At 66.4% G+C, this 56,607-nt stretch carries 56 protein-coding genes and 1 pseudogene (1 of these 57 only partly in view); 19 read left to right on the forward strand and 38 right to left on the reverse strand.

Annotated features, from left to right (window positions below; genetic code table 11):
* Window positions 1–514: 514 nt before the first annotated feature.
* Window positions 515–1,132: a YoaK family protein gene (locus GS4_RS20015; RefSeq protein ID WP_040511237.1), complete on the forward strand. Its 618-nt coding sequence runs from the start codon at window positions 515–517 to the stop codon at window positions 1,130–1,132.
* A gap of 367 nt (window positions 1,133–1,499) precedes the next feature.
* Here the strand turns inward: GS4_RS20015 and GS4_RS20020 are convergent, their stop codons facing one another.
* Window positions 1,500–2,171: a FadR/GntR family transcriptional regulator gene (locus GS4_RS20020; protein ID WP_007624013.1), complete on the reverse strand. Its 672-nt coding sequence runs from the start codon at window positions 2,169–2,171 to the stop codon at window positions 1,500–1,502.
* A gap of 174 nt (window positions 2,172–2,345) precedes the next feature.
* Between GS4_RS20020 and GS4_RS20025 the strand changes: the two genes are divergently transcribed.
* Entirely contained in the window at window positions 2,346–3,146 is an 801-nt protein-coding gene (locus tag GS4_RS20025) for a sulfite exporter TauE/SafE family protein (RefSeq protein ID WP_245555790.1), read from the forward strand.
* A gap of 58 nt (window positions 3,147–3,204) precedes the next feature.
* On the opposite strand, the gene GS4_RS25690 is transcribed toward GS4_RS20025, so the two are convergent.
* The 5 genes and pseudogenes from GS4_RS25690 to GS4_RS20045 all read right to left on the reverse strand — a co-directional run bounded on the left by GS4_RS25690 (window position 3,205) and on the right by GS4_RS20045 (window position 6,660).
* Complete coding sequence (locus GS4_RS25690; protein ID WP_007624016.1) at window positions 3,205–3,357, reverse strand: hypothetical protein; 153 nt, start codon at window positions 3,355–3,357, stop codon at window positions 3,205–3,207.
* A gap of 179 nt (window positions 3,358–3,536) precedes the next feature.
* Window positions 3,537–4,436 carry a DMT family transporter gene (locus tag GS4_RS20030; protein WP_040511211.1) on the reverse strand — a complete coding sequence of 300 codons (900 nt, stop codon included), beginning with the start codon at window positions 4,434–4,436 and terminating at the stop codon, window positions 3,537–3,539.
* 20 nt (window positions 4,437–4,456) lie between these two features.
* Window positions 4,457–4,735 (reverse strand): annotated as a pseudogene (locus GS4_RS20035) (bifunctional hydroxymethylpyrimidine kinase/phosphomethylpyrimidine kinase); the annotation flags it as partial.
* Between the two features lie 84 nt (window positions 4,736–4,819).
* The gene (locus tag GS4_RS20040) at window positions 4,820–6,265 is read right to left on the reverse strand and encodes a CoA transferase (protein ID WP_007624027.1); all 1,446 of its coding nucleotides are present in this window, start codon (window positions 6,263–6,265) and stop codon (window positions 4,820–4,822) included.
* Complete coding sequence (locus tag GS4_RS20045) at window positions 6,262–6,660, reverse strand: PaaI family thioesterase (RefSeq protein WP_217997700.1); 399 nt, start codon at window positions 6,658–6,660, stop codon at window positions 6,262–6,264. The genes GS4_RS20040 and GS4_RS20045 overlap by 4 nt, the downstream gene beginning before the upstream one ends.
* Window positions 6,661–6,877: 217 nt before the next feature.
* Here GS4_RS20045 and GS4_RS20050 point away from each other — a divergent pair, with 217 nt between their 5' ends.
* Complete coding sequence (locus GS4_RS20050; protein ID WP_007624035.1) at window positions 6,878–8,215, forward strand: aminotransferase-like domain-containing protein; 1,338 nt, start codon at window positions 6,878–6,880, stop codon at window positions 8,213–8,215.
* A 182-nt stretch (window positions 8,216–8,397) separates the two neighbouring features.
* On the opposite strand, the gene GS4_RS25360 is transcribed toward GS4_RS20050, so the two are convergent.
* The 11 genes from GS4_RS25360 to GS4_RS20100 form a co-directional block, all read right to left on the reverse strand.
* A complete protein-coding gene (locus tag GS4_RS25360) occupies window positions 8,398–8,778 on the reverse strand; it encodes an acyl-CoA dehydrogenase family protein (RefSeq protein WP_083862809.1) in 381 nt (126 codons plus the stop codon).
* Between the two features lie 512 nt (window positions 8,779–9,290).
* Window positions 9,291–10,019 carry a transposase gene (locus GS4_RS26020; protein ID WP_007624039.1) on the reverse strand — a complete coding sequence of 243 codons (729 nt, stop codon included), beginning with the start codon at window positions 10,017–10,019 and terminating at the stop codon, window positions 9,291–9,293.
* A gap of 558 nt (window positions 10,020–10,577) precedes the next feature.
* A complete protein-coding gene (locus GS4_RS20060; RefSeq protein WP_007624041.1) occupies window positions 10,578–11,501 on the reverse strand; it encodes an ABC transporter substrate-binding protein in 924 nt (307 codons plus the stop codon).
* Between the two features lie 38 nt (window positions 11,502–11,539).
* On the reverse strand, window positions 11,540–12,256 hold the full coding sequence (locus tag GS4_RS20065; RefSeq protein WP_007624043.1) for a class II aldolase/adducin family protein: 717 nt from the start codon (window positions 12,254–12,256) through the stop codon (window positions 11,540–11,542).
* A 68-nt stretch (window positions 12,257–12,324) separates the two neighbouring features.
* Complete coding sequence (locus GS4_RS20070; RefSeq protein WP_007624045.1) at window positions 12,325–13,497, reverse strand: LLM class flavin-dependent oxidoreductase; 1,173 nt, start codon at window positions 13,495–13,497, stop codon at window positions 12,325–12,327.
* A 46-nt stretch (window positions 13,498–13,543) separates the two neighbouring features.
* Window positions 13,544–14,635 carry an LLM class flavin-dependent oxidoreductase gene (locus GS4_RS20075; protein WP_007624046.1) on the reverse strand — a complete coding sequence of 364 codons (1,092 nt, stop codon included), beginning with the start codon at window positions 14,633–14,635 and terminating at the stop codon, window positions 13,544–13,546.
* On the reverse strand, window positions 14,635–15,735 hold the full coding sequence (locus GS4_RS20080; RefSeq protein ID WP_007624048.1) for an ABC transporter substrate-binding protein: 1,101 nt from the start codon (window positions 15,733–15,735) through the stop codon (window positions 14,635–14,637). The genes GS4_RS20075 and GS4_RS20080 overlap by 1 nt, the downstream gene beginning before the upstream one ends.
* An 8-nt stretch (window positions 15,736–15,743) precedes the next feature.
* A complete protein-coding gene (locus GS4_RS20085; protein ID WP_007624050.1) occupies window positions 15,744–16,541 on the reverse strand; it encodes an ABC transporter ATP-binding protein in 798 nt (265 codons plus the stop codon).
* Window positions 16,538–17,407 (reverse strand): ABC transporter permease, encoded by an 870-nt coding sequence (locus GS4_RS20090; protein WP_007624051.1) that lies wholly within the window; start codon window positions 17,405–17,407, stop codon window positions 16,538–16,540. The genes GS4_RS20085 and GS4_RS20090 overlap by 4 nt, the downstream gene beginning before the upstream one ends.
* Window positions 17,404–18,441, reverse strand: coding sequence for an NrtA/SsuA/CpmA family ABC transporter substrate-binding protein (locus GS4_RS20095; RefSeq protein ID WP_007624052.1), 1,038 nt, complete (start codon window positions 18,439–18,441; stop codon window positions 17,404–17,406). The genes GS4_RS20090 and GS4_RS20095 overlap by 4 nt, the downstream gene beginning before the upstream one ends.
* A 107-nt stretch (window positions 18,442–18,548) precedes the next feature.
* Window positions 18,549–22,286: an ABC transporter ATP-binding protein gene (locus GS4_RS20100; protein ID WP_007624054.1), complete on the reverse strand. Its 3,738-nt coding sequence runs from the start codon at window positions 22,284–22,286 to the stop codon at window positions 18,549–18,551.
* A gap of 164 nt (window positions 22,287–22,450) precedes the next feature.
* On the opposite strand from GS4_RS20100, the gene GS4_RS20105 reads away from it, so the two are divergent.
* Together GS4_RS20105 and GS4_RS25905 are read left to right on the forward strand one after the other, a co-directional pair.
* Window positions 22,451–23,197 (forward strand): IclR family transcriptional regulator, encoded by a 747-nt coding sequence (locus tag GS4_RS20105; protein ID WP_007624056.1) that lies wholly within the window; start codon window positions 22,451–22,453, stop codon window positions 23,195–23,197.
* Window positions 23,198–23,727: 530 nt separating this feature from the next.
* Complete coding sequence (locus GS4_RS25905; RefSeq protein ID WP_169331494.1) at window positions 23,728–23,904, forward strand: hypothetical protein; 177 nt, start codon at window positions 23,728–23,730, stop codon at window positions 23,902–23,904.
* A 254-nt stretch (window positions 23,905–24,158) separates the two neighbouring features.
* Here the strand turns inward: GS4_RS25905 and GS4_RS20110 are convergent, their stop codons facing one another.
* The 7 genes from GS4_RS20110 to GS4_RS20140 form a co-directional block, all read right to left on the reverse strand.
* The gene (locus GS4_RS20110; protein ID WP_007624064.1) at window positions 24,159–24,713 is read right to left on the reverse strand and encodes a hypothetical protein; all 555 of its coding nucleotides are present in this window, start codon (window positions 24,711–24,713) and stop codon (window positions 24,159–24,161) included.
* Between the two features lie 123 nt (window positions 24,714–24,836).
* Complete coding sequence (locus GS4_RS20115) at window positions 24,837–26,285, reverse strand: wax ester/triacylglycerol synthase domain-containing protein (RefSeq protein WP_007624066.1); 1,449 nt, start codon at window positions 26,283–26,285, stop codon at window positions 24,837–24,839.
* Window positions 26,282–27,778 carry an HAD-IB family hydrolase gene (locus tag GS4_RS20120; RefSeq protein WP_007624068.1) on the reverse strand — a complete coding sequence of 499 codons (1,497 nt, stop codon included), beginning with the start codon at window positions 27,776–27,778 and terminating at the stop codon, window positions 26,282–26,284. The genes GS4_RS20115 and GS4_RS20120 overlap by 4 nt, the downstream gene beginning before the upstream one ends.
* Entirely contained in the window at window positions 27,775–30,078 is a 2,304-nt protein-coding gene (locus GS4_RS20125; protein WP_007624070.1) for a glycerol-3-phosphate 1-O-acyltransferase, read from the reverse strand. The genes GS4_RS20120 and GS4_RS20125 overlap by 4 nt, the downstream gene beginning before the upstream one ends.
* A gap of 181 nt (window positions 30,079–30,259) precedes the next feature.
* Window positions 30,260–31,714 carry an amidase gene (locus tag GS4_RS20130; protein ID WP_040511217.1) on the reverse strand — a complete coding sequence of 485 codons (1,455 nt, stop codon included), beginning with the start codon at window positions 31,712–31,714 and terminating at the stop codon, window positions 30,260–30,262.
* Between the two features lie 237 nt (window positions 31,715–31,951).
* Window positions 31,952–32,407, reverse strand: a complete 456-nt coding sequence (locus tag GS4_RS20135) for a YdeI/OmpD-associated family protein (protein ID WP_007624072.1) — start codon at window positions 32,405–32,407, stop codon at window positions 31,952–31,954.
* Window positions 32,408–32,594: 187 nt separating this feature from the next.
* Window positions 32,595–33,503: a hypothetical protein gene (locus GS4_RS20140; RefSeq protein ID WP_157226709.1), complete on the reverse strand. Its 909-nt coding sequence runs from the start codon at window positions 33,501–33,503 to the stop codon at window positions 32,595–32,597.
* Window positions 33,504–33,689: 186 nt separating this feature from the next.
* Here GS4_RS20140 and GS4_RS20145 point away from each other — a divergent pair, with 186 nt between their 5' ends.
* From GS4_RS20145 to GS4_RS20160, 4 genes are all read left to right on the forward strand, one after another.
* Window positions 33,690–33,980 (forward strand): putative quinol monooxygenase, encoded by a 291-nt coding sequence (locus GS4_RS20145; RefSeq protein WP_007624074.1) that lies wholly within the window; start codon window positions 33,690–33,692, stop codon window positions 33,978–33,980.
* Window positions 33,981–34,059: 79 nt separating this feature from the next.
* Window positions 34,060–34,428 (forward strand): TraR/DksA family transcriptional regulator, encoded by a 369-nt coding sequence (locus tag GS4_RS20150; protein WP_040511221.1) that lies wholly within the window; start codon window positions 34,060–34,062, stop codon window positions 34,426–34,428.
* A gap of 168 nt (window positions 34,429–34,596) precedes the next feature.
* Window positions 34,597–35,895, forward strand: a complete 1,299-nt coding sequence (locus GS4_RS20155; RefSeq protein ID WP_007624076.1) for an ammonium transporter — start codon at window positions 34,597–34,599, stop codon at window positions 35,893–35,895.
* Window positions 35,896–35,966: 71 nt separating this feature from the next.
* Window positions 35,967–36,623, forward strand: coding sequence for a hypothetical protein (locus GS4_RS20160; RefSeq protein ID WP_007624077.1), 657 nt, complete (start codon window positions 35,967–35,969; stop codon window positions 36,621–36,623).
* 19 nt (window positions 36,624–36,642) lie between these two features.
* Here GS4_RS20160 and GS4_RS20165 read toward each other — a convergent pair whose 3' ends face one another.
* A complete protein-coding gene (locus GS4_RS20165) occupies window positions 36,643–37,386 on the reverse strand; it encodes a DUF6319 family protein (protein ID WP_007624078.1) in 744 nt (247 codons plus the stop codon).
* A gap of 240 nt (window positions 37,387–37,626) precedes the next feature.
* Here GS4_RS20165 and GS4_RS20170 point away from each other — a divergent pair, with 240 nt between their 5' ends.
* Window positions 37,627–38,055, forward strand: a complete 429-nt coding sequence (locus GS4_RS20170; protein WP_007624079.1) for a VOC family protein — start codon at window positions 37,627–37,629, stop codon at window positions 38,053–38,055.
* 6 nt (window positions 38,056–38,061) lie between these two features.
* On the opposite strand, the gene GS4_RS20175 is transcribed toward GS4_RS20170, so the two are convergent.
* The 3 genes from GS4_RS20175 to GS4_RS20185 all read right to left on the reverse strand — a co-directional run bounded on the left by GS4_RS20175 (window position 38,062) and on the right by GS4_RS20185 (window position 40,001).
* A complete protein-coding gene (locus GS4_RS20175; protein ID WP_007624080.1) occupies window positions 38,062–38,724 on the reverse strand; it encodes a class I SAM-dependent methyltransferase in 663 nt (220 codons plus the stop codon).
* A gap of 104 nt (window positions 38,725–38,828) precedes the next feature.
* Window positions 38,829–39,566, reverse strand: coding sequence for a VOC family protein (locus tag GS4_RS20180; protein ID WP_007624081.1), 738 nt, complete (start codon window positions 39,564–39,566; stop codon window positions 38,829–38,831).
* An 81-nt stretch (window positions 39,567–39,647) separates the two neighbouring features.
* Complete coding sequence (locus GS4_RS20185; RefSeq protein ID WP_439644631.1) at window positions 39,648–40,001, reverse strand: winged helix-turn-helix transcriptional regulator; 354 nt, start codon at window positions 39,999–40,001, stop codon at window positions 39,648–39,650.
* A gap of 155 nt (window positions 40,002–40,156) precedes the next feature.
* Between GS4_RS20185 and GS4_RS20190 the strand changes: the two genes are divergently transcribed.
* Together GS4_RS20190 and yczE are read left to right on the forward strand one after the other, a co-directional pair.
* Window positions 40,157–40,948: an NAD(P)H-dependent oxidoreductase gene (locus GS4_RS20190; protein ID WP_007624083.1), complete on the forward strand. Its 792-nt coding sequence runs from the start codon at window positions 40,157–40,159 to the stop codon at window positions 40,946–40,948.
* A 72-nt stretch (window positions 40,949–41,020) separates the two neighbouring features.
* The gene (yczE, locus tag GS4_RS20195) at window positions 41,021–41,653 is read left to right on the forward strand and encodes a membrane protein YczE (protein ID WP_007624084.1); all 633 of its coding nucleotides are present in this window, start codon (window positions 41,021–41,023) and stop codon (window positions 41,651–41,653) included.
* Window positions 41,654–41,689: 36 nt separating this feature from the next.
* On the opposite strand, the gene GS4_RS20200 is transcribed toward yczE, so the two are convergent.
* Complete coding sequence (locus tag GS4_RS20200; protein ID WP_007624085.1) at window positions 41,690–42,241, reverse strand: GNAT family N-acetyltransferase; 552 nt, start codon at window positions 42,239–42,241, stop codon at window positions 41,690–41,692.
* Between the two features lie 156 nt (window positions 42,242–42,397).
* On the opposite strand from GS4_RS20200, the gene GS4_RS20205 reads away from it, so the two are divergent.
* The gene (locus GS4_RS20205) at window positions 42,398–42,709 is read left to right on the forward strand and encodes a GlsB/YeaQ/YmgE family stress response membrane protein (protein WP_007624086.1); all 312 of its coding nucleotides are present in this window, start codon (window positions 42,398–42,400) and stop codon (window positions 42,707–42,709) included.
* 120 nt (window positions 42,710–42,829) lie between these two features.
* Here the strand turns inward: GS4_RS20205 and GS4_RS20210 are convergent, their stop codons facing one another.
* Window positions 42,830–43,774, reverse strand: coding sequence for an MBL fold metallo-hydrolase (locus GS4_RS20210; RefSeq protein WP_007624087.1), 945 nt, complete (start codon window positions 43,772–43,774; stop codon window positions 42,830–42,832).
* A 155-nt stretch (window positions 43,775–43,929) separates the two neighbouring features.
* Here GS4_RS20210 and GS4_RS26265 point away from each other — a divergent pair, with 155 nt between their 5' ends.
* Complete coding sequence (locus GS4_RS26265) at window positions 43,930–44,238, forward strand: winged helix-turn-helix transcriptional regulator (RefSeq protein WP_245555787.1); 309 nt, start codon at window positions 43,930–43,932, stop codon at window positions 44,236–44,238.
* A gap of 235 nt (window positions 44,239–44,473) precedes the next feature.
* On the opposite strand, the gene GS4_RS20220 is transcribed toward GS4_RS26265, so the two are convergent.
* A complete protein-coding gene (locus GS4_RS20220; protein WP_040511251.1) occupies window positions 44,474–45,262 on the reverse strand; it encodes a hydroxymethylpyrimidine/phosphomethylpyrimidine kinase in 789 nt (262 codons plus the stop codon).
* 163 nt (window positions 45,263–45,425) lie between these two features.
* Here GS4_RS20220 and GS4_RS20225 point away from each other — a divergent pair, with 163 nt between their 5' ends.
* On the forward strand, window positions 45,426–46,718 hold the full coding sequence (locus GS4_RS20225) for a competence/damage-inducible protein A (RefSeq protein ID WP_040511223.1): 1,293 nt from the start codon (window positions 45,426–45,428) through the stop codon (window positions 46,716–46,718).
* A gap of 25 nt (window positions 46,719–46,743) precedes the next feature.
* Here the strand turns inward: GS4_RS20225 and GS4_RS20230 are convergent, their stop codons facing one another.
* Both GS4_RS20230 and GS4_RS24935 read right to left on the reverse strand, forming a co-directional pair.
* Entirely contained in the window at window positions 46,744–47,817 is a 1,074-nt protein-coding gene (locus GS4_RS20230) for a threonine aldolase family protein (protein WP_007624099.1), read from the reverse strand.
* 47 nt (window positions 47,818–47,864) lie between these two features.
* Window positions 47,865–48,365 (reverse strand): MarR family winged helix-turn-helix transcriptional regulator, encoded by a 501-nt coding sequence (locus tag GS4_RS24935; RefSeq protein WP_007624101.1) that lies wholly within the window; start codon window positions 48,363–48,365, stop codon window positions 47,865–47,867.
* A 90-nt stretch (window positions 48,366–48,455) separates the two neighbouring features.
* Between GS4_RS24935 and GS4_RS20240 the strand changes: the two genes are divergently transcribed.
* The 4 genes from GS4_RS20240 to GS4_RS20255 all read left to right on the forward strand — a co-directional run bounded on the left by GS4_RS20240 (window position 48,456) and on the right by GS4_RS20255 (window position 51,777).
* Window positions 48,456–48,803: a rhodanese-like domain-containing protein gene (locus tag GS4_RS20240; protein ID WP_007624102.1), complete on the forward strand. Its 348-nt coding sequence runs from the start codon at window positions 48,456–48,458 to the stop codon at window positions 48,801–48,803.
* A gap of 56 nt (window positions 48,804–48,859) precedes the next feature.
* Entirely contained in the window at window positions 48,860–49,765 is a 906-nt protein-coding gene (locus GS4_RS20245) for an NADP-dependent oxidoreductase (protein WP_040511225.1), read from the forward strand.
* Window positions 49,766–49,815: 50 nt separating this feature from the next.
* Window positions 49,816–50,172 (forward strand): hypothetical protein, encoded by a 357-nt coding sequence (locus GS4_RS20250; RefSeq protein WP_007624106.1) that lies wholly within the window; start codon window positions 49,816–49,818, stop codon window positions 50,170–50,172.
* A 174-nt stretch (window positions 50,173–50,346) separates the two neighbouring features.
* A complete protein-coding gene (locus tag GS4_RS20255) occupies window positions 50,347–51,777 on the forward strand; it encodes an LLM class flavin-dependent oxidoreductase (protein WP_007624108.1) in 1,431 nt (476 codons plus the stop codon).
* On the opposite strand, the gene GS4_RS20260 is transcribed toward GS4_RS20255, so the two are convergent.
* The 5 genes from GS4_RS20260 to GS4_RS20280 all read right to left on the reverse strand — a co-directional run.
* Window positions 51,764–52,576, reverse strand: a complete 813-nt coding sequence (locus GS4_RS20260; RefSeq protein WP_007624114.1) for a nucleotidyltransferase domain-containing protein — start codon at window positions 52,574–52,576, stop codon at window positions 51,764–51,766. The two genes, GS4_RS20255 and GS4_RS20260, sit on opposite strands and share 14 nt — an antisense overlap.
* Before the next feature lie 70 nt (window positions 52,577–52,646).
* Entirely contained in the window at window positions 52,647–53,279 is a 633-nt protein-coding gene (locus GS4_RS20265) for a LysE family translocator (protein ID WP_007624116.1), read from the reverse strand.
* 57 nt (window positions 53,280–53,336) lie between these two features.
* Window positions 53,337–55,736, reverse strand: coding sequence for an ATP-binding cassette domain-containing protein (locus GS4_RS20270; protein WP_007624117.1), 2,400 nt, complete (start codon window positions 55,734–55,736; stop codon window positions 53,337–53,339).
* A 140-nt stretch (window positions 55,737–55,876) separates the two neighbouring features.
* Window positions 55,877–56,284, reverse strand: coding sequence for a VOC family protein (locus GS4_RS20275; protein ID WP_040511257.1), 408 nt, complete (start codon window positions 56,282–56,284; stop codon window positions 55,877–55,879).
* 5 nt (window positions 56,285–56,289) lie between these two features.
* Window positions 56,290–56,607 carry the 3' portion of a helix-turn-helix transcriptional regulator gene (locus tag GS4_RS20280; RefSeq protein ID WP_007624119.1) on the reverse strand. The gene runs 129 nt beyond the window's last position, so the window shows 318 of its 447 coding nt (coding positions 130–447); its start codon lies off the right edge, out of view — the gene reads right to left on this strand; its stop codon occupies window positions 56,290–56,292.

The following is a 56,607-nucleotide window of genomic DNA, read 5'->3' on the forward strand; positions in this document are numbered from 1 at the left end:
CCCTTCAGCATCGGATAATACGCACTCCAGAATTTCTCTCTCACAGGGAAACACGGGCCGTCGCGCACACCGTTCTTCGACGATTGTTCGCGACGGCCCGTTCCGTCCACTTCAACCGCACAGCTCAGAGAGACGCTGCACCTCCGCAGTCGAACGCGGCTCGGCCAGCTCGGGCAACTACTGCCCCTGGTCCCGCTGGTGCTCGTCGTCTTACGCCATGCCCATACATCTTCCTCTTCCTGACGAGCACCAGACCTCAACATACGATCTGGCGCCCCCGCTTCGAGACCCCGCTTGCCATTTCAATAGACGACCCCATGCACAGCCCGGCACCTGGCGTTTGCTGCGGTGCTGACTTGACGACGCATGAGTGCTATCCGACATCGGTACACACCCACACCGTCGGTGATCTCGAATCGTCCACCTCGTAGGCTTACTCGCGCTGTGGCGGATGCAGCCATCAGACGTTGACGTAGAGGAGGACCGGTCGATGCGACTGATTCATCGTCGCGAGCTGCTGCTCGCCGTCATACTGTCCGGAATTGCGGGTTTCGTCGACGCGATCGGTTTCGTCCACCTCGGCGGCTACTTCCTCTCGTTCATGAGCGGCAACACAACTCGAATGGCGGCTGGCTTCACACGTTTCCACTGGAACGTCGTCGGCGTGACCGCTGGATTGTTGTCGGTCTTCTTCGCAGGCGTCGTCGCCGGCGCAGTCGTCGCCCGAGTCAGCGTCGCGCGCACAGCAGTTCTCGTACTGGTGTCCGTGATGCTCCTGGGCGCTGCGAGTCTCGCCCAATTCCACCTCGAGACCGCGGGATTGCTCACAATGGCGGCGGCGATGGGGGCCATGAATTCGGTTTTCCAGCGCGACGGCGAGGTGACCGTCGGGCTGACGTACATGACCGGAACTCTAGTCAAGGCCGGACAGCGGATGGTGGATGCGCTGTTCGGCGGCCCACCGTGGCTCTGGCTGCGCTATCTCGTCCTTTGGTTGGGGCTCACCGCCGGTGCCGTTCTGGGAGCCTTTGCTTACCGCGGAATGGGTATCGAGGTGCTCTGGGTGGCGGCGGTACTGCTGATGGCGGTGACCGCCGTCGTCTCCGACGCCGTTCGTCGAGGTGGGCAGTGAGCGCAGCCGCCTGAGTAATCTCGGCATCCGACCGAGCGAGTCGATGAAGGCCGGCGGTACCGATCAGCACCGGCTGACACCTCGATCGATGTCGGCCGACCATTTCCCATCCCCGATCGGTCGGGCCGAGAACTCCTCGATTAACGAATACCTGTTGAATTGATTCGTGACACCCACCATCAGACGTGAGTTGTCACATGCAACTCACTAGGGCGTGCTATATGGCGGGTGTCAGTGATGGCGGGCCAGGACCGCCTGACGGTGTGGTGTCTGGTGAGGGTCGCGTTTCACGAGATGGCCACTGGCAACAGAAATTTTGAGAACTGCCAGTAGGCGCGCTCGTCGCTGTCGATCTCGGGATGTGAGGTCAGCCTAGGGCGTGGTGTAGGCCTTCTAGGTGGGCGCGGCTCAGCTGTGCTGCGGTGTGGGGGTCGCGGCCGGCGATGGCCTGGATGACGGCGGCGTGGGCGGGCTGGTCATCGTTGAGGTTGCTGGTGGTGCGGGGTGTGAGCATGTCGATCATGGCCTGGCGAATGCGGGGTATGAAGCCGTCGAACAGTTCGAGTAAAACGTCGTTGTGTGCGGCGGCGACCACGCTGCGGTGCAGCGCCATGTCGGCATCGACATGATCCTCGATACTGTGGGTGTCGGTGCCGCGGTGGGCCAGTGCACGTCGCATGGCCCGGACATCGGCGGGTGTGCGCCGTTGGGCGGCCAAGGATGCGGCTTCGGTCTCGATGGCGATGCGGGCCTCGATGACTGACACGATCGATGCCCGCCGCACGACCGCGTCCCAGTCCTCGGCGACTTCGAGCGCGATCACGAATATCCCGGCGCCCTGCCGAGATTCCACCACCCCTTTGCCGGCCAATTCCCGGATGGCCTCGCGCAGGGTGGAGCGACCCACACCAAGCTGCGCGGCCAGGACGGTCTCCCCCGGCAGCTTGTGACCCAACGCCCACTCTTCGGCCTGAATACGCCCGAGGAGCACTTCAGCGGCCTGGGTCGCCAACCGTTGCCGCTGCACGGTATGGGTCAACTCGCAACTCCTTCGGTTTCACACGGTATCGCCACTATAGCCGCCCTTCCAGGGGGTCGGGGCCCTCTCCACTTGTCTACTCATCAGACAAGTGATTACGGTGGGGTGGACCTTCTGTGGAGAGGAATTGCGGAGATGAGTGAATCGGTCACAGCGACGACAGGCACGGATGGCATGCGGGGTGGGGTGCCGGCGGAGTTGGGTGTCGGCGCGGTCGGCGGTCTGATTGGTGGGCTGTTCGGGGGCGGTTCAGGGGTGTTTTATGTGCCGACGTTGGAGCGACTGACGACGCTGTCGCGGCCGCGTCTGCATGGCACGGCGACCGCGGCGAACACCACGGTGATGGCTGTCGGGGTCGCCACGTTCGCCCTGGTGGGTGGTCACCTGGACTTTCATGCCGGTCTGGGGATGCTCGTCGGCGCCTCTTGTGGTGGATTGTTCGGTGCCGCACTGTTATTGCGGGCCTCTGACGTGGTGCTGCGGTGGTTGTTCGTCAGTGTGTTGTTGATTTCTGTGGTCAAACTCGTTCTCGATGCCGCAGGTGTCAGCGTCCTGCACGGTGGCGGCGTCGTCAGTACCGATACGGCCCAGGCCTGGGCGTACGTGGTGCCGATATCGGTGGTGTGCGGGGTGCTGATCGGGGCGTGGGCCGCGGCGATGGGCCTGGGTGGTGGACTGCTGGCGGTGCCGGTGTTGATGATGCTGTTCGGTCTGGATCTACACACCGCGATCGGTACGTCGCTGCTGATGTTCTTGCCGAACTCGATCATCGGATGGATCATGCACGCCCGGCACGGCACCGCCGCTGCCCGACTCAGCGTGATGCTCAACCTCGGTGCCCTGCCGGGCACGGTGATCGGCGCATCCTTTGCGCTGGTGCTCAACTCCCGCGTGCTCTCCGGCGTCTACGCCTGCTTCTGTCTGTTCGTCGCGGTACGAGAACTCGCACGGATGCGCAGCGCGCGCTCGCTGTAACGCAGCCAGTGCCTACCGGGCACAAGCGCAGCCCCCTTGTGCAAGGTCTGATGAAGGGTTATTCGTCGTTGTGCGACTCGTCGTGCTCGTCATCGCTGTGGTCGTCATCGTCGGGTGTCGGCGCAGTCCGCTGCCAGTGATCGTGTGCCAGCAACGGCGTCGAGGCGATCACGGCGGCGGCCAGTAGCAGCAGGACGTCGTAAAAGTTCATAGGCCTGTACACCGTGTGCTCGCGGTGGCCGGTTGGGGCAGATCAGCCCATGGAGTGCATGAAATCGGTTGATCGCGTGACCGTCTCATCAATTGGTCTTCCCGAGCTGTTGCGGTGAGGTCGGCTCAGGTGAGGATAGGTGCATGCATGGCGTGAGACAGCAAGTTCAACTGTCATCGTCAGTCCGGCTGGTGTGGTGGTGGTCGATGTCGACGGGCGGCTGCCCGGTCGAGTACGACGCTGGTCAGCACCAGCATCATTGCACCCAGTTGGGTCCAGGTCAGGTGTTCGCCGAGCACGAGGGTTCCCAGTGCCACTCCGATCGCCGGCATGAGGTAGGTGATGGTTGATGCGGTCGGTGCACCCCAGGCGGTGATGACTGCCTGGTACCAGATGTAGGAGAGGCCGGTGCCCACGACACCCAGACACAGCATTGCCGCGATGATCGCTGGTGTCAGGTCGATGCTGCTCGACGCCGTCCAGGGAGCCGCCATGACAGCGATGAGCGCGGCCAAGGTGATCTGGCATGTCGCTGTGGTGACAGAGTCGTAGCCCCGGGGTGTGACGAAGCGGCGGGTGTAGGCAAACGACACCGCGTAACAGGCGCTGGCACCCAGACATGCCCCGTAGCCTGCGATCGTTGCGTCGGCGGTGGTCTGCCATGGCGCCAGAACGCCGACGATGCCGATCGCACCGAGGGCGACGGCAGCGATGGTGGTGGCTGTGACGGGTTCTTGCCGGAACCCTGTGACGGTCACCAGCACGGTCAACAGTGGTGTAACACTGGTACATACACTGACCAGCACGCTGGGCATCTGCGCACTGGCCCAGGCCAGCAGCAGATGCGGCACGACGCACGCGCTCAGGGCGATCACCAGCACATGCATCCAGTACCGCCCCTCGCGGGGCCACGGTTTGCTGAGCACACGCATGCACCCGGCAAGCACCAGCGCACCGAGAACCAGGCGGCCGACCACGATGTGACCGGCACCGAGCCCGTAGGTCGCGATCCGCATGAACAGGTAGCTGGCGCCCCAGGCCACCGACACGCCTGCGTATTGCCAGCCCACTCGTGACATCACTGGCAGCAGCTACCTCGAGTCTCGACGGTGGCGAGCATGCCGATCTTGACGGCATCGATCCCGACATCCTCACTGACCGCATGCAGTTGCTCGGCCAGAAAGGACGTGGGCGGACCGTGCTCCGCCCGCACACCCCGAGTGTTATGGACGACCAGCGCAGTCACGACGGCCATCCCATGACCCCGATGAGCGGCAATGCCTTTCACGTCAGCCTGGATGCCGGTACCGCCGGTGGGATCCGTGCCGGCGATACTGAGAACCCGCGGCAGCGCAGATGGCGTGGTCGCGATACTCATCGCCTCCCCCACGCGGTGAAAGGTTCTCGGACGTAACCGCACGACTTTGGTGCTGAACAGATCATGTTGTGGTGTTTTGTGCGCTCACCAGCGGGGTGCGTCGGCACCGAGGTGGTGGGCGGGGATGTCGGTGGTGATATCGACTCCGTCGATCGTCAGGGGTGGGCGCACCCGCTGCGCCGGCCCCCAGCTGGTGTGCTCGATGTCAGGGGTGAGGTCGGCATCGGTTCGGATGATCGACTCGTCGACGCCGGAGTGTGGACCGCGGTCGTAGCTGGTGAGGAGGTGAGCGGTGCGGGCCAGGGAGAGTCGGGCGATCGCGCCGCGACCGGTGTGGGCGTGGTGGGTCAGGGCGTTGATGACGGCGTAGGCCATGAGGTATCCGGTGGAGTGATCGAGTGCCTGCACCGGCAGTGGTGTAGGGGTTTCGCGCTGGTAGCGGCGCATCCCCTCCTCGGCGATGCCAGTCGACATCTGCACAAGGCTGTCGAAACCGCGGCGAGTGCGCCACGGCCCGGTCCACCCGTAGGCGTCGAGACTGACATCAATGAGTCCGGGCCGGATGTTGTGGCGCAGCGTGGTGTCGAGTCCGAGTCCGTCCAGGGCGCCAGGCCGGTAGCCGTGCACGATGATATCGGCGCCGGCGAGCAGGTCGAGGAACTGGTTGTAGTCGCCAGCATCGTGCAAATCCATTCGGGCGCAGCGCTTACCGAGTACGACGTCGGGCACGATACCGGGTTCATCCCACGAGGGTGGGTCGATGCGCAACACCTCGGCACCCAACAGGGCGAGCAGGCGGGTGGCGACCGGTCCGGCCAGCACCCGCGTCAGATCAAGCACCTTGAGTCCGGCCAGCGGCCGGTCGACCTCGGCAGGCCCCTGCCAGGGGTTGCCGGCCGCTGACCCGAGGTTCCACTCGATCAACGGTTCAGCCGCGACATGGCGGCCTGGGCCGCTCGCGGCCCACTGGCGGCGGGTGTGCATCGCTGCTGCGCATCCGCCGGCGGTGACGATCGCGGTCTCCAGGGTGATGCGATCCCAACTGGCGACCGCAGCGGCTACGGCGTCTTTGTCCGCGTCCACGCCGAGGACCCGCAACGCGGCACGTCGATGCGCCGCGGCGTTGGTGTGCAACCGTATCCACCCATCCCGGCATCGGTAGTCGCCGGCGATCGGGTCCCACGCCGGCGGCGGGGTCCATCCCTGCGGCGACAACGACGTCGAGAACCACAGCGACGCCAGCCGCCGATCCACCGTCACCGACCGGCGGGCGCCATCGCGCAGAGCAAGCACATCGGCCAGCGCGGCACCGGTGGCACCAATTGTGGCCACCGCCAACGGAGTCACCGCGAACGCCGACGCCAGCGCGCCCTCCCCCATCACCGCCGGAGTGGATGCACGCAATGGGCGTATCCCCGACTGCCCGATCTGGGCGGTCATGTCGGCCACGATGATGCGCTCGGACTCGGCCAGCGACGTCGCGGCAGCGTGGGTCTCGGGGTCGCGGTGGGTATCGGTGGGCTGGTTCATCGTCCGGCCGCCTGCTCACCGCGCAACGTCATCACCGCACTGCAGATCCGGGCGATCGGCTTGCCGTCATCGCGGATGATCTCGCACACGAAGTGACTGATCGTGCGCCCCACATGCACTCGTTCGGCCGTCGCGGTCAGAGAGGCAGCCCAGACCGGCCGCAGAAACGTCGCCGTCAGATCGATGGTGGTGAACGACTCCCCCCGGCTGATGACCGTGGACTGAGCCGTACCGATCGCGGCATCAGCCAATTCCACCAGCAGTCCACCGTGAACCGTGCCCTGCTGGTTGCCATGCCGTGCCGCATCGGCCTGCAACGCCATCACCGCCCGACCGAGTTCGACATCAACCAGAGTGAACCCCAACAACTGGGAGATCGCGGTGGGATAGCGCAACCACGTGTGATCCTCGGGTGCCAGCGTGCCGGCAACCTGACGCTGCAGATACTCCAGCACCCCCCACTCGCCCCCAGCCTCCCTCACAGCCCCAACCACAGTCACCACCAGTACCCTTTCGCCTACCAAAACTGTTGCGCTCGACGCTAACCCGCTACTCTGGGACAATCCACTCATTGTCCTAGAGACATTTCGTCGGGGGAGGTCGACATCCGCTATGGCGGGCGCGGCACGCTACAAACAAATCGTCGATCAGATCGCCGCCGCTATCCGGGCCGGCGACCTGGCCGCGGGCACCCAGCTGCCGACCCATCGCGAATTGGCTCGCACCCATCGGGTGGCGGTGGCCACCGCCACCCGCGTCTACGCCGAACTCGCCGCGATCGGATTGGTCGGCGGTGAACCCGGACGCGGCACCTTCGTGCTCGATCAGCACGGCTACCACGGCATCGACGCCGAACGCACTCTGCCGGTCACCCGGATCGCCGATCTGTCGTTCAACCAGCCACTCGCGGTCGACCAGACAGCCCAACTCCGCAACGCTCTACGCGAGATCGCCGGCTCCGGCACCCTGGATTCGCTGCTGTATCAGCATCCACCCGCCGGCCGCAGCCACGACCGGGCGATCGTGGCCAATTACTTGCTCGACCGGGGTATCGACGTCGCCCCCGACCAGGTGGTCCTGACCCACGGCGCCCAACACGGCATCGACACCGTCCTGACCGCCACCACCCGACCCGGCAACATCATCGCCGCCGACACCCTCACCTACCCCGGCCTGCTTCTGGCCGCCAATGCCCACCGCCTCGAGATCGCCCCCATCCCCCAGGCCGGTGTTGGCCCCGACCTCGACGCCCTAGAACACCTCTGCCGCACCCGACCCATCCGTGCGATCTACACCATGCCCACCGTCCACAACCCGCTCGGCTGGACACTGAACGCCGACACCCGCCACCGACTCGCCGACATCGCCACCACACACGACTGCCTGATCATCGAAGACGGCACCTACGCCTTCCTCGACAACACCGCCCCCTTACCGCTGCAGCACTACGCACCCGACCGCACCTTCTACCTCGCCAGCCTGTCCAAAAGCCTCGCCACCGGACTACGTTTCGGCTTCACAGTCGCCCCCACGACCCACCGCCGCGCACTCGAAACCAGCCTGCGGGCATCCACCTGGGGCACCACCCCACTGATCACCGCTCTGGCCACCACCTGGATCGCCGACGGCACCCTCACCCACTGGGAAAAAGCCCGCCGCGCCGACGCCCGCCACCGCCAACACCTCGCCCACACCGCCCTACACACCCTCCACTACACCGCCCACCCCACCTCACAATTCGGCTGGCTCCCCCTACCCCCACACCTACGCGCCGACACCACCGCCACCCACCTCGCCCACACCGGAATCCTCGTCACCACCGCCGACACCTTCACTACCACTACTCACCCACCCCACGCCCTACGCCTCGCACTCGCCAGCCCACCCCTCACCCAACTCCCCACCATCCTCAACCACATCCACCACACCATCAACACAATCCCCGGCTAGCCCTCGAATGAGGCCCCGGTGACAAGAAGGACTGCGGCCCGGTCAGGGTCCTTTCGCGCGCTGGCGGTGTACCGAAAGAGGGGCCCTGACCGTCTATAGAAGATCGACTCGTAAAGAGGCTAAGTTGAACAGATGAGAGAGCACGCCACACCGGAATCTTGAATGAATCCGCTGGCGGCGGGCTACTCGAGATCCCTGATGGCGCGCAGTCTGTACACATCCGGGTTGTGTGAGGCCAGGGTCCGGATGTTGTGCCAATGCCGGTCGAGTCCCACCGCGTCGGTGGTGGCGCCGGCTCCACCGACGTCGAAGGCGCGTGACGCCAGGCGCAGTCCCACCTCGTCCGCGACCACCTTGGCTGCCGCGGTCGCCAGTGCCTCCTCCTCCTCCTGCGGCGCGGGGTCGAAGCGGCCGTCCTCGTCGGCGGAGGCGATCTGGGCATCCAGCAGTGCCACCGCGCGCAACCACATCTGACGCACCGAACGCGACCCCACAGTGATCTCGCCGATGTTAGTCAGCAGCAATGGATCCGACGACGCGGTATCTAGTCCGCGTGCAGACATCCCGTAGCGGCGATTCTTCTCGCCGCTGATCGTGCATCCGTCGTCGGTATTGGTGTCGACGGACCGATTCTCGGCCTTCCCGATGGTGTCTCCCGCTCGGTCGCGGCCGTGGACACGATCGCACCCCTGACTATCCGCTCCAGCCAGTTCGGTCGTTCGGCAGCGTCCGACCCGGTGATCCGGTACTCGGTGAACGCGAAGTGGGGTTCGGAGTAGGGTGTACGGGATATTGGGATCGGCGGCGGCAAGCGCGGCGACGAATCCGAAGAGGCTCGTCACACTGACGTCGCGACCACCTGACTCGGCAGGCAGGCAGGCGCAGCGCACCGATCCGTCGGTCGCGGATCGCCTCGATACAATCCACGGTTGCCGGCGTCGGAGATCGCCGACTCTTGCGCCGGCCGTAGAGACCACGATGAGGCCCGACAGGTCCGAGAACTCCCGGTACCTCTGAGCCTCCGCGAGATTCGGACCAATGCCCCGCACGTCGCACGCGAGTACTCAACGGTGTCTCATGGTCGGCATCGCCGCTGTCGCGCGTCCGGGGTGCGGTGACACATGTCCGAGCGCACATCACATAAGCAGGATCGGGACAACACTGACCGCGAAATCCCGCAACCCATCCGGCAATACATCGCGAGCACGACGAATGTACCCGGTGGCCTCCCCTCGGCCCCGAGCCGGGCCAGTAACTCCCGCACGGTGGTGCGTTGATTGGCAGGCGCAGCTTTGGCCCAGGAAGCCAATGTGTCAGCGTCGACCACACGACACGGGGGGTGAGACTGTGTTGCGAAGGTTGAGCGATGTCGGTGTGCGGCGCTTGTCAACTCGCAGTGCCGGATACGACCAAACCGCCGGGAGTAGGGCCGGCGAGAGAGCTGAAGTACCCGACACGCCACCGCGACGGCAATCCCGTCGGCGGCGAGCTCTTTCACGAGCGGGTAGAGCCATTTCCCTGGCAGGTTCGCCTGCGACAGATACGCCGCCGCCCGACGCAGCACCTCGTTCCCCTGCTCGAGCAGCCGGATCCGCTTGCGGGCCTCGCGCAGTTCAGCGGACTCGCCGGTGGTCACGCCAGGGCTACGGCCCTTATCAATGTCAGCGCGGCGCATCCACTTGTGCAGCGTCATCGGGTGCACACCGAAGTCTGTAGTGACCTGCTCGATCGTGACACCTTCTCCGCGATCACGAGCCACCCGGACCACATCGTCACGGAACTCCTGCGGATACGGCTTGGGCACAGCCACATCCCTACCGACCGCCCGAAAGCAAGCCAGATCAGACGTCACCCATCCGTGCAGCAGTCCCGATGGTCCCTGCCAATTGCTGGCTATGTACCGGTAGATCTGTCCTAAATACGCGATGTGCCAGCACCATATTCAGTTCGCGACGCCGCGTGCAATCATCTCAGCAATCCAATTAGTAGTGTCGGGCTTCCATATACTCCCCCAACGTATTACGCACGCTGCCTAAGCCCGGATTGATTCCCGGACGACGAGTGCGGATCTTCGGCGTCACTGGTGCTGCCGGAAGGGGTGGTGGTGCAACTTGCGACGCGTTCGGCCTCGTGGGTAGTAGTGGCGGCGTCTCCTCCCTGAGCTCGGTGGACTGTGATCGCGCTCGCCCATGCAACGTCTCTCGCCGAACCTGCTACCAGACGTTGCCCGACAGGGGTGCGCTGGCCCCGTCGACTGTGTTGGCCTCCGCAGCGCGTTGGCCGCCATCGGTATCGTGAGAATGGACGTGGATGGGTGGGTCCCACGCGGGCCACTCGCGCATACGTCTAGTTTTCCGGCGAGTCAGCTAGTCACGAAGGTCTGATTCGACGGCGAAAAGGCATCGCGCACTCGGACCGGGCGCGGCAGCAGACCGTTGGCGTGGAGGAGGTCGGCGGCGCGCTGCTGCTCGTCGAGGAATTCCTCCGTAACGGGCCCGATTCCGAACGGCCGGTTGCGGATGGCGGCCTCCCAGGCATCGAGACTGGCGTCCCCTCCGTGATCGACCACGTCACGGACGAAATACTCGGCGGCTTCGCGGGGGTGGTCGACGATCCACTGATCCGACTCACGGAGCGAGTCGACGATGGCGGCCAGTTCCTCGGAATGCTGTTCGGCGAAGTCGCGTCGCGTGAACCACAGCGAAGGATGGCTGAACAGTCCTTCGGTATCGATCAGGGTCCGGAGTTCGAGGTCGCGCTCGACGGCGGCCAGACCGGGGTAGGCGCCGACCCAGGCGTCGATCTCACCACTGCGGAAGGAGTCGGCGCCGTCGGTGACCGAGGTGTTGACGGGCACGATGTCGCGCCACGTCAACCCGACCGAATCGAGCGCGAACAACAGGAGCGTCGTCTGCCACGAACCGTGGGCGATGCCCACCTGCTTGTCCTTCAGCGCGGCCACCGAGTCGATGTCGGAGTCGGCCTTCACCACGAGACGGCCGTTCTCGGTACGTGGTCCGGACACTCCGACGTAGACGAGGTCGCGCTCCTGCGCTAGACCCGTGATTGGCGGCGTGAAACCCGTACCGATGAAGTCGTATCCGCCCTCGGTGAACAGCCAGTCCGAGTGCAAGGTGGGCAGGCCCGTGGTCGGGTCCGGCTCCGGCGATGCGGGCAGGCTCCGCAGGTCGACCCATTCGACGTCGATGCGTTGTTCGAGGATGCCCCGGTGGCGGAGCACGAACAGGGAGTTGTTGTGCGGGAAATAGCCGACTCGAACGGTCATTGTCTCTCCTCAGTGGTGTGGGGTGGTTCGGGGGCGGTTCAGAGTTCGGGGATGAGACCGCGTTCGCGCGCCTCGGAGAGCAGACCGCTGCGCTTCCACTGCACCTCGAGATTGGTGGGGTGGAACTCCACCGACCCGCCGAGTCCTTCGGCGATCGCCTGGAACTGGGCACCCTCTTCCAGCAGGACGATGAATTTGGCGGTGTCGAGCAGTCCTCGGCGACCGATCACATTGGACCCGCCGTTGGCCTCGAAGATCGCGGCGAGGTGCGGATCCTCCTGAAGCCGTTCGAGAATGAACTCCGATGCCGGCTGGCGGCGGTTGATGTGCGGCGGGATCTCCCGCGACAGCGTCAGCCGCTGGGAGGCTGCGTACCGGATCGGGAGGGTCCGGTGGGTCTGCGCCCAGGCACCGAGCCACGGCGTGTGGATGTGCACGACGGTCGTGATGTCCTCGTGGGCACGAAACACCGGCGCATAGGATGTCACGAAACCCGCTGCGCCTGAGCCGGACAGGATCTCCCCGTCGAAGGTCGCCACCACCGGACGGACGGTCAGGTCGTCGGCCCAGGGGCCCGGGTCGTTCAGTGCGACAGCGATCTCACGACCGGGCACGCGTTCGACGAAGTTGGCGGTCCCGTTCGCCGACACCGTCCCGGTGTTCCGGAAGACGTCGAACGCCTTCTGTGCGTGCTCGGTCGCCCCGGCGACGAATTCGGCGACCTCGCGGTCGAGTCCGGTTTCTACGGTGGTCATGGTTCTCCTTGCGATGAAATGGGTTGTCTGTCTTCGGCGATGGCGTGCGAGAGCGGGCGTGGCGGTGCTCAGGCCACACCCAGGACGGACCCGGCGGTGGTCTCGGCCCGGCCGAGACGGGATCGTCCCAGGAGCGGGAGGACCTCCTCGCCCACGCGATAGGCCTCTTCGAGATGGGGGTTGCCCGCCAGGATGAAGGCGTCGACGCCGAGATCGATCAGTTCGTCGAGTCGTTCGGCGACCTGCTCGTAGCTGCCGACTAGCCCGAACGCCGGGCCGCCGCGCAGTAGGCTGAATCCGCACCACACGTTGGGCTGGACCTCGAGATCGGTGTAGTCGGTGATGTTCTCGGGCACCCAGCCCTTGATTCGGCCCGCGCCGACGGAGTCGCCTTGCGCCTGGCGGTTCGCCGCGGCGCGGTCGACGTGTTGCCATCCCTCGGCGATCTCGGCCCACGCCGCCTCGGCGGTGTGCCGGGCGAGGACGTCGATGCGGACCGCGAACCGCGGACGCCGTCCCAGCCGCGCCGCGTGCTCGCGCACCCCGTCGAACTTGGCACGCAGATCGGCGAAGGGTTCGAGCCAGGACAGGTAGTAGTCGGCATGAGTGCCCGCGGCGTTGACCGCGGCGCCGGACGACCCGGAGAAGTAGATCTCCGGGAACGGCGTCTCGGCGAGTTGTGGTGGCAGCACCGCCCCCTCGGTGGAGAAGAAGTCGCCGTCGTAGTCGAACGGCGCACTCCCCCACACTCCCTTGAGGACATCGAGGAACTCGCTGGTCCGGCGGTACCGGTCATCGTGGGCGACCTTGTCGCCCCACCACAACTGGGCCGGGCCGCCGCCCCCGCTAATGATGTTGTAGACGAGCCGGCCCCCGGTGGCGTGCTGCAGGCTGGCCGACATCCGTGCGGCCTGCAGCGGATGCAGGAACCCCGGCTGGAACGCGACCATGAACCGGTAGGTGCTGGTCTCTCGGGCCAGTGCCGCGGCGGCCGCCCACGGATCGTCGGTCCCGGGGAATGACGGAAGCAACCCGCCGACGAAGCCGGCGCTCTCGGAGGCCTTTGCCACAGCCGCCATGTGGTCGATGTAGCTGTAGGAGTCTCGTTCTCCCGCACGGATCGCCGGCGTCAGATTGCCCGGATGGATGCCGCGCCAGTCGCCCCGGTTGAGCCGGCGCGGAGTGCGCAGGGTGGCATGGTCGCCCCCCATCCCTATCCGCCAGTAGAAGTCGATGGTCATGGGTCTCCGCTCGTCGATGGAGGAAACGGGTCGGTCAGGAGTCGGGTCAGGCCAGGACGCGGTTGCGCTCGTCAGCCCGGAAGAGCAGGTGCTCGGTGTTGCGGTTGAGTTCCTCGATGTTCGGTATGCCCGACAGGACGAAGCGCTCGAAGCCCTGACCGGTCAAGTCGACGATGCGTTGCGCGACCTCGTCGTAGGAGCCGACCAGACCGATGGGATGCCGGTGGCCGATCCGGTCGAACCCGGCGAAGCTGAGGTCATCGACCCAGAGATCCTCTGCGCGGGTGTCGGTGTCGGCGCCGTAGGCGTCACGCCACTGGCGGCGCAGGCGTTGCACCGCCTCGTCTTTCGTCGCCCGAACAATCAGCGGTAGGTAGAGGCCGGCCGTCACGGTCCGTCCGAGTGCTGCCGCCCGTTCGGAGAGCGGCCCGATCAACGGCGCCGCGCCGGTCGAGGACAACTCGAACAGGTGGATGTCGCCGTGTCTGGCCGACAGCGAGAGCGCCTCGTCGCTCTCGCCGGTCAGGCGGACAGTCGGGAAACGGTGGCCGTGCACCGACCGGTCGAGCCCCCCGTCGGTGACCTCGTAAAACTCGCCCACGTGGTTGAACTCACCACCGTCGAAACCGCCCTGGCGCGCTCCGGCCCCGTGCCACACCCCTTTCGCCACGGTCAGGAACTCGTCGGCGCGGCGGTAGCGCTCAGCGTCTGTCAGTCGGTCTCCGCGAGCCCGATTGTCGGCGGCGTCGGTCACCGCGCGCAGCTGCCACTGCAGCCGGTCGTCGAAGTTCCGCTGCAGGGTCGCCGACACCTTCGCCGCGTAGACCGGTGTCCCGAAACCGGGATGGAATTCGACTGCGACGCGCGTATGACGGGTGCGCCGCAACGCGATACCTGCCAGGATCCACGATTCCTCACCGGCGGGGTCGTACGGGGCGATCACCGTGTCGTAACCGGCCGTGTCGATCGCGGTGATGACCTGTTCGGTCGGGTCGAACGGATCCCACCGGCCACTCGTTCGCAGGTCGGTGGCCACCACCGACCCGGGGGTCGGCGCCCAGCCGCCGCGGTGGCGCGCGGCGGAACCGACGTGCCGGTTGTCACCGCGCGTCGGCACCTCCCATTCGAAGGCGACCATCACGCTTCTCCGACGATGTCCGAGATGGGCGTGGCCGCACCGACCTCGGCGCGCGCACGCCGCAGCGGCTCGAAGTCGACCCAGCTCTCGATGTCGAAGTCGGCGGGCAGGAAGCCGTAGGTGTAGAGGAAGCGCTTCTGGATTCCCAGCAGATCCAGCCGCTCCTCGGAGAGCGACGGATGCAACGAGGTGTGGAAATCGTCCCCGTAGGCCGCTGCGACGCCGTCCGGGCCCGAGAAGGTCTCCCGCGCAAGCACTTCACGGACGGTGTTCAGATTTCCGGCGGCCCAGTCCGCCGCACGGAGGCTGGCGGCGAGGAAACCGACGACGACCTCGGGATGATCCCGCAGCAGCGACTCGTGCACGGTGATCGGTCGCGGCGTGCCGTTGTTGACCCGCGACCGCCTCGACTCGGTCGAATCGAGATCGACGAGGACGCGCAGACCGTGCTCGACGGCGGCCTCGGCAGCCCGCGCGCCCTTCACGTAGATGGCGTCGACGTCACCGTTGAGCAGTTCGGGGAAACCGGACGGCACCGATCGCAGCCGCGCCGCCTCCTCGGTGCGTACGCGCGGTTCCCAGTTGCCGGCCGTTTCGACGACGATCACGTCGCCGAACGCGAGTCCGGCGAGTGCCAGCGCGGAGGCAAAGCCATGCAACGACATCGCGCGGGGGAAGCTGCGTGCCTGGTCGACCGCCCACGCAGGAATTCCGATTCGTCTGCCGCGGAGCCCGGCAGCATCGTCGATGTCAGAGTCGGGTCCCACCAGAATCGACTGCGACTCGTCGATCCAGGTGAGTCCGATCAGACGTGTCGGCGAACCCGACGCGCGGGCGACGATCGCGGGCACGTTGCCGCCTTCGCGTATCAGGCCCGACAGCCGATGATCGAAATGGCGGGGACCGAGTTCGGCGCCCGCGTCCTGGAGGATCGAGAATTCGAGGCCCGCAGCCGATGCCGGCTCGCCGAGCCAGCCCAGGCTGTTGGCCAGACCGCTCGCGGTGGGGACCGGGCACCGGGTGTACCAGACGGTGTCGGTATCGGGAGAATTCGCCGGGGCGGTCGAGGTGTGGAGGGGGGTTGCGCTGTCGATGGTCATGGTGTTCCTCAACTCTCGGTGTCGGGATGTATGCGGCCGACGCCGAGTTCGCGGAGGAACTCGGCCCGGTAACGGAGCGATTCGGGGTCGGAGCGGTCACGCGGGCGGGGCAGATCGATGTCCTCGTCGACGCCGAAGGCGCCGTGCGACAAGATGATCACGCGGTCGGCGAGCCGGACCGCCTCGTCGACGTCGTGGGTCACCAGAAGCACCGCGGGCTGGTGTCGGGCCACCAGATCGCCGACCAGGTCCTGCATCTGGAGCCGGGTGAGGGCGTCGAGCGCCGCGAACGGTTCGTCGAGGAGCAGCAGTTCCGGTTCGCGGACGAGGGCTCGGGCCAGCGCGACCCGTTGCGCCTCACCGCCGGACAGGGTGGCCGGCCAGGCCTCTGCCTTGTCCGCGAGGTTGACCTCTGCCAGCGCGGCCCGGCCGCGGTCCTTCGTGCTCTTGCCACCACGCTGGCCGATCGTCACGTTGGCCAGCGCCCGCTTGGAGGGCACCAGGCGGGGCTCCTGGTACACGGTCGTGCGTGCAGCGGGGACGAGGATCTCACCAGAGTCGGGTTCCTCGAGTCCCGTCAGCAGGCGCAGCAGCGTCGTCTTGCCGGTACCCGATGGACCGAGCAGCACCACGAACTCGCCGCGTCTGATGGTCAGGTCGACCGACTGCAGCACGGTCTTCGGGCCGAAGGTCTTGGTGACGCCGGTCAGCGAGACCGCAACCGGTTGGCCTGCACGGCGTTCGCGCGCGGTGATCTGTGTCGGCTGCCGTTCAAGGAGTGGGGGCAGCGGAGCCTCCGGGCTCATCGGACGGTCACCCCCGCCCGCCACGGCATCGAGTACTTCTCCAGGATGCGGACGATCAGGTCGAAGATCAGACCGAGGATGGCGTACAGCACCACGCACAGGATCATGTAGTCGGTGCGGTTGTACTCCTGCGCCAGACTCACCAGATAACCGATCCCCTCTCGGGTGCCGACCTGCTCGGCGGCGATCAGTCCGGTGATCGATATCGACAGGCAGATCCGCAGTGCCATCAGGATGCCCGGCAGCGCTGTCGGGATGATCACGCCTAGGATCAGACGGCCCCCGGTGAGCCCGAAACCCTGTGCCGCCTCGATCATCTTGCGATCGACGTTGCGCACGCCGAGATAGCTGTAGGCGTACATCGGCGACACCGTGGCGATGGCGATCAGCAGTACCTTGAAGGTGTTGTCGATGCCGAACCACGCGATGAATAGGGGTACCAGCGCGAGAAACGGGATGGCCCGGTTGATCTGCATCGTCGAGTCGATGAGTTCCTCGCCGAGCGTGTACAGACCCGCGAGCACGCCGAGGATCAGCCCGACTCCGACGCCCAGACCGACACCGAGCGCCGCACGCTCCAGCGACGCCAGCGCGAAGTCGACGAGTTGGCCGGTGCGGTAGAGTTCGACGAACGCGTCGAACACCGCCCCGGGTGAGGCCAGTACCGCCGGCGAGATCGTGCCGGTCGCGGTGCCGATCCACCAGACAGCCACGATGACCCCGGGCACCAGGAACCGCAGAGGAAGCGAGAGCCAGACGGGCCGGTTGTGTTGCTTCCGTGTACGGGGGGTCTCCAGGCCGATGCATGACGCCCGCTGCGACGCAGCGTCTCCCACGGTGGACTGCGCGACCGTTGCCGAGGTCACTTCTGTCCGCTTCGGTACTTCTGCAACTGTGCGGGCAGATCGAAGAAGACGTCCTCGGCCGTGACCGGCTTCTGGATCACGCCGGCCTGGACGAACAGCGCCGACACCGACTCGAGATCCTCGGCATCCTTCGCCGTGGGATAGCGCGGCGTGGAGGCGTCGGCGCCGAGTGCGAGGGCACGGGTGAGGCGGTCGCCGTTGAGCGCGCGGGGCCCCGCCTTCTCGAAGACGTTCTCGTAGTCGTCGGGGTTCTCCCGCTGCCTATCGGTCAGCTGCTGCAACGTCTTCAGGTACACGTCGGCGACGTCGGGCCGCTCTTCGAGCACCTCGGTCCGGAAGGCGACGATGGTGTTGTCGACCGAACCGATACTCTCCTCGGTTGCGATCTCGACCCCGCCGGCGGCCTTCGCCTCCTGATAAGGCTGGTTGAAGGACGCCCAGGCGTCGACCTGACCGGTGGAGAACGCCGACCCGGCCTCGGCCTGCTGCAGGGGCACCCGCTCGACCTTGTTGAACGGAATACCGGCCTGCTGCAACGCCTTCAGGGTGATGTACTCGCCTTTGGCGGCCGGGTTGACTGCGATCCGCTTGCCGACGAGACCGGCAACATCGGTGATCCCGGAGTCTTTGGTGGCCAGGATGCCGTTCTGGTCCTTGCCGGCCGGGTCGGCCACGGCGATGATCTTGACGCCGACGTTCTTCGACAGCGCGCCAACGACCGGGCTGTAGGCACCGCCGGACACGTCGAGCTGACCGGTGTTGAACAACTTGAGGTTCGACGAGAAGCCCGGTGTCGAGTTGACCCATTCGATCTTCGCGCCCAGGGGAGCCAGCGCCTCGTCGAAGGTCCCGTCACGTTTGCCGACCGCCAGCGGGCCGGCGTTGCCCGGGTCGGTCACCTTGAGCACGTACCGGTCGCCACCGCCCGCAGCGTCACCGCCCGAGTCGCCCGACGCACACCCGGTGGCGACGGTGAGCAACGCGGCCGCTGCGACCGCGGCAGCGGCGAGACGAAATCGTGGGGATCCGGGCATGAAGGACTCCTGTTCGACAGGTCGAGACCGTGTTCAGACGAACACGAGGACTGGATTACCGCAGACGTTATGTGGACTCAGGCGCCGCGCACATCTCTGTGTTTCCATCAGTTGGAAAGCTTGACAACTTCACGCAGGGCTGAGTCAGTCGGCGCATAGCTCTCCCACAGATCGCGATACTCACCCGGCCTCGACACCAGATCCGCATGACGTCCGGATTGGACGGCCCGGCCGTCCCGCATCACGATGACCCGGTCCGCCCACGCGGCGGTGGTGAGTCGATGTGCCACGAGAACCGTTGTGCGACTCCGCGCGACGGCTTGCAGTGCGGCGAGCACCTCGGCTTCGGTCCCCGGATCGATGTCCGAGGTCGCCTCGTCGAGGATCAGCAGGTCCGGCTCGACGAGTTCGGCACGTGCGAGACAGATCAGTTGCTGCTGTCCCGCCGACAGCGTGGCCCGGCCCGGCCCCACCGGTGTCTGGTAGCCGAGCGGGAGCGCCGCGATGCTCTCGTGCGCGCCGACCGACCTCGCCGCGCGCTCGATCTCTGCCTGCCCGGCGTCGGGACGGCCGAACGCGATGTTGGACGCGACCGTTCCGGCGAAGAGGTAGGGATCCTGTGGCACATAGGCGATCCCAGGCCGGGGGCCGGGAACGCCGGTGTCGCGCAGGTCGACGCCGCCGACCCGGATGACGCCGCGATCGGGCCAGTAGAACCGCAACAGCAGCTTCATCACGGTGCTCTTGCCCGCGCCGGTGGTGCCGACGACGGCCGCGGTCTCGCCGTCGGGGATGAGCAGGTCCAACCCGTCGAGCGCGGGACGACCCCGCGTACGCGCCGCGGACGAGTAGCCGAACACCACCCCGTCAAATTCGACTGCCGCGCCGAGTGGTCCGGCGGTTCCGGTCGTCGCCGACAGCACGTTCTCGTCGACGGGGGTGTCGAGGAAGCCGCGCATCCGCTGGATGCCGACCCGAGCCTGAATCCAGAGGTCGAGCACGATCGACAACTGCTGGAGCGGGGTGAAGAACAGATCGACGTAGAGGAGCGCGGCGACCAAGACACCGGTGGTGAGCGTGCCCGCATCCATGAGATGTGCGCCGACGATCAGGATGAGCGCCTTGGCCACCACCGCGAGCAGATTCAGGAAGGGGAAGAACACCGAGATGTAGAGCATCGAACGGCGGCGCGCGTCGCGGTAGCGTCGCGAGTGCCCGTCGAAGGCGCCTGCCGCCCACTCCTCGGCGTTGTGCGCCTGGGTGACCCGCACCCGCCCGAGGTGTTCGGAGAGCAGCGCGGTGACGGTCGCGATGCGCGAACGTGCCTGCAGATAGGCCCGATTCGAGCCCCGGACGAAGATCCACGACCCCACGGCGAGCAACGGGATGGTGACAAGCATCGCGGCCGCCAGCCGGATGTCGAGCAAGGCCAGCACGGCCAGAATGCCGGCACACGTGCACACGTTGACGATCGCGTTGACCAGGCCTTGCGTCATCAGCTGACCGACCGCGTCCACATCACTGGTGAGCCGAGTGACGATGCGGCCCGGCTGCCGTCCGTCGAAATAGTCGATGCGCAGTCGCTGCAGGTGCCCGAACAGCCGGAGCCGCAGCGCAAAGAGCACACGCTCGAAGACCCTCGCCGCCCGCAGCGCCAGCACCCACGAGTTCAGCCAGGACACCAGCGCGATCACCAGGACGATCGCGCACGTCACCCAGAACACGGTCGTGGCGTCCACCGAAACACCGTTGTCGATGGCGTGGCGGAAGAGGGCGGGGACGGCCAGCGTCGTGGCCGCATCGACGATGACCAGGACAACGCACAGCGCGACGGGCCACCAGAACGGCCGTAGGGAACCGGTCAGGCCGAAGACTTTGGTGCGCGACGACCTCGGCGGCGGACGGTCGTCGCCGGGCGCGGGCACCTCGGTCAGTGGCGGGAGCGTCAAGAGCGCCTCGCGCAGGTGCGAGTCCACCTGCTGGACCTGTTTGCCGCTCGCGTCGGCGTCGAGTCCCAGCCGGGCCCGGACCACCGGATCAGCGCCCGCCTCGTCGACTTCCGGCCAGCTTTCCGGACTCGGGATCGCCTGAGTGTCCGTCTGCGCCGAACGCGCGACAGCGGTCGCGCTCCGGATCGCGCCACCGGACAGGAGCGCCGCAATGCGCGGGTCGGCGAGCACCTCCGCCGGCGGACCATCGTGGGTGATCCGACCTGATTCGAGGACTATGAGCTGGTCGGCGAGTTCGGTCGTCGCGGGCCGACGGGCGATCAGGATCGTCGTCCGGCCGGACATCAGCCCTTCCAGGCTCGCCAACACCGTCCGCTCAGTCGTCGGGTCGAGCGCCGACGTCGTGTCGTCGAGGATCAGTACCGCCGGGTCGGCGAAGAAGGCGCGGGCGATCGCGATCCGCTGGCGCTGACCGCCCGATAACGAGATCCCGCCGGGTCCGACCACGGTGTCGTAGCCCGCGGGCAGCTGCTCGATGAACACGTCGGCCGCGGCCGCGCGAGCCGCGGCGGCGATTCCGGCGTCGTCGGCCGGGGAACCCATCGCGATGTTGTCGCGGAGCGTGCCCGAGAACAGCAGGCTCTCGTCGAACACCATCATCACCGCCGACCGCACCGACCGTGGCGACACGGCACGCAGATCGGTGCCGCCGATCCGTACCGATCCCCGGTCGGGGTCGAACTGGCGGGCGATGAGCGACCCGAGCGTCGTCTTGCCCGCGCCGGACGGACCGATGATCGCCACCCTGCTACCCGGGGCGATCGAGGTGGTCACACCATGGAGGACGGGGTGGCCGCCGAGCGCGAGGTCGACGTCTGCCACCTCGATCGTCCCGCGCGGCGAGGGGAGATCCGGACCGGTGGCGTCCATCGCCGGCACCGTGTCCAAGAGCGCGAACACCCGGCGCGCCCCCGACCGCGCGAGCTGCATCGTCGTCACCATCGCCGCGAGCAGCCTCGCCGGGGGCGCGAACTGCAGCACGTACGAGGCGAACGCCAGGAAGATGCCCACCGAGACGTGATCGTTCATGGCCAACCACCCACCGACGACCAGGACGCCGAGCTGGATGAAGACGGGGATCGCGACCATCGCCGCGCTCCAGCGAGCCGAGATGCGCGCACTGCGCAGCCGCGACGAGAACAGGCGGGTCCCCCGGGCGCGGAACCGGTCCAGCCGCGCCCTCTCCTGCGCGAAGGCGCGGATCAGTTCGACTCCGGCGATCTCCTCGTCGACCGCCGCGGCGACCTGGCCCAGCAGCACCTGGTCGCCGAACGAGGCCGGATACAGTTCGCGGCGGAGCCGGCGGGTGACCCAGAACAGGACCGGGACACTCGCCGCCACGACGACGAATAGCGGCGGGGACAGGACGAACATCACGACCAGGCCGACCGCGAGCAGGGTGAGGTTGGCGACGAATAGCGGCACCTGGGAGATGAACATCTGGATCAGGTTCAGATCCGAGGTCCCCCGCGAGATGACGTCGCCCGCAGCGAGTTCCGCCCGGCGTCGAGCGTCGAGCACGTGCAGGTGGCGATGGACCGCGACCCGGAAATCGTGCTGCACATCGACGGCGCACCGGCTGCCGATGTAGCGGCGCAGCGCATGGGAAGCGAAGCTCAGCACACCGATCGAGCACAGGACGCCGATCCAGAACGCGAGGGATTGCGTCGGGTCGAGCAGGACGTGGTCGACGATGATCTGCTGGACCAGCGGCACCAGGGCCAGCAACCCCTGCCCCACCACCGCCAGCAGGAGCGCCACGGACACCCGGCCGCGGTAGGGACGCACCCACTGCCACAGCCGTCGTAGCCAGCCCGGCCCACTCTCCTCGGTCACACGTCTCCTCGTCGATCTCGCGATTGCCCTGATTCCTGAACTGCCGAGCTCGAACCGCGGTGATTCTGATGTCGACGGCTCACTCTGCGAGGAGTATCTTCCGAATAGTGGAAAGTGGCCAGGCCATGAATCAGGCCGATTTCTAGTCGGGAGGCACAGAGGAGATGGCTGGTTCTGGTGTGCAGACCGTGTCGAGGGCGCTGGCCGTTCTCGGGTGCTTCCGCGGTGGGAACGAGCTCGGTGTCACCGACGTGGCCCGGGCGCAGGGCCTCGCGCTCAGCACGACACACCGTCTGCTGACTGCGCTGGTCGATGCCGGCTTCCTCGAGAAGACCGCAGAGAGCCGATACCGCCTCGGCGGCGCGCTGGCGCAGTACGGCCAGATCGCCTACCGCCAGCACCGGATCTACCTCACCGAACCCCATCTGGAACGGCTCGCGGCCACCACCGGCGCATCGGCCTCGGTCGCGATGCGATACGGCAACGAGGTTGTCCTGCTAGGCACCAGCCGCTGGCGCGAAGCGGAGGGGCACGCGCTCCAGGGCGTCCTGCTGCCGCTGCACGCCTCGGCGCTCGGCAAGGCCCTGCTCGCCTTCTCTCAGGTCGGCCAGGACGAACTCGAACGCCTCCCGTATTTGGACGGCACCGACCGTGCCGTCCGGACCGCCGACGAACTCGCGAAAGAATTGACTCTCACCCGGGAACGGGGCTACGGCTTCAACGACGAGGAACTCACCGCCGGCCACCGCACCATAGGACTCCCGATCTTCCCGCCCGACGGCGGCACCGACGTGCGATTCGCCCTCGGCATCCGAGGTACCACCGAACTCATGAGCGCCGAACGCATCCCGTTTCTCGTCGACCTCGGCCGATCCACCGCCCGCGACATCAGCGTCGCCCTGGCGCAGTGAGGTGAAGGAGGAGTCCAACCACACCTCTGCTACTTCAGCCTGACGATCTAACCAGCACCCAAGATCATGGTGGGCACGAGGCTATCCGACGTTTCTACGTCTGTTGATTCCAGCACGGAACGCACGTGGCTTTGTACGGGACCGCACCGCGTCGTAACGGAGACTGGCGCTAATGTGGGGCGGGCACCGACCATTATTCGACCGTCGAAGGCGACGCAGGCACGCTGGATGGCGAGTTCGGTGAACTGGCGCTGCCATTCAGCCACTGCTCATCGTGGCGCAACTGCGCGGACTCGTAGCTGCGATTCTGACAGGGATTGTCATCGGACTGCTGTAGTACGTCGAGGCCTCGATGTTCGCCGGATGGGATCGGGCGTCGGGCATCGCGGGCAGCGATCGGCCCCGAACGGGATGTCTGCTCTGTCGCGATCGGAGACTACGAGCCGTGCTGGTGCTTGAGTACGAACAGCACCCGTCCGACCGCGGGCACCTTCGGATTGGTGTCGCCCGGATCGGGGTACGCCTCGCATATGACTGACGACAAGACCGATCCAGCCGAGACGGAACCGCACACCGAAGATGTCGGCACGGGGCCTCAGGACGCAGATCCCGACGTTCAGTCCGACCCGGCGGAAGGCGAGACATCGACTGACTGGTCGGGCGAAGGCGGGGCCACCCCAGAGGGCCCGGCCACCGATACCGACTGAACACTCGAGGCAGGTCATCGCAGCGCCGCCAGCCGTTGATCAGCTTCGCCCACCGACGGTCATGGGTGGTTTCCAAGAGTTCTCTGCGGTCGATCAACAGGTAGATCTCTCCCACTCGCGTGCCCAGGATGAGCGGCTTTCCGGCGCCGAGCAGTCCGCCGATGAAGCGTCCGTACATGTTTGTGAACCTGATGTCGACGGACGTGATGTCGTCACGCCTGAGCACCAGCGCGCCGTCGTCGGCCCACTGTTGTCTAGCTGCTACCGAGCAATCCCGCGAGCGCGTTACCGCCGCTCGGCGTGTCGGTCACCGACAGGTTGCCGCTGAGGCGGATTGCCGTGAGAGTCTCACTCACAAACGGATTCCGTTCTGCCGTGATCACCAGGTTGAGTTTCTGGCCGGGCGCGACGGTACCGAATCGCGGATCACTGAACTCGGTGATCGTGAACTCGGTGCTCTCGCGGTCCGGGATCGTGCCTTCGATCGAGACGGTCGTGCCGTCGCGCGACGTGCGGGAGACGCGGATCTTCGCTGACCGATCCTTGGAGAATTGGAAGCCCGTTCCCGGCCTCTCCCCTCGTTCGGTGGTCCACTCGGGGTTGGTCGCCGAGTACCAGCGTGTGACGCAGTTTCCTTCGCGGCCAGGGGACTTGATCGGGCACAACGAATACGTCTGGCCGAGGATGTCGAACAGCTTCGTCTGAGTCGTCGGCGCGGCCGATGCCGGCGACGAGGTGGCGAGGCTCACCGAAATCGCCAGCACCAGCACGGCGAGTGTGAGATTTGCGAGCCGTGATCGAAAGGTCATGACGGGTCACTCTTCTCGTGAGCAGGTGATCGGGAAACAGTCGATCTGTCCGAGCGCCGGGGTGCCGATGACGCGGACCGCGATCCGACCGGTTCGTCGCGGGACCTCCCCCACGCCACCGGCTCACTCCACACGTTGCAGCCCCGTCGTCTCCCCGTCATCGGTCCCCATCGCCAGGACCTCGCCGAAGCCTTCGATGAGGCACTCGGCGAACAGATCGAGGTCGGTCACCGCCGCACCGTCGGAATTGATTCCCAGACAGGCAGTTCCGTTGTGTGTGATCATCGTGGCCATCACGGCACAGCCCGGCAGCGGCCCGAACGGGAACATGCGCTCCACCTTGGCGCCGGCCACATAGGTGTCCCAGGGGATCCCGGGGACGTTGCTCGCCTGCAGGTCGTTCTGGCTGGCCGTCCCACTGAATTGCATCAACATCGATCCGGGCAGCCACGCCATCACCGAACCCAGTGTGTTGAAGATGTCGACCGCCGGCTCGTGTCGGGCGACACGCACCTGTTCGCGGATGGTGAGTACACGCTCGAAGGGGTCGGCGATGCCGACCGGACCCGCGAGGCGTCCCACTGCGATTCGGTTCCCTCCGGCAGGATCCTCCGGGCGTCGGACCGAGATCGGGATCGCGACCGGCATGGTGTCCACCGGCGATCCCATCCGCTCGTGATAGATCCGGAATCCGCCGATCAGGCCCGCGAGGTACACGTCGTTGACCGACGCCTTCGTTGCGGCCGCGGTCGCTTTCACCTCGGCGAACGAGACCTCGAACGCACTGAACCGCCAGGAGAGGCTGCGGTGGGCCAGCAACGGCGAACCCGGCGGGCTGACGAGGCCTGCGACTCTCGGTACCGATCGTCCGTAGCGAAGAGCGGTGCTCAGCGCGCGACGCGGGTGTGCGAGCGCCCGCACTCCCTTTATCGTGGTGTCCACTCGATGCGGAATGCGACGTACTTCCTCACCCAGCTGACGCCTCATCAGGTCGAGCGAACTGATGTTCACCGGATCCGGGCTCGGTGGCTGCGGCTTGCCCGGATTGTGCTCACGCGTCGGTGAATGCAGTTGGGCGAGACCGATGATCGCGCCGAGCCCGTCGGTCAGGGCGTGATGCGCCTTCAGAAAGTACGCCACCTTGCCGTCGGGCAATCCCTCGATCACCGTCCCCTCCCAGGGCGGTCGAGCCGCATCCAGTGCGGTCATCGCGAGCTGCTCACACGTGACCAGCAGCTCGCGCATGCTGCCGTCACCACCGAGCCGGATGCGACGAAGATGGTAGTGCAGATCGAAGTCGGGATCGACTGCCCAACTGGGGGTTCCGGTACCGAATGGCGAGTCGACGACTCGCTGCCGGAAACGCGGCGCCATCCGACTCCCCCACTCGTGGGCAGCCACCAGCCGATCCCAGTCCGGATCGCAATCCCAGATCTCCAACATGCATATCGTCCCGCGCATCCGACGGTCGGTGTCGCCGCGCCACATGATCGTGTCGACCGAACTCATGTGCGGTTCGCTGGCCCACTCCAGCGGACGGTCTTCCTCTCCGGTCGCCTCCGCCTCGCTCATGACCTCTTGCCCTCCTCGGGTGATACGCCCGGTCGTTCCTCGGATTCGTCGGCGAACGACGCCAGCGGCCAGTCGGCGAGGGCGGTGACGTACATCTGCCTGACCTCTTCGGCCCGGTCGCCGACCTCCTCGGCGACCCAGTCGCTCGTGTCGACCGGGGGCAGGATCATCACCTCTACGGTGCCGGGTCTGATGAGTTGTGATCCGCGCCACATCAACTCACCGGTGTTGCGCAGCACCACCGGGACCACCGGGACACCGGCCTGCATCGCCATGTGGAACGGCCCCTTCTTGAATCGTCCGATCCGCGGCGTCGGTGAACGCGTCCCCTCCGGCGCCACCACCAGGGACATGCCGCGGTCGCGGAGAGCTGTGACAGCCGGCGCGAGCTGCTCGATGGCCCGGCCCGAATCGGCACGGTCGATGAACACCAGACCGGCCTGCTGAAGGATCTGCCCGATCACCGGAACCCGTTGAACCTCTTTCTTGGCGACGCCGGTCGCATCGGAGCGAACCAGATTGATCATGACCGGGAGATCGAGCTTCGACTGATGATTGAAGAGGAACACGCATGGCCGGGCAGCGGTGAGGTACTCGCCACCGTCGAGGACCTGCACCCGGATCCCGGCGAGGGCAAGGCCCACATCGGTACCGGTGGGGAGCGCCTCCACGAGCGCCTGCGGGTCCCGTCGCAGCAACCCGCTGGTGACACCGAGGGCTGCGGAGGCGAGGAACGATCCGTAGAAGGCACCGGTGCGGGCGACCATCGCGGCGCGGTTGTACGTCGGGTTCGAGAGGTCGATGATGGGCCAGCCGCGGGACTCGGCCTCTGCGCGCAGGATTCGGCGCGGTGATATCGCGGCCGGATGCCCCACCGACTCCAGGTAAGGGATGTCCTCGTTGCCGTCGCTGTAGGCGAAGGATGCCGACAGATCGATGCCGTGATCGCGCGCGAGCGTCCGAACGGCCGCGGCCTTACCCGGACCCCACAGAGGTCGACCTCGAATGTTGCCGGTGACGACGCCGTCGACCACTTCGACATCGGTGGCGAGCGCGAAGTCGGCCTCGATCTCGCGTGCGATCGGTTCGATCTGGAACCTCGTCGCCGATGACGCGATCACGATGGTGTGACCCATCTCCCGGTGTGCGCGGAGTATCTGCCACATCTGTGGTCGGAGTTTGGCTGCCGTCTCGTACTTGAAGAGGTGCTCGCCGAACTCGATGAGTTCGGCGTACGTCTTTCCGGCGAAGGTGGGCCGCGTCGCCTCGAGGACCTCTGCGTAGTCCTGTTCGGACACGACACCACGTAGGCCGATGAGGAGGAAGTCGCCGAGTTCACCGAACCCGAATTCCATGCTCCGCAGCCGCGCCCGCATTATGGCCGCCGCAGAGAACCCCTCGATCAGGGTGCCGTCGTAGTCGAAGAGTGCGGCGACCTGCTTGCCGGTCGGAGCGGATCGAATCGCCCGCATCCGGTCCGAGAAGGGACTCACGGCGTGTCCTTCGACCAGAGCCCCGGCTGGATCTCCTCGATGGAGGCGATTCGTGCCAGCCGTTTCCGCATGTCCTCGACCTCGTCGAGCCAGGCGTGTCGAGCGGCCGACACGTCCTCGATGTCCTCGCCATGGATCAGTCCACGGATGTCGGCCAGCTGATAGCACCCCTCGTAGAGGTCCTTCGAGACCGAATCCTTGCTGCGGACCACCCCCTGCAAGGACATCTGCCGGCCCAGTCCCAGGCAGTCCGTGATCAGGTCGTCCTTGTCTCGGGCGGTGGTTCCCAGCTCGACGAGCCGGGTCGAGAACACGAGCTGCGCATCGAAGAACGGTTGCAGCGTGCGACGCGCCAGGAGCGCTCCGGTGTGGCCGTGCAGGACCTCGTACGTCCACTCCTGTGTCGGCACGACTGCACGCCAGCCGGGCGCGAGGAGGTCGAGTTCGGTGCCGAGGCGGTGCAGGAACTCCTTCTTTGCGGGAAAGAAGAACTCGAACTTGAGCAGGTCCCGCACTCGCAGCGCCTCGCGTTGAGAGGCCTCGAGGAGTCCCTCGTGGATCTCGACGCCCTCGTCGGTAGCGGTCGCTTCGGCCTGCTCGACACCGGCCCGGACCACCCCCTCCGCGACAGCGAGCATGCTGACCTCCACGATTGCGCGGTCGACGAAGTGATGTAGGGCGCCGTTGCGGTAGTACGCGGCGACCGCGTGGTTGTTGGGCACGATCGACCAGACCGGCTCGGAGCCACCGTCGAAACAACTCACGACACCATTGCTCGCCAAGACCCGCAGGGTCTGGGTCAAGCCGATCCCCCGACATTGCGTCGGATCGGGTCCGGGCAGGTCCCGACGGGAGATGTAATCGAGCAGGGGCGCGAGGATCGCCTCGATCTCCGCAAGCGTGAAGGCGCGGTCCTGCGCGCCGAGCAGTGCAAAGCCCGCCAGTGACGTCGCCGAGATGGGAGTCGCCGAGTTGATCTCATCCATCACGCGGAAGGCGACCTTCTCGAGTCGGGCGCGACCTTCACCGGCGTCGTCGAGTGCGGTCCGCAGCGAGATCGGCGTGCCGAATCGAACCCTGGCCTCCCCCAGATAGTTTCGTTGCGCCTTTGCGTAGCGCAGCAGCCATGCGACACCTTCGGGCTTCTTGGTGCCGCCGGCGTCCTCGGCGGCCATCGCCCCGATCTCCTGGAGTTGGTCGTACACGATCGATGTCGGGACGATGGTCACGTCGGCGTCCTCGAGCTGACCGACCGCGTCGACCACGTAGGTCAGCAGCCCGAGCTTCGGTTTGCGCAGTTTGCCTGTGCGGCTTCGGCCGCCCTCGATGTACCACTCGAGGTTGAACCGCTTCTCGACGATGTACGCGAGGTAGGAACGCATCGCGAACTTGTAGACCGGATCGGCGCCGAACTTCCGACGGATGAAGATCATCCCGGCGCGACGCGCCACCGGTCCCACCGGCCAGAACGACAGGTTGTTGCCACCCAGGACCAGGTTCGGTGGGAAGTCGTTGTCGCGGAGCACTTTCGCGAGTACCAGCGGATCGACATACGACCGGTGGGACGGCAGGAAGACCAGACCGGTCGACTTGTTCAGCGTCCGCAAGGTGTTGAGATTCTTGACGTCGACCGTCACATTCCAGGCTCGTTCGTGCAGTCGGTCGAACGTGGCCGAGAACACGTCATCCATCAGTCGGCTCTGCGTCGCGACGAACGTCGACAGCTTCTCGGTGGCCTCGGCGACGACCGCATCGGTGGGTCGGCCGAGCTCTTCGGCAAGGTTGGCCGCGGAGGTCCGGAACCTCGAGGAACTGCTGATCTGCTCTGCGACCAGACGTGGCACCTTGTACCGGTCGCCGACGATCTGACGCTCGGCCCGCTCGGCCGACATCGACGCCTGGAATACGACGAACTCGCCGAAGGGCGCACCGTCGGCCTGCGACCGTGCGTACCGCTCACGCAACTCGGCGATGGTGGCGGGTGCACCCTCCACGACACGGAGACTGTCGGGCCGTCGGCGGCGGATCAGTGGCTGGACGACCCCGAGCGGACGCCGGGGATTGGAGAGGACGAGTACGTCGCCGAGCGTCACGCGACGCTCGCCTTGACGAACCGCCGGTAGCCACACCGCTCTGACCGGCACCAGAAGAGTGTTCGGGGGCAGCGTGTCGAAGTCGACACCGGCCGAGGTGATCACCTCGGCGTGCGGATACCGCTCCGAGACCCACTCCGTGACCGCGCGGATCTCGCACGACGTACGTGCTTTGGTCAGGACCATCACCGGGTCGGTCACTCGCATCACCTCATCCTCACCTCGCCGAGCCACGTGCCGACGACTCACGTCTTCGGAACCTCGGGCAGCCTCATTGTGTCGCGGTGGCATCGAGTGAGGGCCGGATTCGGCGAGGACGATTCTCGGTCCGATCGAGTCGATCGTCGTCGCATCGGCCTCGTCGCGGGCAGAGTTCTGCCCGACCAACTCATCGTGGCGGCGGAAGGAAGCCGCCGAGCTGGTCTTCGAGGAGTTCGGCGAGCCTAATCGTGGTGCGGTCGCCGAAGAGCGGGCCGACGAGCTGAACACCGACCGGCAGACCTTCCGCAGACGGCCCGGTCGGTATGGCGGTGGCGGGGAGGCCCGGCATGGTGGCGAGCCCGGCCCAGACCAGTTGGTCGAAGAACGGGAACTCCACTCCGTCGACGTCGATTCGACGACCCAGCAGGTCGAGGTCGTGATGGTGCGGGAACGCCGGAGTCGGCGTGATCGGACAGACCACCACATCGAACTCGTCGAACAGGGTGCGCCACGCCTGTCGATGGATCTCACGGCAACGGTCGGCCACCATCCAGTCGCGATGAGTGCACACCATCGCTCGCCAGCGGGCCGCAGTGAGGCTGTCATCGTCGGGGCTGAGCTCAGCCGCGCGCCGAGTCAACTGTTCGTATGTCTCGACCGGGAATCGTGCCGTCGCGCCGGAGAACATCAATTGCGCATACAGTCGTCCGGCCTCGGCCAGATCCGGCAACAACGGGGTACGGTGCTCGACCCGTGCTCCGCCGGCGGTGAGCACATCGGCGACGCGGTGTACAGCTGCGCGAACCGACGCCCCGGTCGTGATGCAGGGATGGTCGTCGAGCACCAGCACCCGGAAGTCCCCCAGGGTCCGATAACGAGCGGGTGGCAACGTGACCTCATGTGCGACACCGAACGTCAGTGGATCGGGGCCGGCCATCACGTCGAGCAGGAGCGTGAGGTCGCGGGCCGTCCGTGCCATCGGGCCCACCACCGCCAGGTCGGCTTCGATCGGCAAGGCGGCTTCGGGAGGTGGTGTCATGCCGCGCATCGCGGCCAGCCCCAGAGTCGGCTTGTGCGCGTAGATTCCGCAGAAGTGTGCAGGTGTGCGGAGTGATCCGCCCATGTCCGAACCGATGGACAGCGCACCGAAACCGCAGGCGAGTGCAGCGGCTGATCCGCCGGAGGATCCACCCGACGTCCGCTCGAGGTTCCACGGGTTGTTCGTGGTGCCGTAGATCTGGTTGAAGGTCTGCAGATCCTGGAGCCCCAGAGGCACATTCGTCTTGCCGAGAACGACGGCGCCGGCTGCCTTCAGCCGGGCCACCTGGACCGCGTCGTCGGTCGGCACGAAGTCGCGGTACTGCGGCATGCCCCAGGTGGTCGGCATCCCGGAGATGTTGTAGGACTCCTTGACCGTCACCGGAATTCCCAGGAGGGGATGATCCGCACCGTCGGCGCGGGCGAGATCGGCCGCGCGGGCTGCGGCGCGTGCCCGCTCGAAGTCGGGTACGCAAATGGCGTTGATCAATCCATCGCCCTGCTCGATCGCGGAGATCGCCAGGTCGGTCAGTTCGATCGAAGTCACATCACCGGCTCGTAGAGCGGTCCGTTGCTGCCATGCCGGTCGAAGGTTCCAGTCCATGCGGTTGACGCTAACCGCATGTGGCGAGAGCCATAAAACCTCTTTCGGCGCAACAGAAATCATGCCGTGAACTTCACGCCATCGGGTGCGTACTCCATGGCGGAGATGGGTCTCGGGCATCGATGGACATCGACGCGGGCGCGTCCGGCCCGCGCGGGTGATGGAACACCCGCGTGCGCACGGGTGACTCGCATTCGGTCACAGCGTCACCCGCTGTGGACGAGTGCGTGGGACCGGTCAGCTGACTCCGAGCGAATCCACCACGGCGGCGATCCTCCGCACGCGGGTCGCATCTTGCTTGGCGTCCGCGACCGACCGCGCATGTTCTTTTCGCCGCGACGGCGACAGGGCCTCGAAGGCAGCTCGGACTCGAGGGTCCGCATCGAGGGCGGCTGCCAACTCGGGTGGCACCATGATCTCGCGTGGCGCGAGGTCTGCCTCGATGACGACGTCGACGGTGTCGCCCGCCTCCACACCCAACTGCCCGCGAACGCTCTTGTTCAGTCCGAGAAGGTTCTCGCCGCCCATGCGTCCGATACGCCCCTCGATCGATTGTGTCCCGATCGTGAACCGCACCGGTGGAGTCTTCGTCGGCGCGCCCAGAGACGCGACCTGATCGTCGGTGAGGACTATGGCCGCAGCGGGGCCACGCTTCTGCAGCACCACGGTCAGGTGCAGCGAGTTGTCGGTCACGCGATCACCATAGCGACTTCGGGCCATCGAGACGCTCGAAGCGGACCTACTTGCCCGAGAACTGAGGATCTGGGTCAGCCCGAGTCGATCTCTCGGTCGGTGGGTGTGAGGTGAGGACGGCCGTGGCCGACAATCGGTACGTCAGCCGCCATCCGCGCGAACTGAGCGGGTCTGTGTGTCGATCGGATCAGACGTCGAGCGGCACGAAGATCCGGTCCGACAACACTTCTCGTCCGGCGTTCCGCGCGGTTCGCGACGAGGCAGTGTTGCGATGATCGATCGCGCCGATGAGGAGGCGGTCTCGGTCGCCGGCGAAGCGATGTGCCCAGAGTCGCCGCGCCGCTGCCGCGAAACCGTGCCCCCGTGCAGACGAGTGCACAGCCTCGTCGGTCACGACGTCTCCGGTGATCCAGTCCACGCTTCCCGGCGCGACGGCCAGGGCACCGACGATCGATTTGTCGACCACTATGGCGTGGAGGAATGTCGCTTCGTGCCACTCCACGAGTTGCTGGAGTCCGGAATGGTGCATCGATTCGGCAAGGTCGGGTTGGGCCGCTTCGAGGACCTCCCGGGCATCGGCGATGATTCTGCACGCATCGTCGATGTCATCGAACTCCTCGAGACGCACCCCGGCTGCCGGGGCGGCGATCTCCCCATGTCTGGCCCCGAGGATGGATACGTCGGGTAGCGCGGACGGGAATCGATCGCCCGATGCGGGTTCGGTCCGCAAGCGCAGGTGTCTCGGCCGGAACAGCGACCACTCGTGGGCGACACAATCGACGAGATGGGTGAGGTCATCGAAGGTGTGGGCGATCACCTCCACGAACGGGCGCGAGAGATTGCGGTTGTAGAAGCGGATTCCGCCGAGGAGTCGACCCCGACGGGTGGTCAGTAGTCGATGAGTGAAGTCGATGGTTGCGGCTCCCGGCCATGCGATGTGGTCGCTGAACGTCGCACCGAACCCGGTGTCGTCGACGACATCACGCTGGGTGTCCAACCACTCGGCGAGCACCCGCGACCCTCGATCCCCGAGCAGGTGGGTGGCGAGTTCTCGATCGTGCTCGAGGGACGACCAGCGGTTCCAGTCGGAGGTCACGATCGACACCGTAGACACGACTGCGGTCCGATCGCGAACGATTTCCTCTCGTGACGCGCCCGATCCGGACCGGATCTAGTGCGCCGGCTCGCGATGATGGCGGATTGCGTCTTTCGACCACCGATGAATTCGACTGCCGACGACTGTCTGTCATGGTGATACGACGCAGGCGAACAGGAGCGATCGATGATCATCGTTGCGGGCCATCTACTCGTCGACCGGCATGCGCGAGCCGGCTACCTCGACGGCTGCCGGGCCGTGGTGGAGCAGGCGCGGGCCGCCGAAGGGTGCCTCGACTTCGCGATATCGCCTGATCTGCTCGATGACGGACGAATCAACGTGTACGAGCGCTGGCGGGATGCGGACTCCCTGCATGCCTTCCGCGGCAGTGGGCCGTCGGATGAGCAGTCCGGCGAGATCGCGAGCGCCGACGTCCGTGAGTTCGACACCGACGCCGGACGCCCCGCGGGTGGTTGATCGTCTGATCAGACATCGCCGTCGGAGGGCCGGCGTACAAAGAGACGATGACGCGCCAGACCACTTGGGTGGACCCGAGGTGACCTCCTCAGGAGGCGAGTCGCGTGACGCCCTCGCAGACGAACGTGCGCGAACCCTGGCGTTGGTCGAGTCACTGTCGGAGCGCCTGGCAGCTGTCGTCGAAGCGTCCGCTGATGCTGCCGCGGACGACGAGCACGATCCGGAGGGAACCACGCTCGCGGTGGAGCGCGGTCACCTGGTCGCCCAGGTCGAGCGATCCCGCGCCCGGCTCGATGAGATCGACCACGCGCTCGGTCGCTTCGATCGCGGCGCGTACGGCACCTGCGAGACGTGCGGTCGTCCCATCGGAGCCGACCGCCTGGAGGTTCTTCCCGCGGCCAGGCAGTGTGTCGACTGTGCGATCCGACGTCCGTCGACCCGCTGGTGAGGATCGGCGCCTGCGAACTCGTCGCCACCGCCTGATCCCCCAGCTGTGACCACCGTCGATCAATCGAGACCGATTCGTCCCGATTGCACTATTTGTCCGGGAACCTCAAGTCGCACAGCGCAATCGGGCCTATAGACTTCCGACGCTCGCTTACGACGGAAGGCCACCATGTTCCCGAGATACGGGGTTCCCGACACCGCTGACACGGCGTGGATGCTCGTCGCGTTCGCGCTCGTCCTGCTCATGACACCCGCACTCGGCCTGTTCTACGGTGGCATGGTGCGCTCCAAGAGCGTGCTGAACATGATGATGATGTGTCTGACCGCGATCCCGATCGTGTGGGTCATCTGGGTGGTGATCGGATACTCACTGGCATTCGGTACCGACCACGACGGCCTCATCGGGAGTCTCGACTCCTTCCCGGGCCTCCAACACACGTTCGGTGGAGACGCGGCCCATCCGGGCGAGATCCCGTTGGTCGGTACGATCCCCGCGATCCTCTTCGTTGCGTTCCAGGCAGGCTTCGCGATGGTGACGGTGGCGCTGATCGCCGGAGCCGTGGCCGATCGCATGCGGTTCGTCTCGTGGATCGTCTTCGCCGCGATCTGGTCGGTCGTCGTGTACATCCCGATTGCGCACTGGGTGTTCAGCGCGCCGGGGCTGACCGCTGAACACGGTGGATGGATCGTCTCGCATCTGAAGGCGATCGACTTCGCCGGAGGTACGGCGGTCGAGATCAATTCCGGCGCGTCTGCGCTCGTCCTCGCGTTGCTCCTCGGCCGCCGACGCGGGTGGCCCAAGGACCCGATGCGCCCGCACAACCTCCCGTTCGTGATGCTCGGATCGGGGCTGCTGTGGTTCGGGTGGTTCGGCTTCAACGCAGGATCCGCACTGGCGGCCGACGGATCTGCCGCGCTGATCGCCGTCAACACCCTGGGGTCGGGCGCCGCCGCGATGGTGGCCTGGTTGGTGGTCGAGCAAGTGCGCCACGGCCGTCCGACATCATTCGGTGCAGCGTCAGGCGTGGTCGCGGGCCTGGTGGCGATCACACCCGCGTGCTCGGCGGTGACGCCCATCGGCGCGCTGGCGGTCGGCGCGGTGGCCGGGGCGGTGAGCTCCTTCGCGATCGAGCTCAAACTGCGCTGGCGCTACGACGACTCCCTCGACGTCGTCGGAGTGCACTTCGTCGGCGGCGTCGTCGGAATGCTCATGATCGGCATGGTCGCGTCCAGCTCCGCCCCGGCAGGGGTAGACGGCCTCTTCTATGGCGGTGGCGTCGATCAACTCTGGCGACAACTGGTGGCGGTGATCGCCGTGCTCGCTTACGCGGCGGTGGTCACCGGCGTCATCGGAGTCGCAATGAAGTTCACCATGGGTCTGCGTGCTGACCGTCAGCACGAGATCGATGGGATCGACGACGCTCAGCACGCGGAGTCCGCGTACGACTTCCACCCGACGGGTCGCTGACCGCTCGGTCCACGCGCCACCATCGCAGGAATCGTCTGCGACAGGGTAGGACAGGGCTTCTGGACTTCTTGATGGGTCCCGCTCGGTACGAGCGATCAGCGAGTCGCTGCTACGTTGCTGAGCTGGCGCCACCCGAGATCGTCGACGAGCTACCACTCGCAGAAGAGATCCTCGAGCAGAACCGGCATCGAGCGGGTGGCGACGACGCGGGGTACGACGGGTACAAGGCCCACGTCTACCGCATCGTGAACTTCGCGCGGGCCCTCAGCCCGCCGGGTGACGATCGCGACGAGAAGCTGGCCATCGCAGCCGCATTCCACGATCTGGCGTCATTCGACACCATCGACTACCTGCCCCCGTCCATCGAAGCGCAGGACGCCTGGCTCCAGGCGACTGGTCGCGCCCGGTGGGCAGATGAGTTGGCGCTCATCGTGGCCGAGCATCATCGCCTGTCCAGGTACCCCGACGATCGCCCGCACGCGGTGCTCGTCGAGGCGGTTCGACGCGCCGACCTGGTTGATGTCAGTCAAGGACTCATCCGCTTTGGACTGCCGAAAGGGTACGTCCGTGACGTTCGCGCCACCTTCGACGCCGGCGTGTTCTTCCGGCGGGTCGTGCCCACGGCAGCGCTGAAAGCTGTTCCCCGACTACAGCAGCCAGGGTTTCTGCGTCCACGCGACGCGTTGGTCCGGTCTGGCCACGCACACGCCGACCGTCGGATTCGATGACCCGTCGACGCTGCGCTGATCAGCTCGCGGTCGCCTGCCCGTCGAGATTCGCCAACGCGGCCCGCGCCGCCTCGAGTTCCTGACTCAATTCCGAGATGCGCTTCTGTGCAGCCTCACGCGCCGAATCGATCACACCGTCCACCGCGGAGACAGCGGTCTCGTCGCCGAGTTCACGGACAGCTCGAGCGACCCGGTCGGCGGTCACCTCGGTGGGTTTGCCCTGCTTCTTCGCCCCATGCGCGACCGACACGATCCACGAACTCTCACCGGTCGAGGTGATTGTCACGCTGACCGCGGCAGCGACCGATGCCTTGGGGCGGCGCGCGGTCTTTGCGGGTGCTGGTGCGCTCTCCACTGATCTCGCTTCCGTGGGGTCGGGTGCCGGCGTCGCAACCGGCCGTGGCGCCGACTTCTTGGCCGCGGTCGGTCGCGGCTCGGTCGGTGGGGCCGCTACGGGGGCGGTGACCGACCTGGGCGGCTGACGACGTGGCGCGGCCGCCGGTGTCGTTGTCGTTGCGGCCCTGTTCTTCTGCAGCTCATCGGCCTCGAAGGGCAGCTCGTCGTCGACGCCCTTGGGGCTGACGGTCACCGTGTTCCCGTCGATGGAGACCACTCGCGCCGATGCCCCGGCGTCCAGGCCGAGCGATGGCATCGGATCACGAAGGTAGACGGTGACCCGTTTGCCGGCGGCGAGCCCTGTGGACAGGGTCTCGAGGTCGTCGGGTGTCAATCCGGTCGCTCTGCGCGCGCTCACGCCGTACATGTTCGCACACCCGTGCGAATGAGCGGTTATCGGTGTGTGGGCGTGTCCGACCTGCCGCCGGAGATTTGAGAAGACGCCGAATGGGGCGGCCTGGCCCGCCGGAATCCATCAGGCTTCGCGCCACGGTCGCCCGTCGGCTCGAGCACCTGGGCTTTCGGTACGGCCTGCCGGACGGATGGGTCGTCGTCGAACATCTCTCATCACGTCGACAGCACGCGGGTCGATGCGTAGCGTCGGGACATGGCACTCATCAGCAGTTCCGGCTTCGCGCACGTTCGTCTCACTGTCACCGACATCAAGCGATCCAAGGCTTTTTACGACAGCGTCTTCGGTTGGCCGGTAGCCATCGACGCCTCCGGCTCCGTCGATGAACCCGGAGTTCGTGAGTCGCAGGAGAAGTTCTACGGCGGGACGGTGTACCAGACCCCGCAGGGCACCCTGTTCGGTCTGCGCCCGGTGGGTGGAGAGCAATTCGACTCCGAGCGCACCGGTCTCGACCACCTCAGCTTCGCGGTCGATTCCCGATCGGACCTGGAGGCTGCTGCCGAAGCCCTGGGCCACGCCGGGATTCCGCATGGTGAGATCACCGATCTGGGGGAAGCGGGAGTCATCCTCTCCTTCCAGGATCCCGACGACATCAACATCGAGCTCACTGCTCCCCCGGCCTGACCGGCGCTACGGGCAGGCAGATCGCGCCATGATGACGACTCCGGGACCACTGATGTCGTCGGCGGGGAGGCGCAGGTCTGCGACCGGCGTCAGACCGGCATCCTCGAGGAGATCGAGGAGTTGTTCCGGCTGCCATTGGTGCGTGGTCCATTTCACCGGTACGCCACCGTAGGCCTCGGTGCGGACGACATCGTGGTCGCCGACGTGGGTCGCCATCACGAAGACACCGCCGGGCACGAGGGCTCGGCGAAACGAAGCGAGGATATCGGGCAGCAGTTCGCGCGGAAGATTGAACAGGGACCACCAGCCGAGGATGCCGCCGAGCGACGACGGGTCGGCGTGAAGCTCACCGGCCGAACCGACTGCGAACGAGCACTCCGGGTGGAGGCGTCGGGCATGCTCGATCATTCGGGGTGACAGATCGACTCCCGATGCGTCGAGTCCGCGTTCGACGAGATAGGCGGTGACGGTTCCTGGTCCGCACCCGACGTCGAGAACCGGGCCGAGGCCGGTCACGGTGTCGACGAACGCATCGATCGACGCTTTCATCCACGGGTGCCGGCGGATGTCACCGATCCCGCTGCTCTGCACCATGTCCACGTAGTTGTCCGCGACCCGGTCATAGGAGTCGCGAACTGTCTCGAGGTCGTCGGGTCGAGCTACCGTCATCGATCGATCCTACCGACACCGCTCGTGTGAACGGTTGTGTCCGTTGCAGATCGAGCAGCCGAATCCGGGGCACTGGCGGCAACTGGTCACGAGTGGACCTGCTCTCATCCATCCACCAGGGTCGCGCCCGCCACCGAGAACTGCTCCCCCGTACGCTCGCGGCCGCGAACCACGAATCCGTGGAGCCCGCTCGGTGCGCCCGCTACGAAACGGATCTCGGCGCCCGCGAGTCGGACGGTGTTCGCGCTTCGAGCGCAGCCCACGAAGTCCGCCATACGTTGCGCATCGGCCTCCGGATCGTCGGTACGGACGAGCAGCGCGACGAGGTCCGGACGCCCGGCGGATGTGATCCCCTCCGCCGCGCGATGTTCTGCCCGCCGTCGCGCGAGTTCGGCGCGAGGAGGGTCGTAGGTGATGAAGAACGGAAAGTGCGGCGGCACGTCGCGCACGAACACCTCGACGAATCCCGCGTTCTGTTCGGCGAAGTGGACTTCGACGACCTCGATCTCATGACCTGCGGCCTGGAGTCGATCGCCCACCGCGCGAGTATCCGGGACGTCGACCGCGAAGGTGAGCAAGCCGGACCCGTCGAGTGCGTCGATGCCGGGTCGGAGCGCTGCGACGCCGCGCGCGTAGGGCGAGGTCGTCACGGCGTCCCAGTCGTCGACGGTGGCCAGCTCGACGTAACGTGCGTCGTCGACTCCCCATGCCGCATTCCGGAACCCCGGCATCGCGAGGGCCATGTCGACCGGAAAGCCCGCTGCGCGGTAGCCCGCCACGGCATCGTCGAGGTCGTCGACCCAGTGGATGAGATGATCGAAACTGACTGTCGTATCTGGCATGGCTTCCCCGGGACGGCGTCAAGTTAGGTAACCCTAATATACCATCGTGCAGAAGCCGAGACCTTTGCGCGCACTCTTGTGCTACTGGTTCCACCCGACCGACGCGGCGGCGACTGAGCCCTCGGCGCGCGCCTCAGACCCGCTCCGGTCGGCACTCGCCCGTGCACCATCGGCGTCCCGGGCGGCATCGCCGGACAACTGAGCGCTGAAGAGCGCTCCCCATGAATCCATTTCCACGACAAGCGGTTCCAGAGTCCTACCCAGCTCCGTCAAGGAGTACTCGACCTTGGGCGGCACTTCCTGGTAGACGGTCCGGCGCACGATTCCGTCCTCTTCGAGTTCGCGGAGCTGGCGAGTCAGGGTCTTCGTGTTGGCCAGGGGTACCAGGCGGCCGAGCTCGTTGAACCGTCGCGATCCCTCCCCCAGGTGCTTCACGAGTGTCAGTTTCCAGGTACCACCCAGCACCGAAACGGCGACCTCGATCGGGCACACGTCCATTGCGCGGCGAACCGGTAAGCGCATCGACTACCTCCAAGGCGACAAAAATGTCCGTACTAGACGTATGGACTGTATGGACCGACGATGGTCGAATGCAACAGCAGCAGACAAGCCGTTCGATCCTGTGGGTCAGTGCGCACCCCGAACCGAGTTCCCTGAATGGGACGCTTCGCGAGTCTGGCGTCGCTCATCTCGCCGAATCCGGGCACACCGTCGAGCAATCGGATCTCTATGCGATGCGGTGGGACCCGGTGTTGCGCGCCGGCGACGGCGGTTACCCGCCCGGCTGCGTCATCGACAGATTTGCCGTCAGTGACGACACCCGCCGCGCGTACGTCGAGGGATCGCAGCCTCCGGACGTGCGAGCAGAACAAGACAAAGTGCGCCGGGCCGATGCCGTCATCGTCCAGTTCCCGCTCTGGTGGTACGGGATGCCGGCCATCCTCAAGGGCTGGTTCGATCGGGTGTTCGTGAGCGGATTCGCCTTCGGCTTCGACCCGCAGTCCGGCCGGCGTATGCGGTTCGAGCAGGGGCCGTTCTGCGGCAAGCGTGCACTGGTGATCACCACCCTGGGCGACCGGGAACGCGCGATCGGGCCGAGGGGCAAGTCGGGCGAACTCTCGGAACTGCTGTTCGGTCTGCTCCACGGCACTTTCGCGTACACGGGGATGAGCGTGCTCGAGCCGTGGGCGCTGCCGAGCGCCGATCGCGTCGACGATGCGACCGATGCCCAGGCGATGCTGCGGCGACGGCTCGACGGGCTGTTCACCGACACCCCGATCCCCTACCGGCCGCAGTTCACCGGCGACTACACGGACGAGTGGGACCTCGAACCGCACATCCTGCCCGGCCAGACTGGACTCAGCATCCACACGGCCTCCTGATGCCATGCCAGGATCTCGGCTCCTACCGCTAGCGTGGGGCTCGATCTGTCGCCGACTCCGAGAGCAGCAGCCATGCCCGATGCCAGTCCACCAGCATCTCTCGGTCGTTGGGTTCCATCACCACGCCGGGGGCTGATGCTCGTCGCCGGATTGTGGCTCTTCGGCACCGGCGAAGGGCTGCTCGTGCACTCCGGTCTCGGGAACTCGCCGTGGACGGTTTTGGCCGAAGGACTCGGCTCGTCGATCGGCCTCTCCGTGGGCGTCGTCACGATCATTCTCGGCGCAGTCGTCCTCCTGCTGTGGATCCCGCTGCGTCAGCGCCCCGGCCTTGGCACCATCGGCAATGTAATACTCGTCGGCATCGCGCTGGACGTCACTCTCGCAATCGCGCCGGACACGGACTCGGCTGTCCTGGACCTCGGCTGGTGTCTCCTCGGCATCGCCACCGTCGCGCTGGGCAGCGGCCTCTACCTGGGGGCGGCGCTGGGCCCGGGCCCACGTGACGGATTGATGACGGGGTTACACCGTGTGACCGGCTGGCCGCTGGCGCCTGTTCGCTGGATCATCGAATTGTCGATACTCGCAGTCGGATTCATCCTCGGGGGTACCGTAGGTGTCGGGACAATCCTCTTCGCGATCCTGATCGGACCGTTGGTGGGCGTTGCGGTGCGCACGCTCGCCCTCGGGCCGACGAACGAACTCTGACCCTCGGGTCAGGCGCATCGATCCGAGTCCAGGTAGCTACCGCAGGCAGCGAACGCGGCGCAATTCGTGGAGTTCGTGCACTCCACCCTTCACACCGACCTTCTCGGCGCCGTCGGCTGTCCACCCGTGTGACTCGTAGAAGTTCGCCGCCCGCGAATTGCCGTGGAGCACCCACAGATACGCATCGGCGAAACCCTCGGCGATCAGCTCGGACTCGACTCGTGTGATGAGTGCGTGCCCGACCTTCTGCGACCAGAACTGTGGGTGCACATACAAACCGGCGATCTCGCCGAGATGCGATACGCCCTTGTCCCGCCCCGCGCCGTAGCTGGACCATCCGATTATCCGTCCGTCGACTTCGGCCACCAGGAGCCGGTGCTGGATGTCGGCGCAGGCGTCTGTGGGACGTCCCTCGGACGACGCCGATATCCACTCGGACCACCGAGCGGCACCCCGCTCGGCGTCCAGCTCGTCGAGCACAGAGGCCGGTACCAATTCGCGGTAGGCGGTCCGCCAGGCATCGACATGAACGCGCGCAACCCCGGCCGCGTCATCGCTGTTCGCCCATCGGACCTGCGGCTGCGACACGGAACCGAGCTTAGGACAACCATGGGTCGTCACGTTGGTGCGACAACCTGTCGGCGTCGGGTTTGCGACGTTTGGATGTCGGGTATCAGAACACGCCTCGCGCGCAGACGGCGAGGTGGACACTGGTTCCACACAAACGGGAAAGTAGGGACAGTTATGAGTGCGTCGCAAGCAGTGGAGTTCTTCGTGGCCGAGCGGTCCACGACCACCACGGCGGTCGGATGGATCGGCTACATCATCATCGGCGGCATCGCCGGTTGGCTGGCCAGCAAGATCATGAAGACCGACGCACAGATGGGAATCATCCTCAACATCGTCGTCGGCGTCATCGGCGCATTCCTCGGTGGATTCCTGTTGAGCTTCGCCTTCGACACCGCGAGCGGCGGATGGTTCTTCACGTTCTTCACCGCCCTCCTGGGATCAGTGATCCTGTTGTGGCTGGTCAAGCTCGTCACGCGTAAGCGCTGACACCCCAACAGCTCGGCGCGGGGCGCGTCCGGACCTCACGAGGTTCGGACGCGCCCCGCGCCGCGTCCACTGGGTGTACATCCGAGCGCACGTTCGATGTGGACGGAGATCGTCGAACATTCACCCCGCCGCGTCGAGATGCGCGTCGAGGGCATCGGTGGCGGATGCCGTTCCGATCGTGGACGGGTGGACGCCCGCCGACCACCGATGCGCTGACACCGGCGAGAGCACCCGGCCGAAGACCTGCCCTGCGAAGTGGCCTCCGACCACCACGGTGCGCTCGTCATCGAGCGAATTCAGAAGCGCCCGACGAGTAGCGATCCCGCGCTCGGGGTCGACGTCGAAGAGGAAGTTCCAGTCGGTCTCGGCAATCTGTGCCTGCGTGTGCATCACGTCTCCGAGCACCAGGACCTGCACCGACGACGCCGGGTCGGTGATCTCGCAGCTCAGGTGCCCCGGCGTGTGTCCCGCAGTCGACACCGCTCGGATGCCCGGTACGAATTCTTCTCCGACGGTGATGAACTCGATGATCGGCTCGAGAGGCGCCTGCACCAGTACGGGATCGGGACCGGTGATCTCGTCGCTGCCGAACCAGTGAGTCCATTCGGGTCGGGCGACCAGGTGACGCGCACGACCGAACGTCAAAGCAACGTCCTGGGGCGAAGGGCGGCTCGGTGCCGGCGCCCCGGTACTCGTCCATCCGACGTGATCGTGGTGCAGATGCGTGAAGGCGACGACATCGATGTCCCCGGGATCCAACCCGACTCCGCGCAGGCTCTCGAGCAATTCACCTCCCCGGAATTCGGCAATGTCGGGGACATCGAACTCCACTGCTCCGATCCCGAGGTCGATCAACACCCGATGTCGCGGCGTCTGGACGAGAAACGACCCGATGCTGACTGTGAGCCGAACATCGTCGTCGAGGTAGGGAGCGTGCCGTGCCCAACCGTTCGGCTGTGATGCCGGGAACAACGCGCCGGGGACGAGCCGTGCGTGACCGTCCGGAAGGTAGGTCACAGTGGTGGCACCGATCCGGATCGAGCTGACGGTGGCTGCTGGAAGCATGATCGGATGTCCTTCGAGAAGTCGGTGCCGGCGGGATGCCGCGTGGTGACAACAACTGTCGGACCGAGTTCGTGATCGGACAAGTACGCACTTGCAAGTGCGGTCGCCGACGCTCCACGACCGAATCCTTCGATTCCGGGGATAGCCTGGGCTGTGTGAGCGACGTGCAGCCGAGGCCGCTGCCGGGAAGTGTCCGGCCGGCGCGGGCTCGCCTGGACGACGGGCACCGTGCCGACGTGTACCGCGAGGCTTGCCCAGCTCGGCAGGCCCTCGATCGTCTCGCCGACAAGTGGAGCATGCTGATCGTCGGCGCACTGCAGGACGAACCGCGACGGTTCGGTCAACTCCGCGATTCCGTCGAGGGCATCAGCGAGAAGATGCTGACTCAGACGCTGCGATCGATGGAGCGAGACGGACTCGTGGAACGTCGGGCCGACGACGGGTATCCACGCAGCGTCACCTAGTGGGTTGACCGCGCTCGGACTCACCCTGCGCGAACCCATGGCTGCGGTGCGTGAGTGGGCCGAGCGCTACATCGATGAGGTCGAACGCGCACAGAGCGAAGCCGAGAGCAACGGCCTCTGATCCTGTGGATCAGGTTGCACGATCAACGGATCCGAGCGCACGATCGACGGATCCGAGCGCACGGTCGACGGATCCGAGCGCACGATCAACGGATCCGAGCGCACGGTCGACGGATCAGGCGGGAAGGACCGCGTCGAACGGTAGATGCGAAGCGATGCGGCCCTCGATGCCGCGGTGCGTGAACTCCTTGGCGGTGGCCACTGCGTCGGCGACATCGGCGCCCTTGGCGATCTCAGCCGTGATGGTCGCGGCGAACACGCACCCGGCACCGGAGACCCGCTCGTCGCCCACCTTGGGCCTGCGCAGGACGGTGACGTCCGAGCCGTCGTAGAAGACGTCGACGGCATCGTCACCCGGTAGTTCCACGCCACCCTTGGCGACGACGAAACGCGGCCCCAGGTCATGGATACGACGCGCCGCCTCGATCAGTCCGTCGACGTCGTCGATCGAGTCCAGGCCGGCGAGGGTCCGTGCTTCGAAGAGATTCGGGGTGACGACGCTCGCGTGCGGCAGAATCTCCCGCCGGAGCGCGTTGTCGGTGTCGAGCGCGGCCCCGGCCTCCTGGCCCTTGCAGATCAGCACCGGATCGACGACGACGTGGCGCCACGCCTGTCGGGACAGCGCTTCGGAGACGGTGGCGATGGTCTCCGGGGTACCCAACATGCCGACCTTGACGACGTCGAGGTCGTGCGCCGACGTCGCGGCCTCGATCTGGTCGCCGATGACCGGCGCGGCAACCGGCACGAATCGGTGCCCCCAGTTGTTCTTCGGGTCAAACGACACGATGCAGGTGATCGTGCCGACCCCGTAGACGCCACGCTGAGCGAACGTCCGGAGATCGGCTTGCAATCCGGCGCCGCCGGTCGCCTCGGACCCGGCGATCACATAGGCGATGTTCGGCATCATTCACCTCTCCGTTTCGACATCAGACTTGCAACGCGATGTGTACTGGTGACCGCCCTGGGAGGCCGTCGTCGTTGGTGCGCGTCCCCTGTGATCTTCCCACGGTGGTGGTCCTCCACACGTGCTGGGCAGGCTCGTCGCCGACGCAACTAGGCTCGGGCGCATGACTGTGCGCGCGGGCGTGGTGGTGACCGGAACCGAGGTCCTGACCGGAGCGGTGAGTGACCGTAACGGACCGTGGGTGGCCGAACGGCTGCTGGCTCTCGGCGTCGACATCGCGCACATCACCGTGTGCGGCGACCGCCCGGACGATCTGACGGCGCAGCTCCGGTTCCTCGCCGACCAGGGCCTCGACCTCATCATCACCACCGGCGGACTCGGGCCCACTGCCGACGATCTCACGGTCGCTACGGTGGCAGCTTTCGCCGGTCGCGAACTGGTGGTCGATCCCGAGCTGGAGGAGCACATCGCCGCGATCGTCGACGGGTGGAACCGTCGGGCCGGGCGCTCTCCCGCGCCCGGTCCGCTCTCGGCCGGTGTCCGCAAGCAGGCACTGGTGCCCGCGGGGGCGACGTCCATCCCGCCGACCGGGACCGCGCCCGGAGTCGCGATCCCTGCTGTCGACGGCGCGCCGTCGGGACCACTCCCCGCGATCCTCATCCTTCCGGGGCCACCTCGCGAGCTCCAGTCCATGTGGGAGACGGCGCTGAGCGTTGCCCCGATCGCCGCCGCGATCGCCGGACGAGCGGTGCTGCGGCACGAGACCATCCGCGCCTACGGGTTGTCCGAAGCCGACCTGGCCGAGACCCTTCGCACGGCAGAGCGCAGCCTCCCGCAGTTCGATGCACTGGAGGTCACGACATGCCTTCGGCTGGGAGAACTCGAGATGGTGACGAGATTCCCGCAGACGGCCGATGCCGTGTACAGCGATCTGGTCGACCTCATCGAGGCTGCCCATGGTCCACAGATCTTCTCGGTTGACGGATCCACCATCGATGATCAATTGGCGGAGGCTCTCGCCGGACAGCTCATCGGGACGGCCGAATCATGCACCGGGGGTCTGGTTGCGGCCCGCCTCACCGACCGGGCCGGGTCGTCGGCGTACGTCGCCGGCGGGGTCGTCTCCTACGCGAACGAGGTCAAGTCAGGGCTCCTGGACGTCCCTGGGGCGATGATCGACGCACACGGGGCGGTCAGCGAGCCGGTCGCGCAGGCCATGGCGGAGGGGGCACTCCGCAGACTCGGGGTGGATGTCGCGATCTCGACGACGGGCATCGCCGGGCCCGGCGGGGGAAGCGATCAGAAGCCGGTGGGCACCGTGTGTTTCGGGTTTGCGCGTACCGGCCGACCCACTACGACGATGACCCGACGATTTCCTGGTGACCGCGCATCTGTGCGGGCATTGGCCACGACGGCCGCGTTGCACCTCGTCGTCGGCGGGCTACGGCGCGACTGATCGGTTGATCCGGTCCCGACGCTTGTCAGCCGTGGCCAGACGAGTCTGCGACCGCGGCGGTGAGCGCGTCGACCGACTCGGTCGACGTCGCAAACGATGTGACCAGCCGCGCCACACCGGGTTCGGGGATTCCGTAGTGGAAGACGAAGCCGGAATTGCGCAGCTTCGCCACGGTGGCCGCTTCGAGTCGACAGAAGATCATGTTGGTGTCGACAGGTGCGACGATCTCGACGTGCGCCGACCGCAATCCGTCGGCGAGGCGTTGTGCCATGGCGTTCGCGTGTGCCGCGTTGCGCAGCCAGAGGTCGTCGGTCAGGTAGGCATCGACCTGCGCCGACGAGAACCGCATCTTGGAGGTCAGCTGACCTGCCCGCTTCACGCGGTACCCGAGTCGTCTTCGGAGGTCGGGATCGAACGAGACGATCGCATCGGTGGTCAGACCGCCGTTCTTGGTTATCCCGAGCGACAGGATGTCCACCCCCGCGCGCCAGGTCATCTCCGCAGGCGAACAATCGGCGGCGGCGAGGGCATTCGCAATGCGCGCACCGTCGAGATGGACTCGGAGTCCGGCATCGCGCGCGATGCCGGACAGTGCCCGCACCTCATCCACGGAGTAGGCGGTGCCCCACTCCGTCGCCTGGGTGAGGCTGAGTACCTGCGGTTGAACGCTGTGGACGTCACCGACCCGATGACGGACGGCACGAGACAGCTCGGCGGGATCGATCTTGCCGTTGTCCCCGTCGAGCAACGTCAATTTTGCTCCGCCGGTGAAGAACTCGGGGGCTCCACACTCGTCGACCTGGATGTGGGCGGTGCGGTGACACAGGATCGAGCCCCATGGATCCGCCAGGGCGGCCAACGCCACGGCGTTGGCCGCAGAACCTGTCGACACGCAGTGCAGATCGGCGTCGTGGTCGAAGACCTCACGGACACGACCTGTCGCGGATCGTGAGATCGGGTCCGCCCCGTACGCGGAGACCGATCCGGCACTCGCCCGCGCCAGCGCCTCGATGATCTCGGGTGCCGCACCGGCGGAATTGTCACTGGCGAACACCAGATCCGGGCTTCGGTCGGCGGCATTCGGAGACTTGAAGGACATCGTGGACCAGTCTACGACCGGCCGGACGCCACCAACGCGGTTGCGGGTCAGGTCTGGTCCGGCCCGATGGTCTGCATCGCTCTGAGCAGCGTCTGTGCGAGATGGCCGACATCAGCTGCGCCCAGTTGGTCGGAGAGGGCCCGATCGAGATCCTCGATCGCGGTCTGCCCGACAGCGAGGAGCCGACGCCCCTCCTCGGTGACCACCAGGTGGGCCGTACGTCCGCGACCGGAGTCGGTGGTCCTGGTCACCGCGCCTTTTCGCTCGAGTGCAGTCAACGTGGACTGCATGCTCTGCGGCGTCACCGACGCGCGTCGGGCCAGCTCGCTGTAGGAGATGCCGTCTGATCGGGACAGGTGCCCCAGCGCCGAGAAATGCCGCATCGCAAGCCCTTCCACACGGAGTGCGTCTTCGATCCGGGAGCGAACACGGCGTCCGACAGCCATGGCCAGAAAGGCAGGACTCACCGTGGGGACACCCGGCTCCCCCGTCTCGTCGCCCTGTCCAGACGGCCCCGAAGGACCGCGACGGTCGTCCGCCTCACTCATCTTGACAGCCTCTCGTACGAGGTTTCAGACTAGCTGAAACATTCCCGGCCCGCGGTGTCGACGGGCCGACTCTTCGAGAGGTGAGGTCACATGGGGATCCGTCATCACCTCCGCCGCGCCCCGGCGGTCAGTGCCTCCGAAGCCCTCGCGCTCCACGCGGCCGGAGCCGTGATCGTCGATGTGCGGCGGGAGTTCGAGTGGCGCCGCAACCGCATCCCGGGTGCGGTGCACATTCCGCTGGAAGACCTGGAGACGCGCTGCGAGGAACTTCCCGACGACCGACTGTTGCTCACGTTCTGCACGGGTGGCCTCAGGTCGGCAGGAGCGGCGAACATGCTGAACGACTGGGGTTTCACGGCACGCAACATGACCAAAGGCCTGATCGACTGGCGAGCCGCCGGTGGTGACCTCGAGGGGTCGAAGAACGACTCCGGTTAGCGGGAGTCACGCCAACCCCTTGACCTCAACTGGACTTGAAGTCCGATGCTTGCCGCATGAGAGCAGCCGTGTTCGACCGATACGGTCCCCCAGACGTCCTTCGCATCGCCGAGTTGCCTGATCCGGTCCCCGGACCGGGGCAGATCCGCGTCCGTGTGCGGGCAGCGGGTGTCCAACCATTCGACGTCGCCGTACGCACCGGCACGATGCCGTGGGTGCAGGCCAACTTTCCTCAGCAGGTGGGCCAGGAGTACGCCGGTGTCGTCGATGCCGTCGGTGAGGGCGTCGACGATATCCGTCCGGGCGATCCCGTTCTGGGGTCGACGATGCTGGCCGGTCACGCGACCGCAGTGGTGGTCGACGCCGTGACCGCGGTGCACAAACCGGCGGAGCTGGATTTCGTCACGGCCGGCGCGCTCGTGGCAGCTGCGCAGACGTCGACCGGCGCTCTCGACGAGCTCGCGGTGGGCGCAGGCGATGTGCTGTTGGTGCACGCCGCGGCAGGATCTGTCGGGACGTTGGCCCTCCAGGTGGCACGTCACCGCGGAGCCACGGTCATCGGAACGGCGAGCCCGGCCAATCACGACGCGCTACGAGCACTCGGTGCGGTCCCGGTCGCATACGGCCCGGATCTCGTCGATGCCGTACGCGCCACCGGACTCGTGCCGTCAGTCGCCTTGGATGCGGCCGGTGGGCAGGCCATCCCGGCATCGGTGGAACTCGGGGTCCCCGTCGACCGGATCGGGACCATCGTCGACGACGAGATGGCCGCACGCCATGGTGCGCGGGTGGTGCGGGCGCAGCGGTCGCCCACGCGTCTGGCCTCGGTGGTCGCGGCGGTTGCCGAGGGACGGATCACGATACCGATCCGCCCCTTTGCTTTCGCCGATGTCGCGGCCGCTCACACGACGGTGGAAGCCGGACACGGCCACGGCAAGGTGGTGTTGGTGGTCGAACCCTGAGGAGGCAGTTTCAGCTACACTGAAACTCCGCCGACCCCGGGGAGGACGCCATGCATGTACTTCGTGACGTGGTGGTGTGGATCCACCTCGTAGGATTCGCCGTCACCTTCGGCGCGTGGGCCGCAGCGGCGTTGAGCTCTGAGCGTCGGACGAGCCGGATCATGGAGTACGGGTTGCTGATCTCATTGCTGACCGGAGTGGTGCTCGCGCTTCCCTGGCCTGCCGACGTGCATCCGAACTACGTGAAGATTGCCATCAAGCTGACGATCCTGGTGGTGGTGGGCGGCCTATTGGGGATGAGCAACGCCCGACAGCGTCGAACGGGCGAGCCGACCGCACCAGTCGCCTTCTGGTCGGTCGGCGCATTGATCCTCTCGGCGGCCGCGCTCGGCGTCATCTGGCACTGATCACGCGGCCCTACATGATCTGGGCCCCTTCCCGATCGTCGACTTCCGATCGCACTGTCCGTAACCCTGTCGACCCGGCACTGGGTCTTCGAGAATCGTGGACGGTGTCGCTCGGACTCGGGCGTCCGGACCGTCGACTGTCCGTTCGCGGGCGTAGCGCTGGGAGTGACGATCATGGGTGATCCGAAGAAGCTGATCCTGAACGCCACCGAGATGTCCACCTCCGGACACATCGCGTTCGGGCTCTGGCGGCTCACCGATCCGACCCGGCCGCACTACACAGAACTCCGCTACTGGACTGAGCTCGGCCGGCAACTCGAGGCCGGCGGCTTCGATGCATTGTTCATCGCCGACGCACTCGGCCAACTCGACACCTACACGGGCAGCGCGGATCCCGCTCTGCGCACCGCGTCGCAGACGCCCCTCGACGATCCGTTGCTCGTGATCTCAGCGATCGCAGCTGTCACGGACACCCTGGGTTTCGGCGTCACGGTGTCGACAACCTACGAGCAGCCGTATCTGCTCGCCCGTAAGTTCACGACACTCGACCATCTGACCGGCGGACGGATCGGCTGGAACATCGTGACCTCTCAACTCGACAGCGCAGCACGGAACCTGGGCCACGACCGGCAGGTCCCACACGATGAGCGATATGCGATCGCCGCCGAATTCGTCGACGTCGTGTACAAGCTGTGGGAGGGATCGTGGGACGACGGCGCGGTGGTGCGCGACGCCGCTGCGGGTGTGTACGCCGACCCGTCGAAAGTCCACGCGATCGGGCACCGCGGACCCAATTACACGGTGCCCAGCGCAGCGCTCTCCGAGCCGTCGGTACAGCGGACCCCGGTGATCTACCAGGCGGGTTCGTCCCCGCGCGGCCGTGAATTCGCTGCGCGCAACGCCGAAGTCGTTTTCGTCGCAGGGCACGACAGCCACGTACTCCGTACCAACATCGATCAGATCAAGGCTGCGGCCGCAGAAGCCGGCCGAGCACCCGGCAGCATCAAGTTCGTCGCATCCGCGCTCGTCGTCACCGACGAGACCGACGCCGCCGCCGAAGCGAAACTGCGCAAATACCAACAGGTCTACAGTGTCGAGGGCGCGCTGACGCATTTCTCGGCAATCACCGGCATCGACTGGTCGCGGTACGACCTCGACGCCCCGTTGTCCTACATCGAGACCGACAGCAACCGGTCGATCCTCGCGGGTTTCACCAAGGACGCTCCCGCCGGGCGGGATTGGACGCTGCGCAAGCTGCTCTCCCCAGAGCGCGGGATCTCCTACGCGGACTCGATCGTCGGAAGTGGCGAGACGGTGGCGAACGAACTCGAACGCATCGCCGAGGAGTCCGGTGCCGACGGGTTCAACCTCTCCGCGGCGGTGGTCCACGAGAGCTATCAGGACATCATCGACCACGTCATCCCGGTGCTGCGGGAGCGTGGACGGGTACGTGAGCAGGTGCCGGGGAGGACGTTGCGGGAGTCCCTCTTCGAGACCTCGAGTCCGCTGTTGCCCGCCGACCACCCCGGTTCGCTGTATCGTGGCGCATTCGCCGGACGGCCGTCGGCGGCGCCACCGCTGGTGGATGCCATCACCGCGGGGTGAGCGCCACCGCTTCGCGGACGAGTGCGATCGCTGCCGCCGGTCCGCCGCCGGCCGCGCCCAGCGACGTCATCGATCTGTCGACGAGGTCGCAGAAGTCCCCGGCACGCGCGCCGAGGGTTCTGACATGGGGTACGAGATCTTTCTCGTTGACCACCCATTGTCCGGCGTCGGCGTGCCAGGCGTGGGCGCAGATCAGGGCTGCGACCGAGCAGCTCAGGGCAATGTACGTGGAGTCACTGCGCGCCAGCGCCTTCTCCGCGTTGTCGAGGAGGAACCCGGCCTGCCACACGTTGTCGAGAAGTGCGCGACGGAGTGCGACGGGATACGACGTGAGGTCTGCCCGGAGGGCGGCGAGAACGCCGTCGGGATCGGCGAGCGGTACACCCAGCGCGACCTCCCCCGCGTACGCGACGTCGAGGAAGCCCAGAGGATGACCGATCTGCTGGTGGAATGCGAATTCGCCCCGTAGAGCTCGGTCCCGCTGTCGGCGTACACGATTCACGTCTCGCAGAATCCAGTCGACCGGGACTCGTGCGACCGTGAGCCATGCGCCGCCGTCCACCCAGGGACCCCACTCACCCGGACCGGCGATCTCCACCCGTTCACCGACCTGCTCGGCGGCGAGATCGGCGAGTACGTCGATGTCGAGTTCGTCGGATCGGTAGTACACCCCGAGATCGACATCGGAGTCGTCATGATGTGTGCCCCGGGCGCGGCTACCTCCCAGCGCGACCGCGCACACACCGGGTGCGGCAACCAGCGCATCCGCCATCGATTCGATTCGTGCCTCGTCGATCATCGGTCACCCCCTTCTCCTGGAGTGTCCGACGGCGCCGCGAGGACTTCAATCGAATTCCACGACCGCGAGGTCATGGTCGGTGCGATACGGCCAACCAGCCACCGAGGCCCAGGAAGGCGGCGCCGCTACCCGCATCGATCGCTCGGTGCAGGCGGGCGGTGAGGTCGGCTCGACCGACCGCCGCACCGAGGACCGTGTACCCGAGCGCCGACACCGATTCGATCCCGATGTAGGCCGCCGCCAGCACCAGCAGATCGGACCCGGGTGCCGACGAGGAGAGGAACTGCGGCAGGAAGGCCGCGAAGAGCAGCATCGCCTTCGGATTGGTCACCGCCGCGACGATCTCGTGTCGAAGCGCCTGTGCCACGGGCGAACCAGACGACACGTCATCACCGTCAGCATCGAGGCGATCCGCGTGGTCGTGCCACGCCTGCCAGAGCAACCGGAACCCCACGACCACGAGGTATGCGACCCCGGCCCATCGGATCACCTCGAACACGACCGCAGATCGGCTCAGCACAGCCCCCAACCCGGCAGCGACTGCGAGCGCCATGAGGGCGAACACCGCGAAACGTCCGACGACCCCGATGACCGCGGGAACCACACCCAATCGGATGGCGTTGCGCAGGCTGACGAGTTGGTTGGGCCCCGGCACGATCGAGATGACGATCGCGGCCGGGATGAACGTTGCCCACGAGATCACCGCGCAGCCGGTCCGCTCGAGTCCTGCGCAGCGACAATCGTGTCCACGCAGGACTTGTCAGGCGCCGACATAGTCCGCCAGATGCCGGCCGGTGAGTGTGGACGCGTCGGCGACGAGGTCGGCGGGCGTGCCCTCGAACACCACGGCGCCGCCGTCGTGACCGGCTCCCGGGCCCAGGTCGATGATCCAGTCGGCATGCGCCATCACGGCCTGGTGGTGTTCGATCACGATCACCGACTTCCCGCTGTCGACCAGTCTGTCCAGCAGACCGAGTAGCTGCTCGACATCGGCCAGGTGCAGTCCCGTCGTCGGCTCGTCCAGGATGTAGATGTCGCCCTTCTCCCCCATGTGGGTCGCGAGCTTCAGCCGCTGACGTTCGCCGCCGGAGAGGGTGGTCAGCGGCTGGCCGACCTTGATGTAGCCCAAGCCGACGTCGACCAGTCGGGAGAGGATCTTGTGCGCAGCAGGCAGCTTCGCGTCGCCGTCGGCGAAGAACTGCTCGGCCGCCGCCACCGACAGGCCCAACACCTCACTGATGTCCTTGCCACCAAAGGTGTAGTCGAGCACCTCGGCCTGGAATCGCTTGCCTTCACAGACCTCACACGGGGTCGCGACGCCGGCCATCATCGCCAGATCGGAGTAGATGACCCCGGCGCCGTTGCAGTTGGGACACGCGCCCTCGGAGTTGGCGCTGAACAGGGCAGGTTTGACGCCGTTGGCCTTCGCGAAGGCCTTCCGGATCGGGTCGAGCAGACCGGTGTAGGTGGCCGGGTTGCTGCGTCGGGAACCCTTGATCGCGCCCTGGTCGATCGCCACCACGCCATCACGTGGGGCCACCGAACCGTGTATCAGCGAACTCTTGCCGGAACCGGCGACACCGGTGACCACCACCAACACCCCGAGGGGGATGTCGACGTCGACGTCGCGGAGGTTGTGCGTGGATGCACCACGGATCTCCAGCGCCGCGACCGAATCGCGGACCGACTCCTTGACCGATGCCCGATCGTCGAGGTGACGGCCGGTGAGGGTGTCCGCCGCGCGCAATTCGTCGACGGTCCCTTCGAAGACGATCTCGCCGCCGTCGGTCCCCGCACGCGGGCCCAGATCGACGACGTGGTCGGCGATCGCGATCGCCTCGGGTTTGTGTTCGACCACGAGGACAGTGTTGCCCTTGTCTCGCAGCGCGATCAGCAGGTTGTTCATCCGCTCGATGTCGTGCGGGTGCAGTCCGATCGTCGGCTCGTCGAACACGTAGGTGATGTCGGTGAGCGATGAGCCGAGGTGTCGGATCAGCTTGGTGCGCTGGGCCTCACCGCCGGACAGCGTGCCCGCCGGTCGATCCAGTGACAGGTATCCGAGGCCGATGTCGACGAACGAGTCGAGGGTGTTGCGGAGCGTGTCGAGCAGTGGCGCCACGGACGGCTCGTCGAGGTCACGGACCCACTGGGCCAGGTCGCTGATCTGCATCGCACACAGGTCGGCGATGTTGACACCCTTGATCTTCGACGACCGGGCGCCCTCGGTCAGGCGGGTGCCCTCACAGTCGGGGCACTCGGTGAACGTGATGGCGCGGTCGACGAAAGCCCGGATGTGCGGCTGCATGGCCTCGCGGTCCTTGGCCAGGAACGACTTCTGGATCTGCGGGATCAGCCCGAGGTACGTCAGGTTGATGCCCTCGATCTTGATCTTTGTGGCCTCCTTGTAGAGGAGGGCGTCGAGTTCCTTCTTGGTGAACTTCTTGATCGGCTTGTCGGGATCGAACCAGCCGCACCCCCGGTAGATCCGTCCGTACCAACCGTCCATGGTGTAACCCGGGATGGTCAGTGCGCCCTCGTTGAGCGACTTGGTGTCGTCGTATAGGGCAGTCAGATCGAAGTCCGAGACCGCCCCGCGCCCCTCGCATCGCGGGCACATCCCGCCGGTGATGCTGAAGCTGCGTCGTTCCTTCGTGGTGCGGCCGCCCTTCTCCAGGGTGACCGCACCCGCGCCGCTGATCGATGCGACGTTGAACGAGAACGCCTGCGGTGGACCGATATGCGGCTTTCCCAGGCGGCTGAACAGGATCCGGAGCATTGCGTTTGCGTCCGTCGCCGTGCCGACCGTCGACCGGGGGTTCGCGCCCATCCGCTCCTGGTCGACGATGATCGCTGTGGTCAGGCCCTCCAGAACATCGACGTCGGGTCGGGCGAGTGACGGCATGAACCCCTGGACGAACGCACTGTAGGTCTCGTTGATCAGCCGCTGCGACTCCGCCGCGACCGTGCCGAACACCAGCGAGCTCTTTCCCGAGCCCGACACCCCGGTGAAAACCGTCAGACGTCGCTTGGGAAGGTCGACGCTGACATCCTTCAGGTTGTTGACGCGAGCACCGTGGACGCGGATCCGTTCGTGGCTGTCGGCGGCGTGCCTGGGGTCCTGTGCACGCGGTGTCGATGCGGCTGCCTTGGTGGTGGCCATCGCGGTGGGTCTCCATCTCTGCGGCGGGACGCGTCGGCGGTCGACGTGTCGATCGGTGTCCCGGCGCCGGGCCTGGAGGCCGGCGTCGCGGGGTCGGTGTGGAACGTCCGACGGTCGGCGTCGGACGGGCCGTGTCGGCGTCAGGACTGCTGCTGGATCCGGACCATGTTGCCCGCAGGATCACGGAAGGCACAGTCGCGCACACCGTATGGCTGGTCTGTCGGCTCCTGGACGACCTCGACATCCCCGGCTTGGATACGGTCGAACGTGGCGTCGAGATCGGGGGTCGAGAGGATGATGGAAGCGTAACTGCCCTTGGCCATCAGCTCGGCGATCGTCTGGCGCTCATCCTCGGTGATGCCGGGGGTCGCGGCCGGAGGATGGAGGACGATCGATGTCGCATGCTGGGGCGGGCCGACCGTGATCCATCGCATGCCCGCATATCCCACGTCGTTGCGCACCTCGAATCCGAGAGTGTCGCGGTAGAAGGCCAGCGACGCCTCGGGATCGTCGTGCGGGAGAAAGGTCTGTGCAATGGTGATGTCCATGGCGATCACGCTAGTTCGCGGGTGTCACCCGCTGCTTCTCGATTCCTGATCGGTCTGGTCACCTGTTTCGCGACACACGACGGGATTCCGGCGGTCACCTGCGCATCGCGGCGATAGACGCTGGGCGGCACGCCGACCAACTCGGTGAACCGAGTGCTGAACGTACCGAGCGATGAACACCCGACCGCGAAACACACCTCGGTGACCGAGAGGTCGCCTCTGCGGAGCAGGGCCATCGCACGTTCGATCCGTCGCGTCATCAGATAGGAGTACGGGGACTCGCCGTATGCGGCCCGGAACTGCCTGCTGAGGTGTCCTGCCGA

It is taken from the genome of Gordonia soli NBRC 108243 (assembly GCF_000334455.1).
Taxonomy (GTDB): Bacteria; Actinomycetota; Actinomycetes; order Mycobacteriales; family Mycobacteriaceae; genus Gordonia; species Gordonia soli.

Excerpts from the sequence above, each read along its gene's own strand:
- GS4_RS20270 (WP_007624117.1), bottom strand. The coding sequence starts at position 55,736 with ATGGCCACCACCAAGGCAGCCGCATCGACACCGCGTGCACAGGACCCC.
- GS4_RS20170 (WP_007624079.1), top strand. The coding sequence starts at position 37,627 with ATGGCACTCATCAGCAGTTCCGGCTTCGCGCACGTTCGTCTCACTGTC.
- GS4_RS20155 (WP_007624076.1), top strand. The coding sequence starts at position 34,597 with ATGTTCCCGAGATACGGGGTTCCCGACACCGCTGACACGGCGTGGATG.
- GS4_RS20030 (WP_040511211.1), bottom strand. The coding sequence starts at position 4,436 with ATGTCACGAGTGGGCTGGCAATACGCAGGCGTGTCGGTGGCCTGGGGC.
- GS4_RS20145 (WP_007624074.1), top strand. The coding sequence starts at position 33,690 with ATGATCATCGTTGCGGGCCATCTACTCGTCGACCGGCATGCGCGAGCC.
- GS4_RS20070 (WP_007624045.1), bottom strand. The coding sequence starts at position 13,497 with ATGACCATCGACTTCTACTGGCGGATAGGGATGGGGGGCGACCATGCC.
- GS4_RS20105 (WP_007624056.1), top strand. The coding sequence starts at position 22,451 with ATGGCTGGTTCTGGTGTGCAGACCGTGTCGAGGGCGCTGGCCGTTCTC.
- GS4_RS20130 (WP_040511217.1), bottom strand. The coding sequence starts at position 31,714 with ATGGACTGGAACCTTCGACCGGCATGGCAGCAACGGACCGCTCTACGA.
- GS4_RS25360 (WP_083862809.1), bottom strand. The coding sequence starts at position 8,778 with ATGTCTGCACGCGGACTAGATACCGCGTCGTCGGATCCATTGCTGCTG.
- GS4_RS20095 (WP_007624052.1), bottom strand. The coding sequence starts at position 18,441 with ATGCCCGGATCCCCACGATTTCGTCTCGCCGCTGCCGCGGTCGCAGCG.
- GS4_RS20050 (WP_007624035.1), top strand. The coding sequence starts at position 6,878 with ATGGCGGGCGCGGCACGCTACAAACAAATCGTCGATCAGATCGCCGCC.
- GS4_RS20110 (WP_007624064.1), bottom strand. The coding sequence starts at position 24,713 with ATGACCTTTCGATCACGGCTCGCAAATCTCACACTCGCCGTGCTGGTG.
- GS4_RS20025 (WP_245555790.1), top strand. The coding sequence starts at position 2,346 with ATGCGGGGTGGGGTGCCGGCGGAGTTGGGTGTCGGCGCGGTCGGCGGT.
- GS4_RS25690 (WP_007624016.1), bottom strand. The coding sequence starts at position 3,357 with ATGAACTTTTACGACGTCCTGCTGCTACTGGCCGCCGCCGTGATCGCC.
- GS4_RS20065 (WP_007624043.1), bottom strand. The coding sequence starts at position 12,256 with ATGACCACCGTAGAAACCGGACTCGACCGCGAGGTCGCCGAATTCGTC.
- GS4_RS20255 (WP_007624108.1), top strand. The coding sequence starts at position 50,347 with ATGGGTGATCCGAAGAAGCTGATCCTGAACGCCACCGAGATGTCCACC.
- GS4_RS20085 (WP_007624050.1), bottom strand. The coding sequence starts at position 16,541 with ATGAGCCCGGAGGCTCCGCTGCCCCCACTCCTTGAACGGCAGCCGACA.
- GS4_RS20220 (WP_040511251.1), bottom strand. The coding sequence starts at position 45,262 with ATGCCGAACATCGCCTATGTGATCGCCGGGTCCGAGGCGACCGGCGGC.
- GS4_RS20160 (WP_007624077.1), top strand. The coding sequence starts at position 35,967 with ATGGGTCCCGCTCGGTACGAGCGATCAGCGAGTCGCTGCTACGTTGCT.
- GS4_RS20245 (WP_040511225.1), top strand. The coding sequence starts at position 48,860 with ATGAGAGCAGCCGTGTTCGACCGATACGGTCCCCCAGACGTCCTTCGC.
- GS4_RS24935 (WP_007624101.1), bottom strand. The coding sequence starts at position 48,365 with ATGAGTGAGGCGGACGACCGTCGCGGTCCTTCGGGGCCGTCTGGACAG.
- yczE (WP_007624084.1), top strand. The coding sequence starts at position 41,021 with ATGCCCGATGCCAGTCCACCAGCATCTCTCGGTCGTTGGGTTCCATCA.
- GS4_RS20180 (WP_007624081.1), bottom strand. The coding sequence starts at position 39,566 with ATGCCAGATACGACAGTCAGTTTCGATCATCTCATCCACTGGGTCGAC.
- GS4_RS20060 (WP_007624041.1), bottom strand. The coding sequence starts at position 11,501 with ATGACCGTTCGAGTCGGCTATTTCCCGCACAACAACTCCCTGTTCGTG.
- GS4_RS20075 (WP_007624046.1), bottom strand. The coding sequence starts at position 14,635 with ATGGTCGCCTTCGAATGGGAGGTGCCGACGCGCGGTGACAACCGGCAC.
- GS4_RS20275 (WP_040511257.1), bottom strand. The coding sequence starts at position 56,284 with ATGGACATCACCATTGCACAGACCTTTCTCCCGCACGACGATCCCGAG.
- GS4_RS20225 (WP_040511223.1), top strand. The coding sequence starts at position 45,426 with ATGACTGTGCGCGCGGGCGTGGTGGTGACCGGAACCGAGGTCCTGACC.
- GS4_RS20165 (WP_007624078.1), bottom strand. The coding sequence starts at position 37,386 with ATGTACGGCGTGAGCGCGCGCAGAGCGACCGGATTGACACCCGACGAC.
- GS4_RS20205 (WP_007624086.1), top strand. The coding sequence starts at position 42,398 with ATGAGTGCGTCGCAAGCAGTGGAGTTCTTCGTGGCCGAGCGGTCCACG.
- GS4_RS20230 (WP_007624099.1), bottom strand. The coding sequence starts at position 47,817 with ATGTCCTTCAAGTCTCCGAATGCCGCCGACCGAAGCCCGGATCTGGTG.
- GS4_RS20040 (WP_007624027.1), bottom strand. The coding sequence starts at position 6,265 with ATGAACCAGCCCACCGATACCCACCGCGACCCCGAGACCCACGCTGCC.
- GS4_RS20175 (WP_007624080.1), bottom strand. The coding sequence starts at position 38,724 with ATGACGGTAGCTCGACCCGACGACCTCGAGACAGTTCGCGACTCCTAT.
- GS4_RS20190 (WP_007624083.1), top strand. The coding sequence starts at position 40,157 with ATGCAACAGCAGCAGACAAGCCGTTCGATCCTGTGGGTCAGTGCGCAC.
- GS4_RS20250 (WP_007624106.1), top strand. The coding sequence starts at position 49,816 with ATGCATGTACTTCGTGACGTGGTGGTGTGGATCCACCTCGTAGGATTC.
- GS4_RS20080 (WP_007624048.1), bottom strand. The coding sequence starts at position 15,735 with ATGACCATCGACAGCGCAACCCCCCTCCACACCTCGACCGCCCCGGCG.
- GS4_RS20125 (WP_007624070.1), bottom strand. The coding sequence starts at position 30,078 with ATGCGAGTGACCGACCCGGTGATGGTCCTGACCAAAGCACGTACGTCG.
- GS4_RS20260 (WP_007624114.1), bottom strand. The coding sequence starts at position 52,576 with ATGATCGACGAGGCACGAATCGAATCGATGGCGGATGCGCTGGTTGCC.
- GS4_RS20210 (WP_007624087.1), bottom strand. The coding sequence starts at position 43,774 with ATGCTTCCAGCAGCCACCGTCAGCTCGATCCGGATCGGTGCCACCACT.
- GS4_RS20115 (WP_007624066.1), bottom strand. The coding sequence starts at position 26,285 with ATGAGCGAGGCGGAGGCGACCGGAGAGGAAGACCGTCCGCTGGAGTGG.
- GS4_RS20240 (WP_007624102.1), top strand. The coding sequence starts at position 48,456 with ATGGGGATCCGTCATCACCTCCGCCGCGCCCCGGCGGTCAGTGCCTCC.
- GS4_RS25905 (WP_169331494.1), top strand. The coding sequence starts at position 23,728 with ATGACTGACGACAAGACCGATCCAGCCGAGACGGAACCGCACACCGAA.